This window comes from Phyllobacterium sp. YR620 (assembly GCF_900104165.1).
GTDB lineage: Bacteria > Pseudomonadota > Alphaproteobacteria > Rhizobiales > Rhizobiaceae > Phyllobacterium > Phyllobacterium pellucidum.
In genome coordinates, this window is record NZ_FNJP01000002.1 from 115,343 (window position 1) to 173,013 (window position 57,671).

Genomic DNA, 57,671 nt, shown 5'->3' on the forward strand with positions numbered 1-57,671 from the left:
TTTTCCGGCACCAAGCTCGCATGGCTGCTCGACAAGGTACCCGGTGCCCGCAAGCGCGCGGCCAATGGCGAGCTGTTGTTCGGCACCATCGACAGTTTCCTCATCTGGCGCTTGACCGGTGGCAAGGTGCACGCGACCGACGCCACCAATGCGTCGCGCACGCTGCTCTTCAATATCGCGACCAATGCGTGGGATGACGAGCTTCTTGAGATCCTGCGCATTCCGCGGGCGATGCTTCCTGAGGTGAAGGACTGCGCCGCCAACTACGGCGCTGCCGAAGCCTCGCTGCTCGGTGCGGCAATACCGATCCTCGGCGTTGCCGGCGATCAGCACGCGGCGACCATTGGCCAGGCCTGTTTCGAACCCGGCATGTTCAAATCGACATACGGAACCGGCTGCTTTGCCCTGCTCAACACCGGCAGCGATATGGTCCTTTCGAAGAACCGCCTGCTGACTACGATCGCCTACCGCCTGAACGGCAAGACCACTTATGCGCTCGAAGGCTCGATCTTCATCGCCGGCGCCGCCGTCCAATGGTTGCGTGACGGCCTCAAGATCATCGGCTCGGCGCCGGAGACCGGCAAACTCGCCGATCAGGCCGATCCGAGCCAGGACGTCTATCTTGTGCCGGCCTTCGTCGGGCTCGGCGCACCGCATTGGGATGCGGAAGCGCGCGGCGCGATCTATGGCCTCACGCGCAACAGCGGCCCGGCCGAGTTTGCCCGCGCGGCGCTTGAATCCGTCGCGTACCAGACCCGCGATCTTCTCGACGCCATGCGCAAGGACTGGAAGGCATCGGACAAAAAGACCGTGCTGCGCGTCGATGGCGGCATGGTCGCTTCAGACTGGACCATGCAGCGACTTGCTGACATCCTGGATGCACCCGTGGACCGGCCGGTAATCTTGGAAACGACAGCGCTTGGAGCCGCATGGCTCGCGGGGTCGAAAGCAGGCATCTGGCCGAACCGGCGCGATTTCGCCAAGACCTGGGAACGCGAGACGCAGTTCACGCCGAAGATGGACGAGAAGACCCGCAAGGCAAAGATCGCGGGCTGGAAAACGGCTGTCAAGCGTACCTTGAGCCAGTAATCAGTCATTGATGCTTGCGCGATGCAAAACCGCGCAAAACATCGATCAATTGCCCATGATCAGATCGAACAGGGTTGTCTTGCGCCCCTTGCCGCCACTGACACTGCCGGGCGGCACGGGATGGGTCGATCCAGTTTGATCGCCAAGGTCGGCTGGCGGCATCTGGCCTGCCGGATCGAGCTGGGCCGACGGCACGCCCTCGGCAGCGGGAACGCTGTCGCCTGATCCGGGAAGAACATCATTGCCCTCGATGACCTGCTGATGCAGCTGATAATCGCCGGGAAGCTGCGCCACCGGCACGCCCTTATGCGCGGCGACCATGAAATCTTTCCAGGCGATGGCGGGCAGCGAACCGCCGGTGATCTTCTTGGTCGGCTTGCCGTCATCATTGCCGAACCATACGCCGGTGGTCAGGTTTGACGTATAGCCGATGAACCAGGCATCGCGGAAATTCTGGCTTGTGCCGGTCTTGCCTGCAGCCGGCCAGCCGAACTTCGCCTTGGTGGCGGTTCCGCTGTCAACGGTCTGGCGCAACATGGCATTCATCATGCCGACATTGCGCTCATCGATAACGCGAGACGGCTGCGGGCGCTTGAACTCGTAGAGCACCTTGCCCTCGTTGGTCGTCACGCGGCGGATGATGTGGATCGGCGCCTTGTAGCCGCCATTGGCAAAGGGCACGAAGGAATCGGTAAGTTCGAGGAGGGTCACTTCGGACGTGCCGAGCGCGAGCGATGCATTGGCGGTAAGGTTCGATTCGATGCCGAGCCGATGCGCCGTCGACACCACCGTGCTTGGTCCAACTTCCATGACGAGCTGCGCCGACACCGAGTTCAGCGAGCGCGCCAGGGCTTCCGCAAGCGTCACCTTGCCGAAATACTTGCCGTTAAAGTTGCCTGGGGTCCAGTTGCCGATGCGGATAGGCGCGTCGTTGCGCACCGATTCCGGTGTAAATCCCTGTTCGAGCGCGGAGAGGTAAACGAAGGGTTTGAAGGCCGAGCCCGGCTGCCGCTTGGCCTCGCTGGCGCGGTCGAACTGGCTGTTGGCGTAGTCATAGCCGCCAATCAGCGCCCGCACGGCGCCGGTGCCGTCGATCGACACCATCGCGCCCTGCGAAACATTGAGCTTTTCGCCGTTCTTGCTGATGAGGTCGCGAATCGACGCTTCGCCGAGCTTTTGCAAGCCGAGATCGACCGTCGTATCGACAATGACATCGCTGCGCACATCGCCGATCAGGCCCGGCAATTCCTCCATGACGCGATCAGCGACATATTGCTCCGAGCCGCTCCAATAGGAGGCGGCCCGGGTGGCCGGCTGCTTCATGGCAAAATTGAGCTCCTTGTCGCCGATCATGCCCTGTTCGCGCATGGCCGCGAGCACGAGTTGCGACCGCTCGCGGGCGGCTTTCGGGTCACGCGCCGGCGAAAGGCGTGACGGCGCCTTGAGGAGCCCGGCGATGAGCGCCGCCTCGGGCAGCGTCACCTCCTTGGCGGATTTGTTGAAATAGCGCCGGGACGCGGCCGCGACGCCATAGGAACCCGAGCCCAGATAGACCCGGTTCAAATACATTTCGAGGATTTGATCCTTGGTGTATTTGCGCTCCAGCCACAGCGCGAGCAGCACTTCCTGCACCTTGCGCTCGATGGTCCGGTCGGGCGTCAGGAACAGATTTTTGGCAAGCTGCTGGGTAATGGTGGAGCCGCCCTGCACGAGCCGTCCGGAAATGAGATTGGTTGCCATCGCGCGGGCAAACCCGATCGGATCGACGCCGAAATGCGAATAGAACCGCCGGTCCTCGATGGCGACGACGGCCTCGGGAATATAGGGCGACATGTCGTGCAGGCTGATGGCCTCGCCGCCGGAAGCGCCGCGATTGGCAATGAGATCGCCCTCGACCGAAACGATTTTCACGTTTGGCGGACGATCCGGGATGGCCCAGGTCGTCGTCTGCGGCATCTTCGCGGCAAAATAGATGACAGTGCCGGCAAGGCCGATACCGCCCCACAGGCAAAGAACCATCGACCAGTAAACCATGCGGCGCAGGAGGCCGATGAAGCCGCCGCCACCTCCGCTACGACGCGTCTTGCGCCGCCTGGATGCGGCGGGCTTGCGCGTCGTCTTGCGTTTTGCCACTGGCCTGTCCTCCGGATCTGCGCGCAAATCGTCGCCCGAACGGCGATCCGAACCAAAGCGCGGTTCGATACGTTGCTTGCCCGTGCCGCGTGCCATGAATGAGTAGTCTCGCCCCGTATGCGTTCGAAGAATGATCCCGCGACCCGTTGCAGGGTAAATGCGGCGATTTAAGGTGCGGTTAAATTGTGCGTGATGTGGGAAAATCGCAGCCACGGGGTGGTTGAGATTGCTGCGGGCGATCGTTACGGTCGGGAAAGCATCACTCGGAGCATACCCATGCGTCTTTTCATTCTGGCCGCACTTGGCATCCTGTTGAGCGGCTGTGGCGGCGGGGCTATCGAACGGCTGAACCCCAAGCCCGACGCGGAAGCGCAATACCGTCTTGGCGGTTGCCAGCTGCGCGGGCATGGCGTGTGCAAGGATCTTCCGCAATAGCTCCGAGGGCGCTCTAGAGGGAGCTTATGACTTGGTATCGAGCCCAGGTAGACCCTCTTCGCGATTTCCAAATAATGCCACGCGTAAAATATTATCTTGCGGCCCTTGAAAAGATTTGGGCCCGGTTCTATTTTAATTCTTGCGTAACGAGTGGTTCTCCTCCCATTTTTCGCTCGTTGCGTGTTCCCCTCTGGACGCATTAGCGTTCACAATTCGCCGGGCTCTTAGCCCGGCTCTTTTGTTTTTGGGGCTTGTTTGCAATCAGCTTCTGCTCATCACCTGAATTTTATTTCGATTTTTGTTTTTTCCTATATGTAGGTGCCGGTTGGCTTGGGGAATAACATTCATGAATACTGTTGAAAAGACGCGCGTCGATTGGGTCGATATTGCCAAGGGAATCTGCATCATATTCGTTGTGATGATGCATTCGGTGCTCGGCGTCGAGAACGAGGCGGGCGCGCGCGGCTGGATGCATGCGGTTGTCGCCTTTGCCCAGCCCTTCCGCATGCCGGACTTTTTCATGATCTCCGGCCTTTTCCTCGGCCTCGTCATCGATCGCCCGTGGTTGCGCTATGCCGACCGCAAAATCGTGCATTTTGCCTATTTCTACGTGCTCTGGCTGACGATCCAGTTCCTGTTCAAGGCGCCGGGTATCGTTGCGGAAAGCGGCGGCGACGGCGCCCTCTCCGCGTATCTTCTGTCCTTCATCCAGCCGTTTGGAACCTTGTGGTTCATCTATCTGCTGCCGTTATTCTTCGTCGTCACGCGACTTATCAGACACGTGAATGTCTGGGTCGTGCTTATCATTGCTGCCGCTCTCGAGACGCTGCCAATTCACACCGGCTGGCTGGTCATCGATGAATTCTGCAGCCGCTACGTCTATTTCTTTGCAGGCTACGCCTTCGCGCCTGTCATCTTCCGTCTTGCCGCCTGGCTGCGGGAGCGTCCGGCAACGGCGCTCGGCGTGCTCGGCGTCTGGGCGCTCGTCAACGGCTGGCTCGTCTTTCACCCGGCAACGCAACCGTTCGCAGCGTGGATCCCGGAAGAGTCCTATACATCCGGCGGTCTTGGTGGCTGGAGCAGCGTCCCGATAATCTCGCTTGCCGCCGGCTTTGCCGGGGCCATCGCCATCGTATCGGTTTCGGCACTGCTCGCCAGATTGGGCGCTTCGCAAGCCTGGCTCGTCAAACCGCTGCGCTGGCTCGGCGCACACTCGATCGTCGTTTACCTCGCCTTCTTCCTGCCGATGGCGCTTGCCCGCACGATCCTGTTGAAGCTTGGCATCATCACCGATATCGGCACGATTTCGCTCCTCACCGTGATTTGCGGCGTGATCGGCCCGGTCATCCTCTATGGATTGATCCAGTGGACCGGCTACGGGCAATTCCTGTTCAAGCGGCCGCCATGGGCCCATATCGACCGCGCCCCCGCCCCGAGAGAGGCGATGGCTTCGGCCGAATAGAACTTCAGCTTTATTCAGCTGTGGGCGAAAATATCCTGCTCGTCCCAACCCATGAGGTCGAGCTTGGCGCGCGTCGGCAGGAATTCGAAGCAGGCTGCCGCCTCTTCCGCCCGCCCGTCGCGCACGAGACGGTGCTGCAGGATCGTGCGCAACCGATGCAGGTAGAGCACATCGGACGCAGCATATTCCAATTGGGCCTGTGACAAATCCGGCGCCGCCCAATCGGACGATTGCTGCTGTTTTGACAGGTTGACCTCGAGCAGTTCGCTGCACAGGTCCTTGAGGCCGTGCCGATCCGTATAGGTGCGCGACAGCCGCGATGCGATCTTGGTGCAGTATACGGGTTTTGGCATCACGCCGAAGGTATGGAACAGCACCGCAAGATCAAACCGGCCGTAGTGGAAGATCTTGGTAATGGCATCGTCGCCCAGAATCTTGACAAGATTCGGCGCCGTCTTCTGGTCCCGGTCGATCTGGATGACGTCGGCGGAGCCATCGCCGGGTGATATCTGCACCACACACAGGCGGTCGCGATGCGGATTGAGGCCCAGCGTCTCCGTATCTATGGCAACCGCATCGACCTGGTAGCGGCTGAGATCGGGAAGATCGTTGCGGTGGAAGCGAATTGTCATCGGCCTGTCTCTTTCAATTAGCGGGCCAGCGCATCGAGGATGCGCGCCCAGGACCTCTGTCCCTTGTGGAACGAGGTGAGTTCGTATTTTTCGTTGGGGGAGTGAATTCGGTCATCCTCCAGGCCGTAGCCAACGAGCAGGGAATCCATGCCCAGCATGTGCTGGAAATCGCCAACGATCGGGATGGAACCCCCCATGGCGATGAGTACTGCCGGCTTCGGCCATTCGTCGCTCAGCGCATTCTTCGCCTTGGTCAAAAGCGGTGATTCATAGGCAAGCTGGATTGCCGGCGAGCCGCCATGCTCGTGGAACTCCACCGTGCAGTCGGCAGGAATCCGCTCGCGGACAAAAGCGCGGAAGGCCTCGCGCACCTTCGCCGGCTCCTGCTTATGGACGAGTCGGAACGACACCTTCGCCGACGCTTCCGCCGCAATCACGGTCTTGAAGCCTGCACCGGTATAGCCACCGGTAATGCCGTTGATTTCGGCCGTTGGGCGCGCCCATACGAGTTCGAGGACCGAGCGGCCCTTTTCGCCGGAAGGGATCGAAAGACCGACCGGTCCGAGGAAGTTTTCCGGCGTGGTGCCAAGACCTTTCCACATCTGCAGGATCTGCGTCGGTGTTTCTTCGACGCCGTCATAAAAACCGGGGACAGTTACCGCACCGTTCTCATCGTGCAGATCGGCGAGCGCCTTCGCAAGAATGTGAATCGGATTGGCGGCGACGCCGCCGAACATGCCGGAGTGGAGATCACGATCAGCCGCCTTGACGGTGATGTTTTCGCCGACGAGGCCGCGCAGCCCAACTGAGATGGCCGGCGTTTCCACGTTCCACATGCCCGTGTCGCAGACCAGCGCGAAATCCGCCTTGAGCTCATCCTTGTGGGCCGTCAGGAACGGCTTCAGCGAAGGCGAGCCGGATTCTTCCTCGCCTTCGAAGAGGATCGACACCCTTACCGGCAGTTGGCCGTGCATTTGCTTGTAAGCGCGGCATGCCTCGACGAAGGTCATAAGCTGGCCCTTGTCGTCGGATGTGCCGCGGCCCGTCAGTATCTTGCGGCCATTGCCGGCATCCTTGATCGCCGGGTCGAAGGGATCGTTCTCCCAAAGCTCCAACGGATCGACGGGCTGCACATCGTAGTGGCCGTAAAACAGCACGTGGGGCGCATCCGCGCCTGGACCATCGTGATGCGCGACGACCATCGGGTGCCCCGGCGTATCGCGGACGCTCGCGTCAAAGCCTATGGATTTGAGGTCGGCGACGAGCCACTCCGCCGCCTTGCGGCATTCATCCTTGTAGGCCGGATCCGTAGAGATCGACTTGATCCGCAACAGGTCGAAAAGCCGCTCCAGGCTGTTGTCGAGATTGTTATCAAGTGCGTTCAAGACGGGTTCGAGAGCTGGCATGGCATTTCCTGATTATCTGTGGACCGGGACTCGTAGAGGGAGTTCTTATTAGCGCATTTTATCAGGAGGGGCAGAAAAAACTGGCCATCCAGAAGGCCAAAAAGAAATGGTCGCCGTGGCGGGGGGACCACAGGCGACCAGATCACTACACTCATTTGCGGTCAACCCTGGAGAGGGGGATGAGGTTGGCCCGCAGTCCGGGGTCAGGCGGGGGACGAGCCTTAAATCCGGACATCGATCTAACGTCGACACCCTGAATTTGGGAGGCAAACCGTGGCAATTCAAGGGCACGGAAGATTACATCTTTGTAACAAACGTGTGATGGTCTGGTGAGCCGGCTCAGGCCCCGATGGATACCCTCGCTGGCTGTGGAAAGAACCGCACTCCTGTCAGGATGCGTCAGGTGCCTCCGGATCTTTCGTTGAAAGAAATCGCCATGTCATTCCATTTTCGAGGATCATCATTTAATCCTATCGCCCATGAAAAAAGGTGATCATCTCTTCCTCGTCGACGGCTCCGGCTACATCTTCCGGGCCTATCATGCTCTCCCTCCCCTAACGCGCAAATCCGACGGCCTTCCCGTTGGCGCGGTAGCGGGCTTCTGCAACATGTTGTGGAAGCTGTTGCGAGAGGCGCGCGACACATCGGTGCGCGATACCCCGACACATTTTGCCGTCATCTTCGACTATTCCTCGCACACCTTCCGCAAGGAGATTTATCCGGAATACAAGGCCAATCGTTCGGCGCCGCCGGAGGACCTCATTCCGCAGTTCGGTCTCATCCGCCAGGCGACCAAGGCCTTCAACCTGCCGTGCATCGAAATGAACGGCTACGAGGCCGATGACCTCATTGCCACCTATGCGCGCATGGCCGAGGAAGCCGGCGCCGAAGTCACCATCATTTCGTCGGACAAGGATCTGATGCAGCTCGTGACGCCGAACGTGTCGATGTATGACAGCATGAAGGACAAGCAGATCGGCATCGCGGACGTTGTCGAAAAGTGGGGCGTGCCACCGGAGAAAATGATCGACCTGCAGGCGCTGACCGGCGATTCGACCGACAATGTGCCGGGCATACCAGGCATTGGGCCAAAGACGGCGGCGCAACTGCTGGAGGAGTTCGGCGATCTCGATACGCTTCTGGCGCGCGCGGGGGATATCAAGCAGCAGAAGCGCCGCGAAAACATCATCGAGCACGCCGAGCAGGCGCGCATTTCGCGCCAACTGGTTACGCTGAAAAAGGACACGCCCGTCGAGGTCGGGCTTGAGGAATTCGGTCTCGAGCCGCAGGACGGAAAGAAACTCATCGCTTTCCTCAAGGCGATGGAATTCAACGCGCTGACGCGCCGCGCCGCGGAAGCGACTGGCGTGGACGCCAGCTCGATTGCCCCCGCTCAATTGAAAATCGAAGCGGTTGCCGAAGCCCATGGCCCGGATCTCGACGTCGAGGTTGGAGATTTCGAGCCTGTGGAGATCAAGTCGCCGTCGGCGGTATCGCCCACGGCGCGGTCGGGTACGGAGAATTTCACGGCAACGCCGGCTGACCTGGTCAAATCGCGCACCGACGAGGCGCTTGCGGCGCGCTTCGACAGGAGCGCCTATGTTACGATTCGCGATGTCGCGACATTGCAGGTCTGGATCGACGAGGCCATGACCTCCGGCATCATCGCCTTCGATACGGAAACGAATTCGCCGGATCCCATGCAGGCCGATGTCGTGGGCATTTCGTTGGCAACGCGTCCGGGCCGTGCTGCCTATATACCGATCAACCATAAATCCGGCGACGGCGATCTTCTTGGCGGCGGACTGGTCGAGCGGCAGATACCCGAGCAGGAGGTGTTTGCCAGGCTGAAACCACTCCTCGAAGACCGTTCTGTTCTGAAGATCGCGCATGGGATGAAGTATGAATGGCTGATCATGCATCGCCATGGCATCGACCTTCACCCGCTCGACGACACGATGCTTATTTCCTACGTGCTCGACGCCGGCGAGGGCAGCCATTCTATGGATGCGCTGTGCGATCGCTGGCTCGGTCACAAGCCCATGGCCTACAAGGAGTTGATCGGCTCTGGTAAGTCATCGGTTACATTCGACAAGGTGCCGATCGAGCGCGCCGCCGAATATGCAGGCGAGGATGCCGATGTCACCTTAAGGCTGTGGCGTCTTTTGAAGCCGCGCCTTGCCGCCGATAGTATCGCTTCCGTCTACGAACGTCTGGAGCGGCCGCTCATTCCCGTGCTTGCACGCATGGAAGAGCGCGGCATTTCGGTCGACCGGCAAATCCTTTCCCGCCTCTCCGGCGATTTTGCCCAGACGGCCGCGGCGATCGAAGACGACATCTACAAGCTCGCAGGCGAGCGGATCAATATCGGCTCGCCCAAGCAGATGGGCGATATCCTTTTCGGCAAGATGGGCCTTCCAGGCGGGACCAAGACCAAGACCGGCCAATGGTCGACAACGGCGCAATTGCTCGAGGAACTGGCGGCGGAAGGCCACGAACTCCCCCGCAAGATCGTCGATTGGCGTCAGCTGACGAAACTCAAATCGACCTATACGGACGCCCTCCCCGGTTATATCCATCCGCGCACCAGGCGCGTCCACACATCCTATGCGCTTGCTGCGACATCGACAGGCCGTCTCTCCTCATCCGAGCCGAACCTGCAGAACATTCCGGTGCGGACGGCTGAAGGCCGCAAGATACGCACCGCCTTCATTGCAGAGCCAGGCAACAAGTTGATTTCGGCCGACTACAGCCAGATCGAATTGCGCGTGCTCGCACATGTGGCGGAAATTCCGCAGCTTACACAGGCTTTTGCGGATGGTATCGACATCCACGCAATGACCGCCTCGGAAATGTTCGGCGTTCCGGTCAAGGACATGCCGGCGGAAGTGCGCCGCCGCGCCAAGGCGATCAATTTCGGCATCATCTACGGTATTTCCGCGTTTGGTCTTGCCAACCAGTTGTCGATCCCGCGCGAGGAAGCCGGCCAATATATCCGCACCTATTTCGAGCGATTTCCCGGAATCAGGGACTATATGGAATCGACCAAGGCCTTTGCACGCCAATACGGCTATGTGGAGACGATCTTCGGACGCCGCGCGCATTATCCCGAAATCCGCTCGTCGAATCCGCAGCACCGCGCCTTCAACGAGCGCGCCGCCATTAATGCGCCGATACAGGGATCGGCTGCCGATATCATCCGCCGCGCCATGGTACGGATGGAATCCGCGCTTGACGAAGCCAAGCTTTCAGCGCGGATGCTGCTGCAGGTGCACGACGAACTGATCTTCGAAACCGCGGAAGCGGAGGTCGAGGCGACGATACCGGTGATCCGCGATGTGATGGAGAATGCGGCAATGCCTGCCGTCTCGCTATCCGTGCCGCTCAAGGTCGATGCGCGCGCGGCGCACAATTGGGATGAAGCACACTAGGCAGTGTTTGCCTGGAAAGAATTGCGCTAGAGCGAATCAAGTACGCGCCGTTGCGCGTGCATTTCGAGGAAAATGCGGTAGTCGCGGTCGAAACGCGGGCGCGCATCTGGATTTGGTTGCCGTTCGCGGCCGCCTTGCTTCATGGCGAGGCACGCCGAGGGCAGATCCGGGTAAAGGCCAGCCGCCGTGGCGGCGACCATCGCTGTGCCAAGCAGCACCGCATCCTCGGCAGCGGATGTCACGACCGTGCAACCGGTGGCATCTGCGTATAGCTCCATGAGCAGCGGGTTCTTGATGTGGCCGCCGGTGACATGCATCGTGTCGATCGCATAGCCCTTGTCGTTCAGCGCATCGAGGATATGGCGCACTCCAAGGGCGATTGCGACGCAGGTGCGCCAGTACAGCCGGCAAAGACTGTCGAAGGAGGTGTCGAGCGTCAGGCCGCTGATGACGCCCACCGCATGCGGATCGGCAAGCGGCGAACGATTTCCATGGAAGTCCGGGAGCACGTGCAAGCGTCCCGCAAGATCGAGGCCTTCGCCCGCACGCAGTTCCATGACACGGTCCGTTATCTTCTTGTGAAGCGCGGCATTCGGTTCGCCGACGGCGCCATGCCAACGGATCATGTGGTCGAGCAGCGCGCCCGCTACGGATTGTCCGCCCTCGCTCAGCCAGCAATCCGGCAAGGCGACGCCGTAATAGGGGCCCCATCCGCCGCTGAAAGAGATCGGCTCCGGCGACAGCGCCATGAGGCAACTCGAGGTCCCGGCAATCAGCGCAAGGTGGCGGTCGATCTGCGACAGGTCGCCGGCGAACCCGGCAAGAACACCAAGCGCGCCCGCGTAAGCATCGATCAACCCCGCCCCGACGTGACATTGCGTCGTTAGTCCGAGCGCATCGGCGGCATGTTGCGTCAAGGCGCCGACATCGGACCCGACGGGGCTCGCGCGCTTCGGCAGGCTGCCGCGCTCGAGCATGTCGGCAATACCCATGGCCTCGAAAAAGTCCGGCTGCCAGCCCGGCTCCTCATGTGCCAGATAGGCCCACTTGCAGGTCAGCGTACATTGGGAACGGGCGAGCGAGCCTGTTGCCTTCCACGTCAGATAGTCGGCAAGGTCGAAAAAGTAGCCAGCTTGCTTCCATGTTTCCGGAAGGTGCCGCTTAAGCCACATCAGCTTCGGCGTCTCCATCTCTGGCGACATGACGCCGCCCAGGTGTTCCAGCACCTTGTGGCGGCTTGCGGTGCATTCATCAGCCTCCGCGAGTGCCCTATGGTCAAGCCAGACGATCGTATCCCAGCGGTTTTCGCCCGATGTCGATACCGCGAGCGGAGCGCCGTCCGCGTCACGGACCACGAGCGAGCAGGTTGCGTCGAAGCTTATGCCGGCGATATCCGAGCGACTGACACCCGATTGCACGATGGCGCCCTGGACGGCGATGCACACGGACTTCCAGATGTCTTCCGAATCGTGCTCGGCATGGTCGCCGAAAGGCCGGTTCATCAGGATTGGATGTTCGACACGCCCTAGCAGATTGCCGTTTACGTCAAGAATACCCGCGCGGGCGCTTCCGGTACCAACATCGACCGCACAGACGAATTTCGGCATCAACGAACTTTCGGTGTGGCTTCCTGCGAGGCGAGCAAGCCGGGCAATTGCAACATGTCGTTGAATATACGGTCTGGGCCGAGAGACGCAAGTGCCGCCTCCAGCCGGCCCCCGCGCGAGTGTGTGCCGCCGGTGAAGGCAAAGACCCGCATTCCGGCGCTTTTTGCCGCCTCGATCCCGGCGGGACTGTCTTCCACCACCACGCAATCTTCTGGATCAGCCTTCATTGTGCGTGCGGCGAGGAGAAAGAGGTCGGGCGCAGGCTTGCCATGCTTCACCATGGTTGCGCTGAAAATATGGGGGTCAAGCAAATCGATCAGCCCGGTCAGTTGCAGCGACAGGCGGATCCGATCGGGTTGGCTCGACGACGCGACGCAACGCGGTATGTCGAGTACCCGCAACGTATCGGCTATCCCGGGGATGGGCTTGAGGTCACGTTTGAATCGCGCGAAGAGATTCGCCCGCATTTCATCGAGATCGGCATCGCTTGCGGCAAAGCCGTAATCCTCGTGCAGGATCTTGCTGATCGTCGTCATGCTGCGCCCGAGGAAGCGGTCATAAGCATCGTCCTCGGACAAGGTCGTGCCGCTCTTGGCGATCATATCGAGCAGGACGGCGATGGAAATGGGCTCGCTGTCGACGAGCACGCCATCGCAATCGAAGATGACGAGTGCGGGCTTGGCCATCTCAAAGCTTGCCCTGGAGATAGAGCGTCAGCGTTTCGCGCGTGCCCTTGTCCCAGAGTGTGCGCAGGTGGCGGGTAAATGTTTCAACGAAAGTGGGAGCGGTCCCGACCTCGCCGAAAATGTCGCTCATTGCGAGGAACGCCTTGGGGTCGTCCTTTGCCTTGAGCGCCTCAACTTTCAGCCGCTCGGCGCTGGCATCAAGATAATTCGTCGGCTTGCCCGTGTCGGTGGTACCCGCGCAAAAACGGCACCAGAGCGCTGAAACCAGCGCAAGCCCGGTGATGCTTTTGCCGGCTTTCAACCGGTCGGCGGTGGTCGGCAGGATGAATTTCGGCTGCCGGTTGGAACCATCCTGGCAAAGGCGTTGGATCGTATCGCCGATCTTGGGATTGGAAAAGCGCCTGACGATCAGGTCGAAATACTCATCGAACGGCATGCCGGGTACTGGCGGCAGGACGGGAATGATCTCATCGCGCTCGAGCTTGGTGAGGAAATCACGGATCAGTGGCTCCTCCATGGCTTCGTGGACAAAATGAATGTCCATCAATGCGGCTGGATAGGCGATTGCCGCGTGACCGCCATTGAGGATGCGTATTTTCATGAGCTCATACGGCGCCACATCCTTGACGAATGTAACCCCGACCTTTTCGAGTGCCGGGCGGCCGGTGGGGAAGTGATCTTCGAGTACCCATTGCTTGAACGGCTCGCAGAACACAGGCCAATTATCCTCCACGCCGAAATCCGTCGTCAGCATCTGGCGCTCGCGGTCGGTGGTTGCCGGAGTGATGCGGTCGACCATGCTGTTCGGGAAAGCCACATTGTCCTTGACCCACTTCGCAAGGCCCGGATCGATCAGAGCTGCAAGTCCGCTCACCGCATCGCTGGTCACATGACCGTTGCCCGGAATATTGTCACAGGACATGACGGTGAAGGGCTCGGTGCCCTCGTCGCGGCGGCGCATCAACCCGGCAAGAATAAGGCCGAAAACAGTCTTTGGGCTCTTGATATTCGCCGCATCCGCTACGATCGCGGGATGTTTGGGATTGAACACGCCCGAGGCCGGATCGATGAAATAGCCGCCTTCGGTGATCGTCATCGACACGATGCGGATCGTCGGGTCCGCGAGGCGCGAAATCGTGGCTTCGGTATCAGCCGGTTCAAGATAGTCGATCATCGATGCCGTGATATGGGCGATGCGGTGGCCACTATCCTGCTCGACAACGGTCGTCAGCCAATCCTGGTCGGAAAGCTTCTGGCGCATGGTTTCGTCTGAAGGAAGAACGCCCGCGCCGACGATGGCCCATTCGTGGTCCGAACCGCCATTGAACAACTCGTCAAGGTAGACCGCCTGGTGTGCGCGATGGAAATTGCCGATGCCGAAATGAACGATACCTGCCTTCAGATTGGCCTGGTCATAGCGCGGAACGCCGACGTTCTGCGGCATCTGCTTGAGCGCTGCTTGCGAGAGTTTAACAGTCATCGGGCTTAACCCCTCTTCTTGTGTCATTTGAACCGGCAAATCAGCGCCGGGAAGATCAGCTCATCCAGTTGCCGCCATCGACATTATAGGTCTGGGCAACGATGTAATCGCTCTCGCTGCTGGCAAGAAATATCGCCATTCCTGTCAGATCGTCGGCAGTGCCCATGCGCCCATAGGGCACCGCCTCACCAACGAGCTTCTTTTTTTCGCCGCGCGGGCGGTTTTCATATTTTGCGAACAGAGCATCGACACCGTCCCAATGCTCGCCGTCGACAACGCCGGGCGCAATGGCGTTCACATTGATGCCATGCTCGATAAGGTTGAGCCCGGCAGATTGCGTCAGGCTGATCACCGCAGCCTTCGTCGCACAGTAGATCGCAACGAGCGGCTCGCCGCGTCGGCCGGCTTGGCTCGCCATGTTGATGATTTTGCCGCCCTTGCCGCGTGCGATCATCGCCCTGGCGACAGCCTGCAAGGTGAACAGCGTGCCGGCAAAATTGACGGCAAACAGCTTGTCATAGCTTTGGCGCGTTATGTCGACGATCGGGGCCAGGTCGAAAAGCGCAGCATTGTTGATAAGCACGTCGACCCCGCCGAACTTGTCGACGGCCTCCTTGACGGCGGCGTCAATCGAAGCCTGGTCGGTTACGTCGAGGCGAACGGCATGGGCACGTTCACCAAGCTCGCTTGCCGTCTGCCTGGCCCGGTCGAGATCGATATCGGCGATAACCACATGAGCCGCGCCCTCGCGCAGATAGGCTTCGGCGAATGATCGGCCGATGCCGCGGGCTGACCCGGTGATGAATGCTGTCTTTCCTTGCAGTCTGTTCATTGGAATTGCTCTTGGTTACTGGATGGCCTGTCCGTTCGCATCGAAACGATGGACGCGACGCTCCTCAGGCGTGATGAAGACCTTCTGCCCGTGCTCGACCGGAAAATCGCCGTCGGTCCGTACAGTGATCTTGCCGATCCCGTCGGACTGGACATGAATCAAGGTGTCGGAGCCGAGATGCTCGGTGACGCCAACAGTACCCGGCCATGTGCCTTCGGTTGTCGAGATACGCATGTGTTCGGGACGTATGCCCACCGTCGCGGCATTCAGCGTGGCGGCATGTGCGCCTTCAATGAAGTTCATGCGCGGCGAGCCGATGAAGCCGGCGACGAACAGGTTGCGCGGATTCCGGTAGAGTTCGAGCGGCGACCCCACCTGCTCGATCCGGCCGGCATTGAGCACCACGATCTTGTCGGCCATGGTCATCGCCTCGATCTGGTCATGCGTCACATAGATCATCGTCGTCTTCAGCTGATGATGCAGGTCGCTGATTTCGAGGCGCATGTTGCCGCGAAGTGCCGCGTCGAGGTTCGACAGAGGTTCGTCAAAAAGGAACGCCTTGGGCTGGCGCACGATCGCGCGGCCGATGGCGACGCGCTGGCGCTGGCCACCCGAGAGCTGGCCCGGCCGGCGATCGAGATAGTTGGTGAGGTTAAGAATGTTCGCCGCGTCGCGAACCTTCTTGTCGATCGCGGCCTTGTCCTGTCCGTCCATCTTGAGCGGAAAAGCGATGTTGCCGTAAACGCTCATATGCGGGTAAAGCGCATAGGACTGGAACACCATGGATAGCCCGCGCTTGGCCGGCGCTTCGTTGGACATGTCCTTGCCGTCGATGACGATGCGCCCGCCGCTCAAGTCTTCGAGGCCGGCGATCATGCGCAGCAGCGTGGACTTTCCGCAGCCTGACGGCCCTACGAAGACGACGAACTCGCCGTCATTGATATCCAGGTCGATTTCCGGAATGACCGATGTCGTTCCAAACGACTTCGATACTTTCTGCAGTGTGATGCTTCCCATCATGTCCTCCCTGAAATCTTATTTCACCGCGCCGAATGTCAGGCCGCGTACCAATTGCTTTTGCGAGAACCAGCCCATGATCAGAATGGGGGCGATCGCCATTGTGGATGCAGCCGACAGCTTCGCCCAGAACAAGCCTTCGGGACTGGAGTAGGACGCAATGAATGCTGTAAGCGGCGCAGCATTCGCGGCGGAGAGATTGAGCGTCCAGAACGCCTCGTTCCATGCGAGAATGATATTGAGCAGCATGGTCGAGGCAATGCCGGGCACCGCCATGGGTGTCAGCACATAGACGATTTCCTTCATAAGCGATGCGCCGTCCATCCGCGCCGCTTCAAGGATCTCCCCGGGGATTTCCTTGAAATAAGTGTAGAGCATCCACACGATGATCGGCAGGTTGATCATGGTCAGGACCGCAACAAGACCAAGCCGCGTATCGAGCAGGCCCCAATCGCGGAAGATCAGATAGAGCGGCACCAGAACGCCGACCGGCGGCATCATCTTTGTGGACAGCATCCACATCAGGACGTCCTTGGTACGCTTTGTCGGCGAAAACGCCATGGCCCAGGCGGCCGGTATGGCGAGCGCGAGGCCGATCAGGGTCGAGCCAACCGATATCACGATGGAATTGGTCACATGCTTCATATAATCGGAGCGCGCCTGCACCTCGTGATAGTTCTCAAGCGTCCAGTCGAAGAACAGGAACTGCGGGGGCGTTGCAATGGCGGTGCCCTCGGTTTTGAAGCTTGTCAGGAACGTCCACAGGATCGGGAAGAAGATTAGAAGTCCGATCGCCCAGCCAAGAATGGAGAAGGTCAGTTTTCGGCGTGTCGAGATTGCTCTGGCCATGATCTTACCTCTCGAGGTTCTTGCCGATGAGGCGAATGAGGAAGAAGGCGACGATATTGGCGAGGATCACCGCGACGATACCGCCTGCCGAAGCGCCGCCGACGTCGAACTGCAGCAGTGCCTGCGCGTAGATCAGGTAGGTGATGTTCGTCGTCTGGATGCCCGGTCCGCCATTGGTCGTGACGAGGATTTCGGCAAAGACGCTCAAAAGGAAGATCGTCTGGATGAGGATCACCACGGTGATCGCACGCGACATGTGGGGGAGCACCAGATAGAAGAAGCGCGACAAGGCGCCGGCGCCATCCATTTCAGCCGCTTCGATCTGCTCGCCATCGAGTGATTGCAGTGCGGTCAGAAGGATAAGCGTCGCAAACGGCAGCCACTGCCAGGCGACGATGAGAATGATCGAAAATAGCGGGACTTCAGCGAACCAGTCGATGGGCTGAAAGCCGAACGATCGGGCGATCCAGGCAAAGAGCCCATTGACCGGATGCATCAGCATGTTCTTCCACACGAGCGCCGAGACGGTGGGCATGACGAAGAACGGTGCGATGACGAGAAGCCGTACGATGCCCTGGCCGAAAAACGGTTGGTCGAGCACCAATGCGAGAAGGATCCCGCCGATAACGGTGATGAGCAGTGTGCCGCCGACAAGGGTAAGCGTATTGCCGAGCGCCGTGAAGAATGAGGGGTCGGTCAGAAAGTATTTGTAATTGAGGAACCCGACGAATTCCTCGGTTCCCGGCATGAGCAGATTGTAGCGCAGGAACGAGAAATACAGCGTCATGACGAGCGGCACGATCATCCAGAGAAACAGCAGGATGACAGCCGGTGACATCATGATACGGGCAGTTGCGCGCGTCTGGTGCGTGGCCATGGTCAGGTTCCGATGCGTTTGCCGTTACGAGAAGCAAAGGAGGCTCGGGCGGCTCGCAGACATTTGCGTCAGCGAACCGTCCGAGGCCAGGAGGATCCCTATTTGATATAGCCGCCCTTGGTCATTTCGCGGGTGGTGAGCTGCTGGGCGCTCGTCAGTGCCTGATCGACCTTGACGGAGCCGGCAAGCGCTGCCGAGAACTGCTGGCCCACGGCCGTACCGATACCCTGGAATTCAGGGATCGCGACGAACTGCCCGCCCGTATAGGGCACAGGCTTGACGGACGGCTTGCTGGTATTTGCCGCATTCATCGCGTCGAGTGTGATCTTGGCAAACGGCGCCGCCTTTTCATATTCCGGGTTGGCATAGAGCGACTTGCGCGTGCCCGGGGGAACGTTGGCCCAGCCTTCCTTGCTGGCGACGAGTTCCGTATAGGCCTTGTCGGTCGCCCAGGAGACGAATTTCTGCGCGGCTTCCGCTTTCTGGGTGCCGGCAGGAATGCCGAGATTCCAGGCCCAGAGCCAGTTGCCGTGATTGTCAGGCCCCGCGTCACCGGTGGGGAACAGCGCATAACCTACCTTGTCGGCAACTTTCGAGTCCTTCGGATTGGTCACGAAAGATGCAGCAACCGTGGCGTCGATCCAGATACCGCACTTGCCGGTCTGGAACAGTGCAAGGTTTTCATTGAAGCCGTTGGAGGATGCTCCGGGAGGTCCGGCTTCCTTCATCAGGTCGACGTAGAAGGTAAGCGCCTTCTTCCATTCCGGCTGATCGAACTGGGGCTGCCACTTTTCGTCAAACCAGCGCGCGCCGAAGGAATTGGCCATGGCGGTCAAAAGCGCCATGTTCTCGCCCCAGCCGGCCTTGCCGCGCAAGCAGATGCCGTAGGTCTCGGTGGACTTGTCCGTCATCTTCTTGGCGGCTTCGGCGATCTGGTCCCAGGTCGGCTTTTCAGGAATAGTGACGCCCGCCTTTTCGGCGAGATCCTTGCGGTACATGACCATGGCGCTCTCACCATAGAACGGCGAGGCATAGAGTTTGCCGTCGACCGAGACCGCATCCTTGATCGCAGGCAGCAAGTCGTCCGCATCATACGCTTGGCCGAGTCCATCAAGCGGCAGCAGCCACTTTTGCTTCGCCCAGATGGGCACCTCGTAAGTACCGATGGTCAGGATGTCGTATTGGCCGCCCTTGGTGGCGATATCGGTCGTCACGCGCTGGCGCAGCACGTTTTCCTCGAGCGTTACCCACTCGAGCTTGATATCTGGATTTTTCTTGGAAAAGTCGTCGGTCAATTTCTGCATGCGGACCATGTCGCCATTGTTGACGGTGGCGATGGTCAGCGTGGTTTCCGCGTGCGCGAAACTCGCCATGGCGAGCACCGATGCAGCGCCGAGCAGAAGCGTTCTCGTTAACATTTCATTCCTCCCGAATGTTATGAGCATTTGCTAGCTTGTTGGGCAAATACTCACACAATGGCAAAACAAGTCAAGCGCAATTCGTCGCTGCGTTGCAACATAAGACCAAACAGGATGATATTTACTTTTCGCCGAGAAGCATTTCCGCAGTTTGCTCGTCGGTAATCAAACCATTGATAAGCTTGCCTTTTATGGCCGCCGAAATTCCTTGCATCTTGCGCGCACCCATGGCGGTGGCGATGACCATGGCGGTCTCGCAAGAAGGGATCGGCGCGCTGGCCACGCGCTCGTTCGTCAGCCCGGCAATGGGCGATCCATTCCGGTCAAAGGCGCGGCCGATGATCTCGCAGACGGCCCCCGCACTGCGCAAGGCGCCGAGTTCCTGGCGCGAAATGAAGCCGTCGACAAAAAGCGGCGCCTCATCGCCAAGATCACCGATGCCGAGAAACGCCACATTGGCCATGGCGGCAAGTTCCAGCACCGGACGGATCATCGCCTGCGCGTGCAGAAGTTCGCGCTCCTCCGGAGAAGAGGCGATGACCGGGAGCGGCATCGGGAAGGACCGCGCCTTGATCTTGTCGGCAATATTGAAAATGACGTTGTAATAGGCCGCCGAGCCATCCGGCGAAATATTGCCGGTCAGCGATACCACCTTGTGTTGCGGGCATTCGATCGGCGACAGCTGCTCGATCGCCGCCTTGAGTGTGCGCCCGGTGCCGATGCCGAGCACGATCGGCGTTTCCGATTTCAGCCAGCGCGTCATTTCAGCTGCGGCCGCATCGGCGACACCGAGTGTCGTCGAGGTCGAGCCTGGATCGGTCGGCACAACCTCCGTCATTTTCAGGGCGAAACGCTCGCGCAGTTGCGCGCCGAGGTCGAGGCAGCGTGCGATCGGATGGTCAAGCCTTACCTTTACGAGACCTTCCGAGACGGCGAGCGAGACCATGCGCTGCGCCGACTGGCGCGAAATGCCGAGCTTGGCTGCGATCTCATCCTGCGTATTGCCGGCCACATAATAGAGCCAGCCGGCACGGGCCGCATCGTCGAGCCGCGTGGTGGTAACCTCCGGCTTACTCATTGAATGGCCCGCCCTTAAGCTCCTCGCTGGCGGGGGTGGTCTCTGCCCCGCCCTTAAGCTCCTCGCTGTGCTCGTCGCTGGCGGGGGCCCGGTGATGCTTATCTGAATGACCGAGATCACGCTCGGGCCAGACGATGTCGCGCACGCGCTGCTTCAGGACTTTCGCCTCAGGGAAGCCGCCATCGCGCTTGCGCTCCCAGATGCTTTCGCCATCGACCTGGATCTTGAAAATGCCACCGGTTCCTGGAACAAGCGCCACCTCACCAAGATCGGCACCGAAGGTCGACAGGAGTTCCTGTGCCATCCAGGCGGAACGCAGGAGCCAATTGCACTGCGTACAATATCGAATGGTAATGCGCGGTTTTGACGTCATGCTTCTTTAGATATCACTTTCCTTTCCTATTGGAAGCAGGAGCATGAAAAGGGCATCCGAATGGGTCGGGGTCGCTTATCGGTGCCTCCCCTCGCCATCGTGCCGCCCATACACGTAATCGCCTCCAGCAATTCCCGATCCTGTTCCCCGCCACCTCCTGACAGGAGGTTGTCAGGAGGCCTGCGCTATATTTCTGTTTGAGGACACAATAAGCGGGAGGGAACGATGATGGACGCGCGGCCCGAAACAATCGGCAGTGCAACTGATTTCGATTTCCTCATCGGCGACTGGAGCATCCGCAACCAGCGGCTCAAGCATCGTTTTGTCGGCTCGGATGAATGGGACGAGTTCCCGGCGACGTCGCGCGTCCGCAAGCTCCTGCAGGACACCGCCAATATTGACGAGATGGATATTTCGGAGAAGGGCTTTGCCGGCCTGACGCTGCGTCTCTTCAACCCGCGCGACGGTTCGTGGTCGCTGCATTGGGCCGACAGCCGCAGCAATTGCCTGTTTCCGCCGGTCATCGGCCATTTCGATGGCGGCAAGGGTATCTTTTACGGTGACGACACGGATGACGGCGTGCCGGTTCGCGTCCGCTTCCTTTGGACCCCGTCGCCCGAAAAGCCGCTCTGGGCCCAGGCCTTTTCCAAGGATGGCGGCGAGACCTGGGAAACCAACTGGCTGATGGAGTTCACAAAGCGCGGCTGAAACCGTGCCGCGTTTTACGCCGAGCCTGACCGAAGTCGCGGACATCCTCCCAAGCCCGCACTTCGAAGAGCTTGGGGTGAACCTCAACTGCCGCTCACCTGCTCTTCCTGTTCCACCGTCAGAGGCTTGATGCCGGGTGTCGGAGGTTCGGGGCGGTCGCCTTCGACGATCGGCGCGGGTGGGGGAGCAACGTGATTTACCGTCGTACAGGCGGAAAGCGCGGCGAAGATGAGCCCAACCGCTGCGACATGGCGGGCTTGCCGTAGCGCCGTTCCGAAATTGCAGCTGGCGCTGTAGCTCACGTTGCTCAGTTGTCGCTCATCTTCAGCGCCTGGATGAAGGCTTCCTGCGGAATCTCCACCTTGCCGAACTGGCGCATGCGCTTCTTGCCTTCCTTCTGCTTTTCCAGAAGCTTGCGCTTGCGCGTCACGTCGCCGCCATAGCACTTGGCGGTAACGTCCTTGCGCAGCGCCGAGATGGTCTCGCGCGCGATAACGGTGCCACCGATCGCCGCCTGAATCGGGATCTTGAACATGTGCTTGGGGATGAGATCCTTCAGCTTCTCGCAAAGGTCGCGGCCGCGCTTTTCCGCCGCCGAACGGTGCACCATCATCGACAGCGCATCGACCGGCTCGGCATTCACGAGCACCGACATCTTGACGAGATTGCCCTCGCGATAGTCAGACAGGTGATAGTCGAACGAGGCATAGCCCTTGGAGATCGATTTCAGGCGGTCGTAGAAGTCGAACACCACTTCGTTGAGCGGCAGGTCGTAGGTTACCATGGCGCGCTTGCCGACATAGTTCAGATCGATCTGGATGCCGCGCCGGTCCTGGCACAGCTTGAGGATGGCGCCGAGATAATCATCCGGCGTCAGGATCGTCGCGCGGATCCACGGCTCTTCAATCGAGGCGATCTTCATCACTTCCGGCATATCGGCGGGATTGTGCAGTTCACGCTGCGTGCCGTCGGTCATGTTGAGCTTGTAGACGACGCTCGGCGCCGTGGCGATGAGATCGAGATTGAACTCCCGCTCCAGCCGCTCCTGGATGATTTCGAGGTGGAGCAGCCCGAGGAAACCGCAGCGGAAGCCGAAGCCGAGCGCTGCCGAGCTTTCCATTTCGAAGGAGAACGAAGCGTCGTTGAGGCGCAGCTTGCCCATGGCGGCGCGCAAATCCTCGAAATCCGCCGCATCGACGGGGAAGAGACCGCAGAATACGACCGGCTGCGCCGGTTTGAAGCCGGGCAGGATCTCGGCGGTCGGGCGCTTGTCCTCGGTGATCGTATCGCCGACGCGCGTATCGGCGACTTCCTTGATCGAAGCGGTGATGAAGCCGAATTCGCCGGGGCCGAGTTCATCGACAGCCAGCATCTTCGGCGTGAACACGCCGGTGCGCTCCACGGGATATCTGGCGTCCGTTCCCATCATGCGGATGGTCTGGCCCTTCTTGAGCACGCCGTCGATGATGCGCACGAGAACGATGACGCCGAGATAGGCGTCATACCAACTATCGACCAGCATCGCCTTCAGCGGCTTGTTGCGATCGCCCTCGCGTGGCGGCGGCAGCTGGTTGACGATGGCTTCAAGCACATCCGGAATGCCGAGACCGGTCTTGGCCGAGATCAGCACCGCCTGGCTTGCATCGATGCCGATGACTTCCTCTACCTGCTCGCGAATGCGCTCGGGCTCGGCGGCCGGAAGATCGACCTTGTTCAATACCACGACGATTTCGTGATTGTTGTCGATGGCCTGGTAGACATTGGCGAGCGTCTGCGCCTCGACGCCCTGGCTGGCATCGACGACGAGCAGCGAGCCCTCGCAGGCCGAAAGCGACCGCGACACCTCATAGGCAAAATCGACGTGGCCGGGCGTATCGATGAGGTTGAGGACATAGTCCTCGCCGTTCTTTGCCTTGTAATTGAGCCGTACGGTCTGAGCCTTGATGGTAATGCCGCGCTCGCGCTCGATATCCATCGAGTCGAGCACCTGCTCCTTCATGTCGCGCAGATCGAGCCCGCCAGTCGATTGGATCAGGCGGTCGGCAAGGGTGGATTTGCCATGGTCGATATGGGCGACGATGGAGAAATTGCGAATGTGATCAAGTGGTGTGGTCATGAGCGCCACATAGAGCATTTCCCGCCGATTTGGAAGGGCGCGGCGGCACGGCGGCATGGTTCAGCGTAGATAATTTTACCCGGGTATATTGACGACGCTATTTTACCCGGGTAAAAGCAGCCATCGAACAAGGAAACAATCATGGAAAACCCGCAAGAAACATACACAGCCTTCAAGGGCGTGGAGAAAATCGCCAGCGGCACAGCGACCGAAGTTGCGCTGAAGGCAAGGGACGCAGGCAGCGACGGCGCCGCCATCCTGATCTTCGAGGACTCCACGGGCCGGCAGGTAGACTTCGACGTCTCGGGGACCGAGGCGGAGATCGTCGCGCGGCTCGATCTCACCGCGCAGCGCGGACCCGGCCGGCCGAAGCTCGGCGTCACGGCAAGGGAAGTGACACTCCTGCCCCGGCAATGGGAATGGCTCGCACGCCAGCCTGGTGGCGCATCGGTTACGCTGCGTAAGCTCGTCGACGCCGCGCGCAACTCAACCTCAGCGCGCGAGCGCAAGCGGCAGGCGCAGGAAGCCGCCGACCGTTTCATGATGGCGATGGCCGGGGATCTTCCACACTGTGAGGAAGCAGCACGCGCGCTGTATGCCGGTGACTACCCGCGTTTCGCCGAGCACACGGAGTCCTGGCCGCAAGACGTGCGCAACCATGCGCGGCGGCTGGGCGATGCTGCTTTTGACCGGACTGATTTCCCGGCCTGATCGGTGGCGCGCAAGCTAACGCATCGGGAACCAGGTGATTTGTCCGCTCAACTGGCACGAAAATTGCTTTGACCTTGGAGCATACCCGTAGCCGGCTCAATGTTTCAAAGCCCTGCCGCGGCAGACGTCAATGTTTTAGTCATTTTCAAGCGCGGTCGGCGCCCAGTGGGGCCCGTTCGCAGAGCAGGAGTTAAACATGACACGATGGTTCATAGCCGAGGCGCGGCGCGCATGCCTATTTGGGGTGCTGCTTGCCGCTTTAGCAGGCTGCGACGGCGGGGGGGACGATGCCGCGCCGCCCACAACTACATTCGAGTCGCCGGCGACCGAAATCTCCAGTCTACCGCAGGCGGAAGCCGCAAGTCTCCCCCAGGAACCGGCGATCGGGACGGTCACAGCGGTGCCCGGCAGCGAGGCCGAACCGCCGCAGACATCGGGCGGCGAAGCGATACCCATCGTTCCCGAGGCTCCGCAGATCGTCCTGCCGAAGCCGATCGTCAGGTCAGTCACCCGGTTCACGGAGATTGCGCCGGATGCGACTGGCGGCGCTACGTTTTGGTCGTCACCGGCCTACGAATACAACCTTGGCAACCTCGTTGCTATCGCAAGCGCTGATTCTGCCACCTTTGACGATGGCAGCACCTTGATACAGCCGATGCATGGCTGGATGCGCTACCCGACCGACGCAGTCGGCCCGACGGCGCCCAAGACATATCCGATCATCGTTCTGTTGCACGGTAACCACGATGCAGCAGCTCCAAGCTACAAGGGCTACGACTATCTTGCCGAACACCTTGCAACGCACGGTTATGTGGTGCTCTCGATCGACGCCAACGCTATCAATGGCTTCGCGCCGGGCACAACGTTACGGGCCGACCCCTCAAGCCAGACCCGTGCGCAATTGGTCCTGGGCACGCTCGATCGCCTGCGCCAGATCAATGAACAGGGCCAACTTGGTCCGGATGGCCGGCCCGGAAGCCTCCACATTCTAAAGGGGAAGCTGGATTTCTCCCGCATCGGCATTATGGGCCATTCACGCGGCGGCCAGGGCATTGCAAATACCATTCTCTTCAATGCAAACAGACGCGGCACTACACAGCAGGATTTGATTGCCGCTGTTGCCAGCAGCGGGAGCAAGTTCTCAGCCGATTATCCGGACCTTACCGCCGCCATTAAAAAAACGGCAGTCGACGAAGCGAAGCTTGCGGCGGCAATCAAGAAGTACAACATCTTCTATGCTGTCGGCAGCGGCAATGCCAACGTGCCTCCACCCTATGATTTCAAGGCGGCTTTCATGCTGGCTCCGACGGATTTCGGTGGTAATCCCGGCATCAACCGTGTGCCGCTGGCCGTGCTGCTTCCGTCTTGCGACGGCGACATGTCCAATCTGCAGGGTGCGATCTCTTACGATCACAACCGGTTTGGTCCGGATGACGATCTGGCGTCGCGCTACCAGATCATGGTCCATGGTGCCAATCACAACGATTACAACTCGATTTGGACTGAAGACGATTTTGGACCAGGCGGCGGGCCCAAATTTTGCTTCAGGACAAAAGGTCAAACGGACAGTATCCGCCTGAGTGACGAAGATCAGCGCCGCACCGGCCTTTTCCTCATCAATTCTTTTATGCGCTATCATGTGGGCGGCGAAAGCAAATTTGGTGCCTATTGGAACAGCACCGCGAGAATACCCGACGCGGCTTGTCCAGGGGGCCTGGGACCGTGCGAAGAACGAATTATAATGACCGTGCAGAAAGATGCAGGCCGAAGAAAGCTGATCCAACGCTTTGGGGCTGCCAACAGCCTGGAGCAGACCCTTCTCGGGGGAGCAATAAGCTTTACTGATTTCGATGATAAGGCACGATGCAACATGCCCTTGGGAGCTTCCACTCCTGGCGAATGCATGCCCAAGCGACTGGGAGGCTTCGAGTTCACGGAAGGTGGATCCTCCGGACTGCGATCAATTGCCGAGCATGTCGAACTCGCGTGGTCGAAGCCAGGTGCCGCGATCACAACCGATCTCACCGGGCTATCCGGGAAGGATTACGATGCGCTCACATTCCGAATTGCTGTCGTGCGCCCAATGGGCCAGGAGGTGCTCGTCACGCTCACTGACAGCACCGGCAAGGCGGCGACCCTAACCGCGAGCGATTTTACCAATGCTCTCTATAACGCGCCACGAAAGAAGCCTGACAGCCTACCTCCAACGGACACTGGAACATCTTCAACCAGTCCCATGGCGGTACCGCAAACAATTCCGCTTCTGGATGATCCCGCCGACAAACCCTATTCGGAAGGCAAAGTTAAGATACTTATGAACATGGTGGCGTTCCCACTCGCAGCCTTCGAGGGCGTGGATCCAACCAAACTCAAGGAGCTGAAGCTTGTCTTTCCGAAGGAAAGCGGCAAGGTCGCCATAACGGATATCGAGTTGCAGAACTTCGGCCGCGACAAGCCCGCCTCGGATCTGGCGATGCAGTAACGTAAACTGCCAGCGCAGGAAACATCCCCGGGGATTGCCTCCGGGGATGTCGGATCTGACTGAACAATGATGCAACACCGCCGCACATCCTATTGAAAAGCGGCAACGGATGGGCGAACCTCCACATCGCCGATCTCATGTGGGAGCAGCGACAAAGACCACGCCAATATCCCGTTATCCCTGGGTGCCGCACTGCCACACCATTGGCAGGGCCGCAGCGGCGGGCCTCGAATTTTGCGCGCCACAAGCCCGCGTAGCAGCAGCTTCGACAGGCGCTCGGACCGGTCCGGCAGGCGCAACGACATGATGTGGATGGATGGCGCGCCGCTCATGGCGCAGCTTCAGCCTTGCGCTTCATTCAATGTGAACCCGCGCCGATCCATCGCTCCGCCCAAGATGTCCTGTTGATCTCCTTTAAATTGCCGGGATCGTGTTTGTCCACGCTGTGTCAACGGCCATAATTCAAGCCTGGGGTTTACGCTGCGCAAGCGCGCCAACGCTGCGCAACATCACCTCGGCACGGGCGCAACCGGCAGGCCCGGCAAGCCGACGACCGTTTCATGAGGGCTATAGCCGGCGACCATCCGCGCTACGGAGGCTGCCTGTGCTCTTTATCCGGCTAATTTTCATTGAAGCGACCAAGCATGGCCGAAGATGTGCACCGACGTGTGCGCAAGCTGGCTGCAGGCGCATTCGAAGGGGCAAATTAACCCATCCTATCAGTAGAGCACCTATGTAACAGTTTGATGAATTTAGATTTGGCGGGTATTTGTAGTATTGACCCTGCTTTTTCATCTGAGGTAAAAGCGCCCCGTATAAGCAATCAAGTGAACGATCAATATTTTCACTTGAACGTCCTAAAATTTATTAGCCGAATAATCTATTCGGCTCTTATCGATTTTATTGTTTTCCCGGGTAGTCGCTCTTACGGACCCGATTGCCCAATCAGGAGTTTTCCAGATGATCCATTGGATAAGATTGGAAGTGACACGGGCATGCCTCATCGGCGTGCTGCTCGCCACGACCGCCCTAGCTGGCTGCAACAAGGAAAGCAGCAACGACGTACAATTGCCGCCTGAATCGACCTTTGCGGCAAAGATCGACCCCACCAAGCCCAGTTCGACCCCCGAAGTTGTCGTGCCAAGCGGGCCGACGGCCGAGGTGCCGACCGTCACACCAAGCGAGCCGACAACGACCCTCACGCCGGCGACCGAGGAGAAGATAACGCGCTTCACATCGGTTGCCCCGGATATTACGGCCGGGAAATACACCGCATCGCTGATGTTCTACTATAACCTCGGCAACCTCGTCACCACGCCCGAGGATTTGGTGGGCTCCAAGCTGAAGGGCATCAACTCGATGCTCACGCCTATTCGCGGGTCCGTGAAGTATCCCAATGAAGTCACGAAGAATGACGGCGCCAAATATCCGGTCATCGTCGTCGTTCACGACAACGACACAACTGATGCCAAGAAGGTGATCAAAAACCATCATCAAGGGTTCGATTACCTTGTCTCAGACTTCGTTTCCCAAGGCTATGTCGTCTTTTCGATCGATGCCGAGGAAATCAACTCCTGGACGACGTTCGAAACCAGCTCGATAAAATACGAATATGACAGGTCCGGCATTGCTCGGGGTCAGCTGGTGATGGCGACACTCGACAAGCTGCGCGTCGTCAATGAGAACGGCGACCGCGATGCCGCCAATAGCCCTGGCGTTCTGAACGTGCTTAAGGGCAAGCTCGACCTCGACCGCATCGGCCTCGTGGGCCATGGGCGCGGCGGTGCCGCGGTGGCCAACGCGATCAATTTCAACAAGAATCGCGTGGGGGCGACGGAGGAGCGTCTGAAGGCCGCGCTTCTGGCCGACGCAAGTTCTATTATGGAGTATACCGCCGAGCCTTTCAAAGAACTCGCCAACACTGTTTCCGGAACGCCGCCGGTCATCGACGATGCCAAGTTCAAGGATATCGTCAAGCGGCTCAACATTTCCTACGCTGCGGTCCCAGGGCAAGCGGCGCCCCACAGCATCAAGGCTGCCCTGATGCTGGCCCCGTCCGACAGGAAAGCGGTCACCGGTCTTACGGGCATGCCTTGGGCGGTCGTGGTCGCTGGCTGCGACAACGCGGCAATTGGAACCGACAACAATTCCGGGCACTTGGCCGGCGGACCCATCTATGACCGCAGCCGTTTCGGTCCCGCGGATGACACGTCACAGCACTATCAGGTTTTTGTCAGGGGTGCGAACAGCGGCGGCTATAATACGGTGGCGAAGCCCGAATCGGCCGCCGGCACGGCCTGCAATCACCCGATCCTCGGGCCGAGACTTGCCCTCAATGCGGACGATCAGCGCAATAATGCTCGCTTCATCATCGGTTCCTTCATACGCCTGTATGTCGGCGGCGAAAAGGCCTTCGCTCCCTATTGGAACGGCCAGGCACAGCTTCCGCCTTCGTCCTGTCCAGGCGGCAAGGGCACATGCGACGAGCGCGTGCTCTTGACCATCCAGAAGGATTCGGCCAACACCACGCTGATTCAACGCTATGAGACGCCCGCCGCAGCAACGGTAAACAAGCTTGGCGGCGCCTTCTCGCTCAAGGGCTTCACGCAGGCTGTCCAATGCCCGATGGCCCCGGCGGGTTGCTATGACTGGACGACGCTCTTCGATAAGCTCCAGTCGGGTTCCGATCGGTATCAGCTGTTCTGGTGGGAAAAGAATGCGACGATCACAACCGACCTCAAGGGCCTTTCGGCTGCCGGCAGGGACTATCTGACCTTCCGCGCCGCCCTCGTGCACGAACTTGCCATCGGCCAGGAGATTCTTGTCACCTTGACCGACAGCAAGGGCAAATCCGCCACCGTCGAGGCAAGCGACTTTACCGACGCGCTCTACCAGACGCCGCGCCCGAAGGGCGATGGCCGGCCCATGATCGTCGACCCGCTCGACATGCCCTCCACCATGTACCCCTATTGGGACAATCTACACATGGTGGCCATTCCGCTGCGTGCATTCAAAGGGGTCGATACCACCAGCCTGAGCAAGCTCGAAATGATGTTGCCCAAGGAAGTCGGTCGGATCGGGCTCGGCGAGATCGAGTTGCAGAACTTCGGCCGCTATACCGAATCGGTTGCACAGAACTAGTAATTGCGAAGGGCTCCCGGCTCGAAGCCGGGCCCTTCTGGCCGCCGGCGGGCGGGACTCACTTGATCTAGCCATTTTGAAAGGCGAGCGATCTGCCGTCGCGGGTCGTCTCGCTGACCGAGGAGTATTTGAGATGATACAATGGACAAAACCCTACGCGAGCCGCGCATGCCTGTTGGGCGCGCTGCTTGTCGCCGTCACCGGTTGCGATAACGGCGGGTCTGCTGAGACGTCACCGACATTCGGCACGGTCGTCAGCCAGCCGGCGCAGCCGGAGACAGTTGTTGTAAAACCCACCGAACAGCCCCCCGTGACAGGCCCGGTCATCGGCGACGTCACGGCCGTTCCTGCCGAGCAGTTGCCCGAACTGATCGACAAACCGCTTCCGGTCTCGCCCCCGATCCTGCCCTTGTCCGATCCGGCAACCGCGCGTTTCCTTTCGGTCGCGCCCGATACGTTCGACGTCGGAAAATACAAGTCGTCCCTGCTCTTCACCTATGACCTCGGCAGGCTTTTCCTTCAACCGACATCGGGTGAGCCTGAAGATGTCGAGCTCAAGAAACACAAGGGCAAAAAATATGGATTGATTGCGCCCATACGCGGCAGCATCCGCTATCCCGAAGAGGTGCTGAAGGCTGATGGCAGCAAATACCCGCTTATCGTCTTCCTGCACGGCCAGCATAACGGCGACGTAAGCCATCTCGGTTATGACTATCTCGGCAAGGACCTTGCTACTCAAGGTTATGTCGTCGTTTCGATCGATGCCGATACAATCAATATGTCCAAGCAAAGTGGCATGGATAACGGCAACCGAGGACGGGCCCAGCTTATGCTTGCCACGCTCGACAAGCTCAAGCAGGTCAACGAGGCAGGACAGATCGACCGTTTTGGCAATCCGGGCATCCTCAACGTGCTGAAGGGCAAGCTCGACTTTGACCGTCTCGGCATTATGGGCCATTCGCGCGGCGGCATGGGCATCAGTACCACGCTTCTGCAAAATGTGGCGCGGCAAGGCACCACCTTTGCTGACCTTAAAGACTATGTCGCTGAGGCCGCCGCCGGGATTATTGATTTCGGCTTTATGGGCTATTTCCACGAGATGCCCAACTATCCTGAAATTGTGGCAGCGGCGACGACCACGAAGGGTGCAGATGGCCTTATGACCGCGACGGTCGACGAAGCGAAATTGCAAGCGGCCGTGAAGAAGTACGACATAGGATTTGCGGTCGCCGAAGCACCGCCCTATAAGTTCAAGGGCGCCTTGCTTCTCGCGCCGACCCAGTCGATACCGATTATGGGCGTAACGAATGTTCCGTTCGCAACGCTCGTCGGCAGCTGTGACGGCGATGTGCAATCGCTGACCGGCCTCGCATTCTTCGACCGAAATCGCTATAGTACCGTCGATACCGACCCCTCCCCGCACTATCAGGTATGGATGCGCGGCGCCAACCACAATTTTTTCAGCACGGAGTGGCGTGACCGCGACACCTTAAGGCCGGCTTGCTCCCTGAATCACTTCTATTTGAATGAAAAGGAACAGCGCCGCAGCGGCCATTTCATCATTAACTCCTTTATGCGCTATCACGTTGGGGGCGAGATGAAATTTGCAAACTACTGGAACGGCCAGGCACGGTTCCCGGCAGCCAATTGTCCCGCAGGCGAGGGGACATGCGATGAGCGTATCATACTCAGCATCCAGAAGAGTGCAAAGGACCGAATCCTTATCCAGCGTTTCGACCAGAAAAAGCTGGACGAGACCAAGACCAATCGTCTCGGCGGCGCTTTCGTCATGACCGGCTTCGACCAGTCGGCAGTGTGCCCACTGTCGATGGAGCAATGGTACTACAAGAAAAAGGGCTGCATGCCCAATGCACTAAAGAACTTCGAGTACATCGGCTCGGCAACCGAACTGCTTCAGGTTTCCTGGAAAGCGCCCGGGGCAAAGCTGACCACTGACCTGAAGAACCTTTCCACCGCCGGCATGGATTATCTCACGTTCCGCGCGGCGGCAACCGAGACCGTAGGCCAGGAAATCCTCGTGTCGCTCACCGACAGCAACGGCAAGACTGCCACCGTGACGGCGAGCGACTATACGGACGCGCTTTACGACATACCGCGGCCAAAAGCAGGCGGCATTCCCATGATCGACAATCCGGCTGATGTGATACCGGAAACCGATGGGATATTCCGTGCCATGAACATGGTTGCGATCCCGCTCAGCGCGTTCAAGGATATCGATACCTCCAAGCTCAGCACGCTTCAGCTGGAAATGCCCCGCGAGAAGGGTGGATTGGCGATCAACGATATCGAACTGCAGAACTTCGGCCGCGCGCCGAAACCAGCGACAACAGCGCAAAACTAGCATCAGGCCTCCCGCGCCATGGCGCGGGAGGCCTCCATCGACTGGCCGGACAAGCTGGCGTGAACCGGCGCTGCTGCTCGAAGACATCCTGAATCTTGGCTATCTGGCACGGAAATTGCTGGACAATCGATGTAGGCTCGTGAGCCGGCTGCAGAATTTTGCGCAGCCACGCACGGGAAACATTGATGTTTTAGCTTTTTCAATCGGCGATTGCAGAGATTGCCATCAGGAGTTCTCAATGATCCAGCGAATAAAACTTCATGCACCTCGCGCGTGCCTGTTCGGCGTGCTGCTTGCCGCTTTAGCAGGCTGCGACGGGGGCGATGACAAACCGCAACAACCCCAAGCAACGACATTCGAGACGCCGGCTCTCCAAGCCTCGAACCTGCCACAGGAACCGGTCACCGGCACAGTTGCGGCGGTGCCCGGCACCGACAATACGCCCCCGCAGGCATCGGGCGGGGAGGCGACAGCGATCGCCCCGCAGACATCAGGCGGCGAGACGGCCCCAATCGCCAAGGCAGTCACCCGCTTCACCGAGATTGCACCCGACGAGAACGGCGGTGCAGGGTTCAAGTCATCGACCGCGTATGCCTACGATCTCGGCAATCTGGTAGCACAGATGAGCGACGATTCAGTCGCGTTTACCTCACCCATCACTATCATTACGCCGATCAAGGGCTGGGTGCGCTACCCGGAAAAGACAATCGATCCTGCCGTCGCCGCGCCAGACAAATATCCGGTCGTCATCTTCGAGCACGGCAACCATAATAATGCAGATCCGAGCTACCAGGGCTATGACTATTTGGCAAAGGATCTGGCCGAGCACGGCTATGTGGTGCTTTCGATTGATGCCAACGCCATCAATCCTAACGACAGGTCGAGCCAATCACGGGCGCAGCTCATACTCGGCACGCTTGATCGCATGCGCCAGATCGACGGATTTGGGCAAATCGATCTCGGTGGCAACATCGGCAAGCTCGATCCGCTCAAGGGCAAGCTCGATTTTACCCGCGTCGGCATCATGGGGCATTCGCGTGGCGGTCAGGCCGTTGCCAACACCATCGTCTTTAACAAGACTCGCCGCGGCGTGAAGGACGCCGACTTAAAAAGCGCGTTGCTGGCGAAGCCCAACAGCTACGCCGCTGCCTACCCAGATCTCGCCGCCGCCATCATACCAGCCGCCACGGGCAAACCTGCCACAATAGATGATGCGAAGTTCGCTGCGGCTGTCACGAAATACAACATCTTCAATGCCCAGGGCAGCGAAGCGTCGTCCTACGACTTCAAGGGAGCATTCATGCTGGCCCCTACCGACTTTGCCGGCGTGACCGGCCTCGACCACGTTCCACTCGCCAGTCTTCTGCCGTCTTGAGATGGCGACGTGTCCAACCTTCAGGGGGCAAGGGCATTCGACCACAATCGCTTTGGACCGTTAGATGATACGACGCCGCGCTACCAGATCCTACACCGGGGTGCCAATCACAACTTCTACAACACGGTATGGTCTGCACGGGATAATATCCAGAATACCTGCAAGTTCACGCGATCTTACCTCAATGCCGAAGAACAGCGTCGCGGCGGTCTTTTCATCATCAATTCGTTCATGCGCTACCACGTCGGCGGCGAGCAGAAATTCGCCTCCTATTGGAACGGTCTTGCTCAGCTACCCAAACCGGCGTGCCCATTTGGCAAGGCAAGCTGTGACGAGCGGGTCGTGTTGACCGTGCAGACGGATGCAGCCCGCAGCAAGCTGATCCAACGTTTCGATGACACAGCCAGCATGACACAGAACAAGCTTGGCGGGGCCGTCACCTTTGGCAGCTTCGATACGATGCAGCGTTACGGTATGCCGAGAGGTGGCGACACTGCAAAGTGGGAGATGCCACTCCTCGACGGTTTCGGCGATATCAAGTCGCTGGCCGATCATGTCGAACTGGCCTGGACCAAAGAGGGACCGACGATAACAAACGACCTCGCCGGCATTTCGGCGGAGGGCTTCGATTCGCTAACGTTCCGAATAGCGGTTGCTCAGCCAGTACGTCAGGAGGTACTGGTCACACTTACCGACGGTAGGGGCAAATCCGCGACTGTTACCGCAAGCGAGTTCACCGATGCGCTCTACAACTTTCCGCGTCCGAAAGGCGATGGGCGCCCCATGGTCGACCATCCGGCTGACACGCCACTGATTGGGGATACTTTCGTCAATGTGCTCAGTATGGTCGCCATTCCACTGAAAGCCTTCGACAGCATCGACACGACCAACCTGAAGGAATTGAAGCTCGCCTTCCCCAAAGAATGGGGGAAGGTGGCTATTACCGATATCGAACTGCAAAATCTCGGGCGGGACAAGCCGGCGCCAGGCCCAGCGACAGCCGCAACCGACGGTTCGCCGATCGAAGGGACATTTGCCCCAACCCTTGCTGGTAAATGACAAATACAGTCCCGCCGCATAGGTGCGGCGGGACTGACCATCAACTGTCTTGATCGCAGGCGTTTCGCCAGTGCCGTGTGCACACCATACGCCCGCTGTCAGTCGCGGACCAGCCAGTCTCAAACGCCGATCTTGCCCCCGCCCTTTTTGGTGATGGCAACGACGGAGGGGCGGACCGGCATGTCATCCCTGAAATCCGGCCAGCGCGTCGACAGGTCCTCATAGTAGGAGGGACGGCCGAAGCCTTCCCAGTCCTCGCCGCCATCGCCAGGATGCTGCACCGCTACCATCATCGTCGCCATGTCCGGCAGCATCAGCGGGCCGCACATTTCCGCGCCGACGGGCACGCGGAAGAAGAGTTTCGATGTGGTGCGGGCCGGGCCAGCGATATCAACCGCCCAGATACCGTCGGTGCGGCCGGTTTCCTTCGGCGAGTTGCCATCCGTCGCGACCCAGAGCCGGCCGTCAGCATCGACGGCGCAATTATCAGGCATGCCGAACCAGCCATTCTTGGTCGTATCGGTCGAGAACGACGCGCCGACATCGGCCACGGATGGATCGCCGCATTTCAACAGGATTTCCCACTTGCCCTTGGTGGCGGCAAAATCGCCGCCGTCCTCGGTGATTTCAATGATGTGGCCAAAGGCGTTCTTGGCGCGTGGATTGGCGGCGTCGATCTGGTCGTCCTTGCGCTTGGTGTTGTTGGTCAGCATCACATACACCTTGCCGTTGACACCATTCGGCTGGATATCTTCGGGTCGATCCATCTTGGTCGCCCCGAGCAGATCGCCGGCGCGGCGGGTCTCGATGAGCACGTCGGCCTGCGAGGCAAAACCGTTCTCCGCGTTGAGCGGACCCGAGCCATGGACGATGGGCAGCCATTCGACGCCGCCCTCCGCATCGAACTTTGCGACATAGAGCGTGCCGTCGTTGAGAAGGTCCATATTGGCGGCACGATCGTCCGGATTGAATTTGCCGGACGTGACGAATTTGTAGACATAGTCGAAGCGGGAATCATCGCCGAGATAAAAGACGACCTGACCGCCCTCAGCGACGATCGATTCAGCGCCCTCATGTTTGAAACGGCCCATCGTCGTGCGCTTCTTCGGTACCGAAGCCGGGTCATTGACATCCACCTCGACGACCCAGCCGAAGCGGTTGGCCTCGTTCGGCTCCTTGGCAATATCGAAGCGATCGTGGAACTTGCCCCACTCATAGGCGGTTTCGGGAATGCCGAGCCGCTTGTAGTTGGCAGCTTCCTTGCTGTCCTTCGGCAGTTCACCGCTGAAGTAGCCGTTGAAATTCTCCTCCGACATCACATAGGTGCCCCAAGGGGTGACGCCGCCGGCGCAGTTGTTCATCGTGCCAAAGACCTTGGTACCGGAGGGATCGGCGTTGGTCTTGACGCGGTCATGGCCGGCGACGGGTCCGGTAAGCTGCATTTCGGTATTGGCCGTGATGCGGCGGTTCAGCTTGCCATCCTTCACCACCTGCCACTTGCCGTCGACTTTCTTGATTTCGACAATGGTGCCGCCATGGGCCGCCATTTCGATATCGACGCGTTTCTGGTCGGCCGGCGCGACTTCGATCTTGCCCTCGACAACCTTGACGATGCCGGGGAACATCAAATGCTCGTTCGTATATTCGTGGTTGACCACAAGCAGGCCGTGCTCGGAAGAACCGTCGATCGGGATAAACCCGACATAGTCGTTATTGTAGCCGAACTGCTTCGCTTGGGCTTCGGGACTCTGGTTCTTCGGGTCGAACTCCGGCGAATCGGGGAAGAGGGCGTCGCCCCAGCGCAGCAGCACATCCGCATCGTAACCGGAAGCCACGTGGTGTTCCTGGTCGATGCCAGCCTCAACTTCCTCAAAGACGAAAGCCGATTTTTCCTCGGCGCGGGCATCGTCAGCAAGCATGAGGGCCATCGGGCTGACGGTCGCCGCGATGGCCGAAACCGCGAGCGAGCCTTTCAGGAAACCGCGGCGCGAAAAACGTGATGCTATGATCTCGCCCATCGTCGGGTTGTCGGTCGGGTTATGGCCCGGTCCGTCGTTTTCTTCGAGCAGGCTGGTGCGAAACGGTTGGGATTGGTCGATCATGGCTCACCTCTGGCTATCTGGCTGGGGGGACGAAACCCAAGCCTACCGCCCTCTTGTGACGACCAAGTAACAACCGCAGCGGTCTTTTGCCTCAAGCCGCTGCGATCATCCCGCCATAGATGTCGAGATCGACATTTCCGCCCGAAAGGACGACGACGACGGTTTTGCCTTCGATATCCACCTCGCCGCTGGCGAGCGCCGCGAAGGCCGCACAGCCGCCCGGTTCGACGATCAGTTTCAGGTGATTGGCCGCGTCGCGCATGGCTCCGCGCACCGTGCTGTCTGACACTGCGATGGCACCGGCTAGATTGTGCTTGTTGATCGGGAAGGTGAGTTCGCCCGGCTGCGGCGTCAGGATGGCGTCGCAGATCGAACAGTGACCAGCCGCGTTGGTGACGCGCTCTCCAGCAATAAGCGAGCGGCGCAAATCATCGAAATGCTCCGGTTCCGCGCCCCAGATCCGCGTCCTCGGCGAACCGGCCTTGACCGCGACCGAGATGCCGCTGATCAGACCACCGCCTCCGGTCGGCACGAAGAGGTCATCGATTTCAAAGCCGCGCTCCTTTGCCTCGGCCACGAGTTCGAGCCCTATGGTGCCCTGCCCCGCCATGATCGAGGGGTCGTCGTAGGGCGGCACGAGTATCATCCCACGGTCCTCGATGAAGGGCGTCGCTACATCGTCGCGGTTCTGGTTGTAACGGTCGTAGAGGATGACTTCAGCGCCATAGGAGCGCGTATTGGCGATCTTGGTCTGTGGCGCATCGCTCGGCATGATGATTACTGCGTTGATGCCAAATAGTTTTGCGGAGCTCGCAACGCCCTGCGCGTGATTGCCCGACGAATAGGCGATGATGCCCCGTTCGCGCTCGGCTTCGTTAAACTGGCTTATGCGGTTATAGGCGCCGCGAAACTTGAACGAACCGGTCCGCTGCAGACATTCCGGCTTAAACAGGATGCGCGCCTTGTATTTGGCATTGAGCGCTTCCGATTCGACAAGTCGCGTCGATGCCAACTGTCCCTCAAGCCGCCCGGCCGCGGCCTTTACATCTTCTATACCAACGGCAAAATCCTGACTGTCCATGCGGCCCTCGCTGGCGAATAATGGCAATGGCGAATTCATAGCACTGCGATCGGCTCACAGCACCCAAATCATTGTCATCATTGTAGCAGGATCGGCGCTGACGCGCTGGGCCTTCTCAGGCCCGATCGGCTTCAGCCCGATGCGCAAGAAACGCCGGCAGTTCGGCGATGGAACCGAGAATGGCGTCGCTCAACGGACCGAGATCGTCAAGCGTGCTGTTGCCCGAGAGAACGCCAATGGCGAGGCCCGCGCCTGCGGCATGCGCCATCTCGAGATCATGCGCATTGTCGCCAACCATGGCGATGGCGGCGGGTGCGATACCGGTACGCTCGGCGAAGAGATGCAGCTGGTCGGCATGGGGTTTGGCGCGAGCGACAGAATCGTAACCGATTATAAGGTTAAACAGGGCAGTCAGCCCGAGTGCCTCGGCCGTTGCGCGTGCGCCGGCCTCGGAATCATTGGTGGCGATGCCGAGCACGTAGCCTTGCGCCACCAGCGCTTCCAGAGTTTCGCGCAAGCCGTCAATGCCGACAGCGCGGCGGGAGCCTTCGCTCACCGCATAATCGTCGTAGGCGCGAATGCGTTCGCGCTTTTCCTCAAGTGTCAGTTCGGGATGCCAAAGGTCGACGATATCGTGAATCGTTCCGGCAGCGACAACAGAGCCGCCGCGGAACTTTTCCATCTCCCAATCGTACCCGCCCGCCTCGACGAGCGCCCGCGCCTTTGCTTCATCGCCTGCAGCCGCCTCGCGGGCAATCTCCATGGTGATGCCGAACCAGGTGCGGTTAAAATCGACAAGCGTTCCGTCCTTGTCGAACAGAATTCCACGAATCTGCGCCGAGCGGGTGGTTGCCATCATGCCTCCAGCGAGCCTGGACGCGCCGTCTCCGAGCGCTTCGAGCCGAGGAGTTTCAGCAGGTCGTCGCCACGGCGGGTATAGCGGTGGCTGCGCCGCGTCAGAATCCGCCCGGCCTGCGGCGCGGTCAGGACGATGTCCCCGCCTGCATCGCCCGGAACGGTGACAACCGTCACGAGCTTGTCGCCCTCTTTAACCTCTGCGCCGATCTCGACGTGGAAGAGGATCATGCCGCCCTGCGGGGCGCGGATCATTTCGACATTTTCGAGCGGGGTCACTGGCCCTTTGAAATCGATATCGAGTTTCACTGCCGCATCGGTAATGACGCCGCGGTGCACGAGGAAACGGTAGAGACCAAGGGCATCCGACCTGCCCGTCTCAACGCCAACATCGGCAACGCCGCGAAACTCGACGGTCGTCACCGCCCGGCGATTCACATTGCGTTCCTCCTTTGACAGCTGGATCACAGGATGGGCGCAGGCCTCCTCGAATGCGGCATCTGCGGTGCTGCTCCAGGAAAGGATGGCGGTCGATCCGAGCGCCGACGCCAGATCGTACATTTCAGGCAGGAATGCCTGATGGATATAGACATAGCTTTCGCTTTCGTCATCGCAATGGAGATCGAGGACGATTTCATGCGGCAGGGCTAGGCGCAGAAGCTGGGCTTTCAGCCTTTCAGCCAGAGATTTTGGCGCGTCCACGCCTGGAAGACCCGACGTGTCGAAGCCTTCAAGCAAGGGAAAGGACCGGTTGAAATTCACGCTCGAGAAATAGTCGAAGCGGCCAAGATGCTCGTGCGCCAGCCATTGTGCCGAGGCAATCGGATTGGCTTGGGGGACGACCGTGATATTGCCGGCAAGGCGGCCCTCGCGCTCAGCCTTCTCCAGCATCGGAATGAGAAAATGCAAGGCAGCCTGACCGGGAAGCTCGGAGCCGTGCAATGATGATTGCAGATAGGCAGTGACGGCCTTGTCGTCCTTGCCCTCAAAGCGCAGGACGCGCAGTTCAATGCTGTTGCCCGGCACATCGCCGGCCAGCGTGATCGTTTCGGTCTTCATCGCTCTCTCCCGAGTATGCTTGGTATAATTGTTGGAACCTTAGGCCTATTTGCCACGCCGCTTGCGCAGGTGGGCGACAAGACCTTGCGTCGAAGCGTCCTTGTCCTTTGCCGTTTCCGCTCCGGAGACCACGGGCAGCAGCTCCGTCGCCAGTTCCTTGCCAAGCTCAACGCCCCATTGATCGAAGGCGTTGATCCCGAAAATCTGCGCCTCTACAAAAACCCGGTGCTCGTAGAGCGCGATCAGCCGGCCAAGCGTATAGGGATCGAGCTTGTCGTGAATGATGGTGATCGAAGGCCGGTTGCCGGTAAAAACTCGGTGCGGCGCAAGCCGCTTAACCTCGGATTTCGATAGGTTCTTGGCGGCAAGCTGCGTTGCCGCCTCCTCCAACGTGCGTCCCTTCATCAGCGCTTCCGACTGGGCAAGGCAGTTCGCCATCAACATCTCATGCTGGTTGTCGAGATTGGGCTCGTGCCCCGTGGCCGCAACGATAAATTCCACCGGAATCGTATCGGTTCCCTGGTGCAGAAGCTGGAAGAAGGCATGCTGTCCATTCGTGCCGGGCTCGCCCCACACCACAGGGCCGGTCGGACCGGCAACCGGCTTGCCGTCGATCGTCACACCCTTGCCGTTCGATTCCATGTCGAGCTGCTGCAAATAGGCCGGGAGCCGGGCGAGGCGTTGATCGTAGGGAATGACCGCGCGGCTCGTATAGCCCGATATCGCGCGATGCCAGTAGCCGACAATGCCGAGCATAATCGGCAGGTTTTTCTTCAACGGCGTCTTGCGGAAATGCTCGTCCATGGCGTGGGCGCCATCAAGGAAACGGCCGAAATTCTCCGGTCCTATCGCGATCATCAGCGGCAGGCCGATTGCCGACCATATCGAATAGCGGCCGCCGACCCAATCCCAGAAACCGAAGATGCGGTCGGCCGGAATGCCGAAAGCGTCGACCTTGTCGAGCGCTGTCGATACGGCCGCAAAATGCTGTCCGACAGCCTCTTCGCCAAGCGCATCGGCGATCCATTTGCGTGCCGCCTTGGCGTTGGTCATGGTTTCGATGGTCGTGAAGGTTTTCGACGCAACAATGATCAGGGTCGTTGCGGGGTCGAGTTTGGCGAGCGTATCGGCAATATGGGCGCCATCGACGTTGGAGACGAAATGGGCGCGGGGGCCGTCATGATAGGGCGATAGCGCAAGCGTCGCCATGGCGGGGCCGAGATCGGACCCGCCTATGCCGATATTGACGATATCGGTGATCGGCTTGCCCTTCGAACCCTTGATCGCACCCGAACGCAAGCCATCGGCAAACGCGCCCATGCGCTCAAGCACGTCCTTGACGCCGGGCATGACGTCTTCACCGTCGACCTTGATCGGCTTGCCGGACCGGTTGCGCAGGGCGACATGCAGTACCGCGCGGCCCTCGGTATTGTTTATTGGTTTGCCGGCAAACATCGCGTCGCGACGCTCCTCGACCTTCGCCGCCTTGGCGACGTCAGCAAGCAGAGCCATGGTATTGTCATTGACGAGGCACTTCGACCAATCGAGCAGGAGATCATCGAGTTCGAGGGAATAGCGGGAAAAGCGCTTCGGATCCTCGGCGAAGGCGCTGCGCATGTTGCGCGGGGCGCCGTTTTTCCAGTGATCCTTGAGAGCCTTGACCGAACGTTTTACTTCGTTCGCTTGTTCTGACGCCATTTTCGTCTCCTGCAACAATGCTTCGGGCGTGGGCAAACTGCCACTCAAACGGTTTGAATTCAATTCACCGAAGGGAGAATCTCATGCTTTCTTCGCTGCGGCGAACATGCCTTGCCAATTGCGGGAAAACTGCGGCACGCGCCGCTTCATTTTCACCGCAAAACCATCTAGCCTCCGCTTCGGGAGGAGCCAATCATGGATTTGACTGGAGAGGAAAGGATCGTTGCACCGCGCGATACCGTATGGAAAGCGCTGAACGATCCGGAGATTTTGAAAGCGTGCATCCCGGGCTGTGAAAGTCTGGAGAGAATCTCAGATACCGAGCTTGCAGCAGTTGTCGGCGTCAAGATAGGACCGGTCAAGGCACGCTTCAAAGGCAAGGTCGAGCTTTCCAATCTCAATCCGCCCCAGTCCTATACGATCTCCGGCGAAGGCACCGGCGGGATTGCGGGTTTTGCCAAGGGCGGAGCCGACGTAACGCTTATCGACGAGGGCGCGGAGACCGTGCTCGCCTACGTCGTCAATGCCGATGTCGGCGGCAAGATTGCCCAGCTCGGCAGCCGCCTGATCGCATCGACTTCGAAAAAGCTCGCGACGCAGTTCTTCGAGAACTTCAATGCGGCGGTGAGCGGCGGGTAGAGAAGGCAAGAAATGCGCGGATCCTTCTTCCTGTCGCATTTTCCATAGGCCGTGACGGAAAGCCGTTTGGGTTTAGGGGATCGAAGGCGGGTATCTTTCCCGGACATATTCGCATTCGGGCAAGGCATCTATGCGCTCCTTTGACTTCATCATCGTCGGTTCCGGTTCTGCCGGCTCAGTCGTTGCCAATCGCCTCTCGGAGAATGGGCGCTACTCCGTGCTCGTGCTTGAGGCGGGCGGCTCCGATCGGCGATTCTTCATCGCCATGCCGCTCGGCTACGGCAAGACCTTCTATGACCAATCCGTCAACTGGATGTACCGCGCCGAACCGGACCCCGGCCTTGCCGGCAATGCCGACTACTGGCCGCGCGGCAAGGTGCTGGGCGGATCGAGTTCGATCAATGCCATGGTTTATGTCCGGGGCGCCCGCGAGGATTTCGACGATTGGCGCGACCGCGGCAATCCGGGTTGGGGCGCTGCCGATGTCTGGCCGATCTTCAAGGCATTGGAGGACCATGACGGCCCGTCGGACACTCTTGGCCGTGGCGGGCCGCTGCATGTCAGCGATTGCTCCAAATTGTTTCACCCGCTTGCCAACAAGCTGATTATCGCGGCGCAGGAGGCAGGCCTCGCCCACAATCCCGATTTCAACGGCGCGAGCCAGGAGGGCGTCGGCGCCTTTCAGCTGACGACGAAGGGTGGCCGGCGCATGTCGGCGGCGCGGGCTTTTTTGCGTCCGGCGATGAAACGGCCCAATGTGACGGTACTGACCGGCGCCATGGTGACCCGCATCCTCTTCGAGGGCAAGCGGGCCGTGGGCGTGGCATTTACGCGGAATGGGCGCAGCGAAACGGTGAAGGCGGGCCGCGAAGTCATTCTTTCCGGCGGCTCGGTGAATACGCCGCAGCTGCTCGAAATTTCCGGCATCGGCGATCCGGCGCGGCTTTCGCAACTTGGCATCGACGTCGTTTACGCAAACCCGAATGTCGGCGAAAACCTGCAGGACCATCTCGGCATAAATTATACCTATCGCGCCAATGTTCCGTCGCTCAATCAGGTGCTGAGGCCATGGTGGGGCAAGGCGATTGCCGGTATCGAGTATCTCTTGCTGCGCACGGGACCGCTTTCGATCAGCATGAACCAGGGGGGCGGTTTCTTCCGCACCGATCCGTCACGGACGCGTGCGAATATGCAGCTCTATTTTCAGGCGTTTTCGACGATTGTGCCGAAGAACGGCGAGCGTCCTATACTGACGCCCGACCCCTGGCCGGGATTTTCCATTGGCCTGTCGAACTGCCGCCCGACCAGCACCGGCTCGATTCACATCCGTTCCGTCGATCCGATGCAAGCGCCGCAGATCGTGGCGAATGCCTTCTCGACCGAGCATGACGTTGCCGAAATGCTCGACGCGGTCAAATTCCTGCGCAAGGTGGCGGCGACGCCCACCATGTCGAAGCTGATCGTCGAGGAATTATTGCCGGGACCCCTCTGCCGAAGCGACGAGGAATTGATCGCCGATTTTCGCAAGCGCAGCGGCACGGTCTACCATCCGGTGTCGACCTGCCGCATGGGGCCGGATCCGGCCCAGTCGGTCGTCGATCCGCGGCTGAAAGTGCATGGCGTGGATGGCCTCAGGATCATCGACTGCTCAATCTTTCCGAACATCATTAGCGGCAACACCAACGCCGCCGCGATGATGGTTGGCGCCAAGGGCGCGGCGCTGGTGATCGAGGATTTGCAGTGAATCGTCTACCCGTACCGCGCCTCGAGCAGATCGATATCGCGCACCATCTTCGTTGCGACGGCAGTCTCTAGCCGCCGGGCGCGCACCAGCCGATAGATCTCCTGGCGCTCCGCTTTCAGCGCCGTCGTGAACAGCACTTTCTCGACTTCGTCGGTCTGCGCGGTCTGCTCACGCTCTTCACCGAGACGCATGCGGCCGTCAATGCGCTTGCGGTAGAGTTCCATGATCTGCGCCGCCACATCCGCGTAGAGATCGGCATCCGGGCGGCCAGCGGCGAGATCGTGCTGCGCGCGCTCGACCGCCATGATGGCCGCTTCTGCGGCGGCGATACGGGCGTAATCTTCCTCCTTGCGATGCGAGGCCTCGACAGGAACCTCGATATTGTTCAGCAGGCGTGGAAGGGCGATGCTGGCAACAACTAGCGAGAGGATGATGACGCCGGCCGCAAGAAAAATAACGAGATCACGCGCCGGAAACAGGCTGCCATCATAGAGGAAAAGCGGCAAAGTCAGTATGCCGGCAAGCGTTATGGCGCCGCGAACGCCGGCAACCGACATCGTGGCGACAAGTCTCCAGCTCGGCCGCACGAGAATCTGCTCGCGCGTTCCTGCCGTTCGCGACAGGGTAATACTCCATGACGCCCAGACCCAGGCAAAACGCAGCGCACCGAGCGCGAGCGTGATGACGACGATATACACGACCAGCCACCAGGGCGACGAGCGACCCGCCGCGATATTTTCGACCGCTCCAGAGAAGATGCCGGGAAGCTGTTCGCCGAGCAGGACGAAGATTGCGCCATTGGCGGCGAACTGCACCGTATCCCAGACTGCCGTGCGGCGCACGCGCGTGACAGCCAGCGCCTGACCGGTGATCTCGGCATAGCTCATCGTGATGCCGGCGGCGACGGCGGCGAGGATGCCCGAGGCATGGACATGCTCGGCGAGAAGATAGGCACCGAATGGAATGAGCAGGCTGATCAGGATCTGCGAGCCGCTTTCTTCACCAAGATGGCGGGCGAGAAATGCCTTGCCCCTCGTTACGCCCAACGTGACGCCGACGCCAATGGCTATGCCGCCGATCGCCAGCCAAAGGAAGGTGAAGAATGCGTCCGAAATCGAGAAAGCACCCGTCAGCATAGCCGCGACGGCAAAGCGCATGCAGACGAGCCCGGACGCATCGTTCAACAGCGATTCGCCCTCGAGAATATGCATCATGCGCGAGGGTATCGGCACCCGCGCGGCAATGCCCGATACGGCGATCGGGTCCGTGGGCGATACGATCGCCGCGAGCGCAAAGGCGACGGGAAGCGGGATCGAGGGAATCATCCAGTTAATGAGATAGCCGAGGCCCACCACCGTGAAGACAACAAGGCCGAGCGCCATTTCGAGGATAATGCCCTTGTCGCGAAAGAGCCCCTCCTTCGGGATGCGCCAGCCATCGAGGAAGAGCAGCGGCGGCAGAAACAGGAGAAAGAAGATATCCGGATCGAGTTCCACGCGGATGGTCGTCACCGAGGCGATGAGCGCACCGAGCCCAATCTGGACCAGCGGCAGCGGCACTGGCAGGGGCAGCGCGCGCACGATGGAGTCGCTGACCACAACGGCAAGGAGCATCAACAGGATGACGGTAATGGTTTCCACAGTTGATCCGATTCGATCCGGTGATTTCAGGTTGCCACTGCTTTGTCGAGACGAACCTTGGCAACTTTGTGCCCGGATGTCACCAAATCGATGAATCGCCAGACTTGGGTAAGAATGCCGGACATCCAGTTTTTACGTTTACGTTAATGTAAATACTTGCCAGCGCGGCGCCTCTCGCAATAGATAGCAGAGTTGGGTAGCATCGAACGCGGTGGGGAGATTGCGTTCGGGTTTGGGAAGCAAGCAGGGAGGTTTAGTGTGGCCAAAGAGACAACACGCAGGAGCAAATCCGCGCCGTCCACGGACCGTGAAGCAGCGAAGACTGCTCCGGCGTCCGTAAAAAGGACGTCCGGAACCGCCGCGAAGGCGAGTGCCGATGGTGTGGCCAAGGCCGCGGGCAAACCGGCGGCGAGGACGAAAGCTGCCGCCAATACGACAAAGCCGAAGGCTGCTGCCAAGCCTGGCACGGCCACAAAGAAGGCGGCCACGATAGCCGCGCCAAAACCTGTTAACGCCAAGCCGGCAATGCAGCCGAAAAGGGCAAAGGAGGCTGCGCAGCCAGTCGCCCACGCCTCGGCCCAGCCGACACCCAAGTTCTGGGTGAGCAATTATCCGGACGGCGTTCCGGCCGAAGTGACCTCGCCGTACGAATCCATCGCCGATCTTTTCACCCGCGTATTCAGCGACTATGCCGACAGGCCTGCTTTCAACTGCATGGGCGTGAGCATCACCTACGCGCAGCTAAAGAATTATTCCCGTGCGCTTGGGGCATGGTTTCAGTCACGCGGGCTCGAAAAGGGCGACCGCATCGCGGTGATGATGCCCAACATACTGCAATACCCTATCACCATCGCCGCCATACTTCGGGCCGGCTATACGGTCGTCAATATCAATCCGCTCTACACGCCGCGCGAGCTCGAACACCAGCTCAAGGACAGCGGCGCCAAGGCGATCGTCATTCTTGAAAATTTCGCGGCAACGCTGCAGAAAGTCATCACCAGGACGCCGGTCCAGCACGTGGTCGTCGCCGCCATGGGCGACATGATGGGTCTCAAGGGTCACGTCGTTAATCTCGTCGTGCGCCGGATAAAGAAGATGGTGCCGGCCTGGTCGCTGCCAGGGCATGTGCCGTTCAAGACAGCGCTCGCCAAGGGCGGCGCCCAAAGCATGCGGCATGTGGAACTCAAGGCGACGGATATTGCCTTCCTGCAATATACCGGCGGCACGACCGGCATCTCAAAAGGCGCGATCCTCACCCATGGCAATATCGTCGCCAATGTGGCGCAGATGAACGTCTGGTGCGACGTTGCCTATCGCCTCAAGGGCCGTCCGAAGGATCTCACCTTCATCTGTGCGCTGCCCCTTTACCACATATTCGCCCTGACGGTGAACGCGATGATGGGCATGCAGCATGGCGCGGTGAATATTCTCATTCCCAATCCGCGTGACATACCGGGCTTCGTCAAGGAGCTGCGCAAGCACAAGATGCACATCTTTCCCGGCCTTAACACGCTCTTCAACGGCCTCATGAACAATGAGGATTTCCGCAAGCTCGACTTCAGGGAGCTTATCCTTTCGCTCGGCGGCGGCATGGCTGTGCAAAAGCCGGTTGCCGATCGCTGGAAGGAGATTACCGGATGCGTGATCACCGAGGGCTATGGCCTTTCGGAAACCTCGCCCGTCGCCTCGGCCAACCGGCTCGATGCCACCGAATTTTCCGGGACGATCGGCCTCCCCGTTCCTTCCACCGACATTTCGATCCGCAATGACGACGGTAAGGAACTCGCCCTGCACGAGGTCGGCGAGATCTGTATTCGCGGCCCGCAGGTGATGGCCGGCTATTGGAACCGGCCTGACGAAACCGCAAAGGTGATGACGGCCGACGGTTTCTTCCGCTCAGGTGACATGGGGTTCATGGATGAGCGCGGCTTCACCAAGATCGTCGACCGCAAGAAGGATATGATCCTGGTTTCCGGGTTCAATGTCTACCCGAACGAGATCGAGGAAGTTGCGATGGAGCATCCCGGTATCCGCGAAGCGGCGGCGATCGGCGTTCCCAACGATCATTCGGGCGAAAGCGTAAAACTCTTCATCGTGCGCAAAGACCCGGCCCTCACCGAGGAAGCCGTGCGCGCCTTCTGCGCCGAGCGGCTGACCAACTACAAGCGCCCGCGCTCCGTCGAATTTCGCGACGATTTGCCGAAGAGCAATGTCGGCAAGATTTTGCGGCGGGAACTGCGCGGCTAGAGCCTTGGCGACCGGTCAGGCCGCCTTCTCGCGCACCTGATAATCCTTGATCGCCGTGAAGCGGATCGCCTTCCAGCGTTCCGCCTCATAGGACAGCGAAAAGCTGTTTTGGGCGAGGAACACGGGATCATTATCCAGATCATGGGCGATATCGGCGCGGTGCGCATTGATGAAGCGCTGCAACTCGGCCGGATCGTCGGCCGATATCCAACGCGCAACGGTAAAGCGTGCCGGCTCGAATCCGACAGGCAAGGTGTATTCCACCTTCAGTCGCTCAGTAAGGACATCGATCTGCAACGCCCCGACCACACCGACGATGGCCGGCGAGCCGTCATCGGGCAGGAACAGCTGCACGACGCCTTCTTCCGCCATCTGCTGCAAAGCTTCGCGCAATTTCTTGGCCTTCATCGCATCGTCGAGCCGCACCCGGCGCAGGATCTCCGGCGCAAAGTTCGGCACGCCACGGAAGAGAAGATCCTCGCCTTCCGTGAGGGTATCACCGATACGCAGCGTGCCGTGATTGGGAATGCCAACGACGTCGCCGGCCCAGGCCTCGTCGGCGATCTGGCGGCTGCGCGCAAAGAAGAATTGCGGCGCAGACAAGCTCATCGGCTTGCCGGTGCGCACGAGCTTCGCCTTCATGCCCCGGGAAAGCTTGCCCGAACACACGCGCAGGAACGCGATGCGGTCGCGATGGTTCGGGTCCATATTTGCCTGAATCTTGAAGACGAAGCCGGTCATCTTCTCTTCTTCGGCCGCGACCTTGCGCGTGTCGGCGTCCTGGTCGCGCGGGCTTGGACCGAAATCGCAGAAGGCTTCGATCAAATCGCGTACGCCGTAATTGCGCAGCGCCGAACCGAAATAGACCGGGGTCAGATGGCCTTCGCGAAAAGCCTGGAGATCGAAGGGATTGCAGGCGTCGCGAGCCAGCGTCACCTCGTCGATCCAGTCCCGGCGCTCGTTTTCGGGCAAGAGCCCCGAGGCCGCATCCGCTTCGGGGCCGTTGACCGGCGTCGGCACTTCTTCCTCGTCGCGGCGGCGCACCGTATTGTCCTTGAGATTATAGGTGCCGGCAAAGCTCTTGCCGCGCCCGATCGGCCAAGTGATCGGCGCCGTGTCGAGCGCAAGCTTCTGCTCGATCTCATCGAGAATTTCGTACGGATCGCGGCTCTCGCGGTCCATCTTGTTGATGAAAGTCACGATCGGGATGTCGCGCATGCGGCAGACCTCGAAGAGCTTCAAGGTCCGCGACTCGATACCCTTGGCGGCATCGATGACCATGACGGCGCTGTCGACGGCGGTCAGCGTGCGGTAGGTGTCGTCGGCGAAATCCTCGTGGCCTGGCGTATCCAGGAGGTTGAAGATGCAATCCTTGTACTCGAAGGTCATCACCGAGGTAACGACGGAAATGCCGCGGTCGCGTTCGATATTCATCCAGTCGGAGCGCGTCTGCATGCGATCCTTTTTGGCCTTGACCTCGCCGGCAAGCTGGATCGCCCCGCCGAAAAGCAACAGCTTTTCGGTTAGGGTGGTTTTACCGGCGTCAGGGTGCGCAATAATCGCGAAGGTACGGCGCTTGGTGACAGGATGGTCGGCAGAAGACATGAGGAAGGCTCGAACTTTGTATTGAAAGGATTGCGCGCCTTCTATCAGCCAACGCCTTCCACGTCGACACTTGGATTTGGTGAAGGGTCATAGCAATATTGTATCACGGCGTGATACTTGGACCTTGACCGCTGCTTGTATCACGATATGATACATCTATTTGAAGCGGTGATGATATGTTCATTCAAGGGCAAGCAAACCGAGGCTATTGCATCAGGGAAAAATCCAAAAGGCTTTCCACCGGACATTGTGCAGCGCGCTCATCGGAAACTGACCATGATTGAGTTTGCACGTCATTGGACGACCTCCGGTCGCCGCCGGCGAACCGGCTGGAAGCCTTGGAAAGTGCGAGGTCCGGCCAGCATTCGATCCGCATCAATGACCAATGGCGTATATGCTTCCGATGGACTCGCGCTGGCGCCATTGACGTGGAGATCATCGACTATCACTAGTTAACGCGGAGACCAGGACCATGACAATCAAGCACTCCTCGCCGCGTCCGGGTGACATGTTGCCCCCTATTCATCCGGGCGAAATCCTGCGCGAGGAGTATCTCGTCCCGCTTGATATGAGCGCCGGTGCATTGGCCAAGGCACTCCATGTGCCCCGGACACGCATAGAGCGTCTCGTGGCGGAACAGACGTCGATAACGCCGGACACCGCGTTGCGTTTGGGAAAGTTTTTCAGCACCGCGCCGGAATTCTGGATGAATTTGCAGACGGGCTATGACCTGAAGATTGAGGCTCGTGCAAAGAGGGACGAAATCGAGCAGATATTATCGTTGCAGGCCGCGTAGACAGCGCGCTCCTGAATCTACCCCGATCGTAATGCTTGCCTACTCTGCCTTCAGCCTTCGCAGCGCTACACGACCTCGACACGCCTGGCTGCCGCTTCTTCGGCCATGAAGGGCTCGATGGCGATGCGTTTCGTGTTTCGCACAGTCACGAAACTGTTGGGTGGCACCGGCATCCAGTTGCCGGCCTCACCGTCGAGCGGCTCGGAGACAACGCAGAGCCCGGCGCTCGGCGCAAGGCTTGCAGTATAGAGCGAAGGAGCGAAGCGGTCCGTGGCATAGCGCACGGCGTAAAGCTGCCGGCCGTCGGAAAAGGCTGCCGTCAGTCGAATAAAGGCAGGCACGCCCACCCGCTCGGCTTCGGCAGTGATGGCATTGACCGTGCCCGTCAGGGCCGTCGGGGCGTCATTGTCGAGACCGTGTTGCAGCATGAGCAGGAAGATCAGTTCCGAATCCGTGGAACCCAGCTTTTGCGCATAGAGGCCATCGTCGAGACGCGCCTCCAACCCGCGCCGAAGCTTATCGAAATGGCCGATCTGGCCATTGTGCATGAAGCTCCATCGACCCGACACGAAGGGATGGCAATTGGCGCGGCTCGTCGCCCCGCCGGTCGAGGCACGCACGTGGGCGAGGAAAAGGTGCGAGCGGATCTGCCGCGACAGGCTTTTCAGGTTCTGGTCCGACCAGGCTGGAAGGATGTCGCGGTAGAGGCCTGGCTCGTCGCGTTCGCCATACCAGGCAACACCGAAACCGTCGCCATTGGTGCGGGTCTTGGCTTCGTGCGCATCATGGCTCTGTGCGATCAGGGAATGGCAGGGAGAAGCAATGACATCTTCAAGATAGAGCTGCGGTCCAAGATAGGCTGCCCAACGACACATGAATCACCTGGTTAAGAGCAAGTCGGCTCACAATAGCCTGCAATTGCGCCATTGTGAATCGCCTCGATTGGAGTAGCTCGGTAGAAGGGGATTGTGTGCAAAGGATGGATGCTGCAAATCTTGTGAGTTGACGCGTGCCGCCCACTGGTGAAAAAGGTCTCTCATGTCCCAAGAAAACGATTCCGTTCGCCCAAGAAATCCTGCTCTCGGCCTGGTCAGGCTGCCGCACGGTCAGGATATAGACCTGCCCGCCTATGAAACCTCGGGATCTGCCGGAATGGATCTGCGCGCAGCGGTTCCGGCCGATCGTCCGCTCCTGCTCTTGCCGGGGCGGAGGGCCCTGGTGCCGACCGGGCTGATCTTCGAGGTGCCGCAGGGCTTCGAGGCGCAGGTGCGCCCGCGATCGGGCCTTGCCCTCAAGCATGGAATTACCTGCCTCAACACCCCGGGGACGATTGATTCCGACTATCGTGGTGAGGTAAAAGTAATCCTGATCAACCTCGGCGAAGACGACTTCTATGTGGAGCGCGGCATGCGCATTGCGCAGGTCGTCGTGGCGCCGGTGGTGCAGCTTGCGATCGAAGAGCGGCAACATGCCAGCGAGACGGCACGGGGTGCCGGCGGCTTCGGATCAACGGGAACGTTATAACAGGACGAGACTCTCAGCGTCCAATTGGAGGCCGGTATGGACAAGGGTTTGGTTTTCCGTCAGCTGCATGAAAGTCCCGAGACCTTCATCATGCCCAATCCATGGGATCCGGGAACCGCTAAATTCCTTGCCTCCATGGGATTCAAGGCGCTGGCGACCAGCAGCGCCGGGTTCGCCTTCTCGCGCGGCCTCCCCGATGGGGGGATCACCTTCGATGTGATGATGCAGCATTGCCGCGATCTCGTGGCGGCAACTGACCTGCCCATTTCCGGCGACCTTGAAAAGGGCAAGGGCGACAGTGCCGACAGCGCTGGAGAAACCATATTTGCGGCGGAAGCCGCAGGGCTCGCCGGTTGCTCGCTCGAAGATTTTTCCGGCGATCCGGCACAGCCGATCTACGAGTTTTCCCATGCGGTCGAACGTGTGGCCGCCGCCGCGGAAGCCGCGCGCGCCCTGAAGGGTGATTTCGTCTTCACCGCGCGGGCCGAAAACTTCCTGCACGGGCGCAACGATCTCGACGATACGATCAGGCGGCTGCAGGCATTCGAAGCGGCCGGAGCCGACGTGCTCTTCGCGCCCGGTATTTCCGACCGTGAAAGCATAGAAACAATTTGCAAATCCGTCTCGAAGCCGGTGAGCGTGCTTGCCCCGGCACCCTTGTCGGTCAGCGAACTCGCATTCATCGGCGTGCGGCGCATATCGCTCGGACCGCGCCTGACGACTGCCGCCTTCACCGCGATCCGGGATGCCGTGCGCGAAGTTCTCGACAAGGGCACATTCGGTTTCTCGCAAGCGGGGGTGCCATTTGGCGACCTGCAGGGGCTCTTCTCTCAAGGCATGGACAAGGACAACTGAATGACGCGCCCCGATCTGGTGATTTTCGACTGTGACGGGGTTCTGGTCGATACAGAAACGCTTGCAAACCGACACCTCGTTAAAATGCTTAACGCTTGCGGCTATGGCATTACTTTCGAGGAAGCGCGCAAGAACCTGTGCGGCATGCCAATGCGCGCAGTCAAGGACAGGGTTGAAGCCGAAGGCCATCTTCTCGGCGATGATTTTGTCGATCGCTGGTATAGAGCCATGCCGATCATCTTCGAAGCGGGCGTCGAAGCGATCCCGCATATTGAAACCGTGATAACCGCCGTCAAGAAGGCCGACCTTTCCTACTGTGTCGCCTCATCCGCCAATGTCGAAAAGATGCACCTCACGCTCGGTAAGAGCGGGCTGATCGCGCATTTCGCAGACGTCCTCTACAGCGCCTCCATGGTGGCGCGCGGCAAACCTTTCCCCGATCTCTTCCTGCATGCCGCGAGCGAAATGGGTGTCGAACCCGGCCGCGCGGTCGTGATCGAAGACAGTGTCGCGGGGACCACCGCCGGCACGGCGGCGGGCATGCGGGTATTCTCCTATTGCGGCGACGAGCATGCCGACCATGAGGGGCTGGCAGCGGCCGGCGGCATTCTGTTTGACGATATGCGAAAATTGCCAGCGCTGCTGGGGATTGCCTGATGGCGGACCTCCTCAAAGTCATCGACATGCACACCGGCGGCGAACCCTTGCGGATCGTGACGTCGGGCTATCCCGCCTTGCCGAAGAGCACAATTCTAGAAAAGCGCGCCCAGGTCCGCGACAGCTACGACAATTTGCGCAAGATCCTTATTTTCGAACCGCGCGGTCACTTCGACATGTATGGCGCTGTTCTCGTGGAACCAAACCTGCCGGGGGCGGACCTTGCGGTCCTGTTCATGCACAATGAGGGCTATTCAACCATGTGCGGCCACGCGATCATCGCGCTCGGCCGCTATGCTGTCGATTACGGCCTGGTGCCCAAGGTCGAACCGGTGACGACCGTCCATATCGAATGCCCCTGCGGCATGGTGGTTGCTTCCGTAGAAGTAAACGACGGCAAGTCCGGCGGGGTTTCCTTCGAAAGCGTTCCCGCCTTCCTTTTTGCCGCCGACCAGGAGGTGGACCTGCCAGCCTTCGGACCCGTAAAATTCGACGTCGCCTATGGCGGCGCGTTTTACGCGCTTGCCGATGCGACCCAGTTCGGCCTCGAATTCGGACGCGACCCGGCACGCAGGTTCATCGATGCGGCGACCGCCTTGACCGAAGCTGTCAAAGAAGCCGTCCCGCTCGATCATCCCGATCACAAGGACCTTGCTTTTCTTTATGGCTCGATCCTCACCGACGGCAACGACACGTGGAATGAGGCGCCGACGAAGAATGTCTGCATCTTTGCCGATGCGCAGCTCGATCGTTCGCCCACGGGTTCTGGCGTGACGGCCCGGCTTGCCGCCATGCACGCCAAGGGTCAAATCCGCGAGGGCAATGCACGCATCTTCGAAAGCATCGTCGGATCGCGCTTTGCCGGGTTTGTCGCCTCGCAGACAAAGGCGGGCAATTTTGATGCCATCACCGCTCGCGTCTCCGGCCACGCCTATTACAGCGGCAAGGCCGAATTCCTTGTCGAGGCGGACGATCCGCTTGGACAAGGATTCCTCGTTCTTTAACGAAGCACCAATATTATTAAACTAACTGGTTGACTATTATTTTCTCCACTGATATTAAACCGTATGGTTGAATTTCAGACACCCCATCTCGACGCAGTATTCCACGCTCTTTCCGATCCAACACGGCGGGCAATGCTGCACCGGCTTTCAAATGGCGAACACACGGTCAGTGAACTCGCCACGCCATTCAACATGTCGCTGGCCGGAGCGTCGAAACATATCCGCGTGTTGGAATCGGCCGGGCTCGTGCGCCGCAATGTCCGGGGCCGCACCCATATATGCGAGCTTCAGGCGGCGCGGCTCGCCGAAGCGCAGGAATGGCTGCGGCATTACGAGCGGTTCTGGACGACGCGCCTCGACGATCTCGAAAAGCTGCTTCGCGACGAAGATCGCACATCGGCGGGAGCAACTGGACCAACGCCGACCAAACCGGCAAAACCTTGAAATCAAAGGAGAACGAAATGGACCAGCATATTGGAAATGATCGTCTCGGCGTTGTCACCGCACCGCGAACGCTTCGCCTCGAACGCCTTCTACCCGGCCCGGTGGAGCGAGTTTGGGCCTATCTCACCGAATCCGACAAGCGCGCCAAATGGCTGGCGAGCGGGCCCATGGCCGACTTTGTCGGTGGGCCAGTCAAGCTGACCTTCCAACATTCGCATTTGTCGGACGAAAAGACCCCTGCAGAATTTCAGAAATATGAAGGCTCGGGCTTTGAGAGCAAGGTGCTGCGCTATGAGCCGCCGCATCTGCTCGTCATCACCTGGCCCGACGGTGGCCAGGATTCTGAAGTGACGTTCGAACTTTCGGCAAGTGGCAGCAATACGCTTCTGAAACTTACGCATACGCGCCTCGCCAGCACCGATTCGATGGTCAGCGTCGCAAGCGGATGGCACGCACATCTCGGTGTCCTGATCGACCACCTTGAGGGCAAAGCGCCCGCCGGCTTCTGGAGCAACTTCCAGCGCGTTCGCGACCAATACAGCCAGGTCATCAAGGATAAATTGCGTTAGCTTCGACTTACCTGGCCGCAGGAGCCGGCAACCCGCCGGCTTCTGCTCCATTCACAAACTGGAACTTGCGCTCCAGAAGGATGACCGGCTCTTCGGTATAGGTCGTCTCCAGAACCTTCACAAATCCATTCTTCGCCGCGAGCCGCTGAGAGGCAGTATTTTTCGGTGAAATGATGCACACCGCGCGCTCCTGCTTGAAGAACGTGTCGCCCCACGCCACGACGCGTGACAGCGCTTCGCTCGCATAGCCCTTGCCGTGTGTGTGGGGCGCGAGAACCCAGCCCATTTCCGGTGCGTCGCCGAAACCGGGGGTAATCTCGCGCCTGAAATCGGCATAACCCATCTCACCGACGAATTCCCCGCTCGCCTTGTCTTCCATGGCCCAGAAGCCAAAGCCGATCATGTTCCACAGCCCGCCATAGCGCAGAAGCCGCGCCCAGGATTGCTCGCGGGTCGATGGCTTGCCCGTGATCTGTTCGTAGATCGCCGGATGCTGCCACATGGCATGCACTGCGTCGAAATCCTCGCTGCGGTGCGCGCGCAGGATGATACGATCGGTTTCGAGGATGGGAACTTCGATGGCCATGGGAATTTACTTTCGTCTGTCTAGACTTCCACCGTTTGCAACGCTGCTGCGATCCTTGCGGCCAGCCGTTCGGCGACTTCATCCTTGCTCATGTCGGGCCATTCTTCGACGCCCGTGCGGGTGACAATGCGCACTGCATTGCGGTCGCCGCCCATGACGCCGGTTTCGTGGCTGACATCATTGGCGACGATCCAGTCCGCGCCCTTCTTGTCAAGCTTCACGCGCGCATTGGTCAGCAAATCCTGCGTTTCAGCGGCAAATCCGACGACGAGGCGCGGTCGCAACTTGCTATGACCAATGCCGGCAAGAATGTCGGGGTTCTCGACCATCTGCAGCGCCGGCGCGGTTTCACCCGGCTTCTTCTTGATCTTTTCGCCAGCCTCGTTGGCCGTCCGCCAATCGGCAACTGCCGCAACCATGACCGCTGCGTCGGCAGGCAAAAACTGCTCAACCGCATCCCGCATTTCCCGCGCCGATTCGACATGAACGACGCTGACGCCTTCCGGATCCGGAATGGCGACGGGACCGGAGACCAGACGCACGGTGGCTCCAAGCCGCGCAAGCGCCGCTGCTATTGCGTGGCCCTGCTTGCCCGAAGACCGGTTGGCGATATAGCGAACGGGATCGATGGGTTCATGGGTAGGGCCCGAGGTCATGATAATCGTCTTGCCGGCGAGAGGCCTCGGCCTCCTGTCCAGCGATTTCTCGATTGCCGCAACGATTTCCAGCGGTTCGGCCATGCGTCCAGCGCCGCTCTCGCCGCTTTCCGCCATTTCTCCTGTTCCGGGACCGACAAATTGGATGCCGTCTTTTGCGAGCGTTGCACGGTTGCGCCTGGTTGCCGGATGGTCCCACATCTTCGGGTTCATCGCCGGCGCAATCAGCACGCGTTTGTCGGTCGCCATCAGCACAGCCGAGGCCAGATCATTTGCCAGACCATTGGCCATCTTCGCCATGAGATCCGCGGTTGCAGGCGCGACCACAATAAGATCCGCCTCACGCGACAGGCGGATATGGCCGACGTCGTGTTCGTCCTCGCGCGAAAAAAGCTCGGTGAAAACCTTGTCGGCGGCAAGCGCACCGACAGCAAGCGGGGTGACGAATTCCTCCGCCGCCTTGGTCAGTACCGGCCGGACACCTGCACCGCGTTCGCGAAGCCGACGGATCAGATCAAGGCATTTATAAGCGGCAATGCCGCCGCCGATGATGAGCAGGATTCGCCTTTCCGAAAGCGAACCACGCTGGATCGGCGTCTTCGCAGCCACTGGCGTGGGAGCGTACTCCACCAGATCGCCGAGGATAATCCGCGCCTCCTCTTCCATGGAACGGCCATGGGCTGCGGCGCGCACCCGCAATCTTTCCTTGATGGAATCATCCAGATTGCGAATGGTGATACTGGCCATTTGATTGCACTCAATGGATCGCAGGGATATAATATGCAATCATTGCTAGCACAAAACGCCGTAAAAGCTCAAGCAAAGAGCTTGTAGGTGATCAAAACAAAACACAGTGCAATCACCCAAAGCGCGATTCTCCCAGACCGCGTGTGACGCGCCTCGGCCTTGCCGATTGCCTTGGCGGTCTGCTCGTCAAAGCGAAGGCCATTTGCCGCCATCGTATCGAGTTCGCGCGAAAGGCGATCGGCACGCGCCACCAGATCCGGCGCCTGCCGGGCAAGGTGCAGGATCGCGTGGGCGCCATCCCGCGCATCGATAAGGATGCCTTGCGGCCCGAGATTCTGTCTGATCCAGCCTCCGACAACCGGCTCCGACGCCTTCCACATGTTGAAATGCGGGTCGAGCGTGCG

The 57,671-nt window shown here is 59.7% G+C and carries 46 protein-coding genes and 2 pseudogenes (2 of these 48 running past the window's edge); 22 read left to right on the plus strand and 26 right to left on the minus strand.

Features of this window, described 5'->3' with window-relative positions; translation table 11 throughout:
- Positions 1 to 1,089: the 3' portion of a glycerol kinase GlpK gene (gene glpK, locus BLR72_RS07395; protein WP_091920331.1), read on the plus strand. 402 nt of this gene lie to the left of the window's left edge; the window shows 1,089 of its 1,491 coding nt (coding positions 403–1,491); its start codon lies off the left edge, out of view; the stop codon is at positions 1,087 to 1,089.
- Positions 1,090 to 1,134: 45 nt separating this feature from the next.
- Here the strand turns inward: glpK and BLR72_RS07400 are convergent, their stop codons facing one another.
- A complete protein-coding gene (locus BLR72_RS07400) occupies positions 1,135 to 3,318 on the minus strand; it encodes a transglycosylase domain-containing protein (protein ID WP_091946906.1) in 2,184 nt (727 codons plus the stop codon).
- A gap of 180 nt (positions 3,319 to 3,498) precedes the next feature.
- Between BLR72_RS07400 and BLR72_RS22415 the strand changes: the two genes are divergently transcribed.
- Together BLR72_RS22415 and BLR72_RS07405 are read left to right on the plus strand one after the other, a co-directional pair.
- Positions 3,499 to 3,657: a hypothetical protein gene (locus BLR72_RS22415; protein WP_155810823.1), complete on the plus strand. Its 159-nt coding sequence runs from the start codon at positions 3,499 to 3,501 to the stop codon at positions 3,655 to 3,657.
- A gap of 346 nt (positions 3,658 to 4,003) precedes the next feature.
- Positions 4,004 to 5,119: an acyltransferase family protein gene (locus BLR72_RS07405; RefSeq protein ID WP_091946911.1), complete on the plus strand. Its 1,116-nt coding sequence runs from the start codon at positions 4,004 to 4,006 to the stop codon at positions 5,117 to 5,119.
- A 14-nt stretch (positions 5,120 to 5,133) separates the two neighbouring features.
- Here BLR72_RS07405 and BLR72_RS07410 read toward each other — a convergent pair whose 3' ends face one another.
- Positions 5,134 to 5,751 carry a ribonuclease D gene (locus tag BLR72_RS07410; protein ID WP_091946915.1) on the minus strand — a complete coding sequence of 206 codons (618 nt, stop codon included), beginning with the start codon at positions 5,749 to 5,751 and terminating at the stop codon, positions 5,134 to 5,136.
- 17 nt (positions 5,752 to 5,768) lie between these two features.
- The gene (locus BLR72_RS07415; protein ID WP_091946918.1) at positions 5,769 to 7,157 is read right to left on the minus strand and encodes a M20/M25/M40 family metallo-hydrolase; all 1,389 of its coding nucleotides are present in this window, start codon (positions 7,155 to 7,157) and stop codon (positions 5,769 to 5,771) included.
- 479 nt (positions 7,158 to 7,636) lie between these two features.
- Between BLR72_RS07415 and polA the strand changes: the two genes are divergently transcribed.
- A complete protein-coding gene (polA, locus tag BLR72_RS07420) occupies positions 7,637 to 10,588 on the plus strand; it encodes a DNA polymerase I (RefSeq protein WP_091946921.1) in 2,952 nt (983 codons plus the stop codon).
- A 26-nt stretch (positions 10,589 to 10,614) separates the two neighbouring features.
- Here the strand turns inward: polA and BLR72_RS07425 are convergent, their stop codons facing one another.
- The 10 genes and pseudogenes from BLR72_RS07425 to BLR72_RS07470 form a co-directional block, all read right to left on the minus strand.
- Positions 10,615 to 12,198: an FGGY-family carbohydrate kinase gene (locus tag BLR72_RS07425; protein WP_175492308.1), complete on the minus strand. Its 1,584-nt coding sequence runs from the start codon at positions 12,196 to 12,198 to the stop codon at positions 10,615 to 10,617.
- Entirely contained in the window at positions 12,195 to 12,881 is a 687-nt protein-coding gene (locus BLR72_RS07430) for an HAD family hydrolase (RefSeq protein WP_091946927.1), read from the minus strand. The genes BLR72_RS07425 and BLR72_RS07430 overlap by 4 nt, the downstream gene beginning before the upstream one ends.
- 1 nt (position 12,882) lies before the next feature.
- Positions 12,883 to 14,361 carry a mannitol dehydrogenase family protein gene (locus BLR72_RS07435; RefSeq protein ID WP_091946929.1) on the minus strand — a complete coding sequence of 493 codons (1,479 nt, stop codon included), beginning with the start codon at positions 14,359 to 14,361 and terminating at the stop codon, positions 12,883 to 12,885.
- Between the two features lie 55 nt (positions 14,362 to 14,416).
- The gene (locus BLR72_RS07440) at positions 14,417 to 15,193 is read right to left on the minus strand and encodes an L-iditol 2-dehydrogenase (protein WP_091946932.1); all 777 of its coding nucleotides are present in this window, start codon (positions 15,191 to 15,193) and stop codon (positions 14,417 to 14,419) included.
- A 15-nt stretch (positions 15,194 to 15,208) separates the two neighbouring features.
- Entirely contained in the window at positions 15,209 to 16,210 is a 1,002-nt protein-coding gene (locus BLR72_RS07445; protein WP_027230655.1) for an ABC transporter ATP-binding protein, read from the minus strand.
- An 18-nt stretch (positions 16,211 to 16,228) separates the two neighbouring features.
- Positions 16,229 to 17,059, minus strand: coding sequence for a carbohydrate ABC transporter permease (locus BLR72_RS07450; protein WP_091920348.1), 831 nt, complete (start codon positions 17,057 to 17,059; stop codon positions 16,229 to 16,231).
- A 4-nt stretch (positions 17,060 to 17,063) separates the two neighbouring features.
- Positions 17,064 to 17,936, minus strand: coding sequence for a carbohydrate ABC transporter permease (locus tag BLR72_RS07455; RefSeq protein WP_027230657.1), 873 nt, complete (start codon positions 17,934 to 17,936; stop codon positions 17,064 to 17,066).
- A gap of 98 nt (positions 17,937 to 18,034) precedes the next feature.
- Positions 18,035 to 19,354 carry an ABC transporter substrate-binding protein gene (locus BLR72_RS07460; RefSeq protein ID WP_027230658.1) on the minus strand — a complete coding sequence of 440 codons (1,320 nt, stop codon included), beginning with the start codon at positions 19,352 to 19,354 and terminating at the stop codon, positions 18,035 to 18,037.
- Between the two features lie 121 nt (positions 19,355 to 19,475).
- Positions 19,476 to 20,432: a sugar-binding transcriptional regulator gene (locus BLR72_RS07465; protein ID WP_091946935.1), complete on the minus strand. Its 957-nt coding sequence runs from the start codon at positions 20,430 to 20,432 to the stop codon at positions 19,476 to 19,478.
- 97 nt (positions 20,433 to 20,529) lie between these two features.
- Positions 20,530 to 20,805 (minus strand): annotated as a pseudogene (locus BLR72_RS07470) (SelT/SelW/SelH family protein); the annotation flags it as partial.
- Positions 20,806 to 21,030: 225 nt separating this feature from the next.
- On the opposite strand from BLR72_RS07470, the gene BLR72_RS07475 reads away from it, so the two are divergent.
- Positions 21,031 to 21,513 carry a hypothetical protein gene (locus tag BLR72_RS07475; protein ID WP_244506654.1) on the plus strand — a complete coding sequence of 161 codons (483 nt, stop codon included), beginning with the start codon at positions 21,031 to 21,033 and terminating at the stop codon, positions 21,511 to 21,513.
- Positions 21,514 to 21,596: 83 nt separating this feature from the next.
- Here the strand turns inward: BLR72_RS07475 and BLR72_RS07480 are convergent, their stop codons facing one another.
- Positions 21,597 to 21,815, minus strand: coding sequence for a hypothetical protein (locus BLR72_RS07480; RefSeq protein ID WP_091946942.1), 219 nt, complete (start codon positions 21,813 to 21,815; stop codon positions 21,597 to 21,599).
- Positions 21,816 to 21,820: 5 nt separating this feature from the next.
- A complete protein-coding gene (gene lepA / locus BLR72_RS07485; protein WP_027230661.1) occupies positions 21,821 to 23,629 on the minus strand; it encodes a translation elongation factor 4 in 1,809 nt (602 codons plus the stop codon).
- A gap of 141 nt (positions 23,630 to 23,770) precedes the next feature.
- On the opposite strand from lepA, the gene BLR72_RS07490 reads away from it, so the two are divergent.
- The 6 genes from BLR72_RS07490 to BLR72_RS07515 all read left to right on the plus strand — a co-directional run bounded on the left by BLR72_RS07490 (position 23,771) and on the right by BLR72_RS07515 (position 34,759).
- Positions 23,771 to 24,340 (plus strand): DUF2239 family protein, encoded by a 570-nt coding sequence (locus BLR72_RS07490; RefSeq protein ID WP_091946945.1) that lies wholly within the window; start codon positions 23,771 to 23,773, stop codon positions 24,338 to 24,340.
- A 196-nt stretch (positions 24,341 to 24,536) separates the two neighbouring features.
- Complete coding sequence (locus BLR72_RS07495) at positions 24,537 to 26,822, plus strand: alpha/beta hydrolase family protein (protein WP_091946948.1); 2,286 nt, start codon at positions 24,537 to 24,539, stop codon at positions 26,820 to 26,822.
- A gap of 960 nt (positions 26,823 to 27,782) precedes the next feature.
- Positions 27,783 to 29,963 (plus strand): alpha/beta hydrolase, encoded by a 2,181-nt coding sequence (locus BLR72_RS07500; RefSeq protein ID WP_091946950.1) that lies wholly within the window; start codon positions 27,783 to 27,785, stop codon positions 29,961 to 29,963.
- Positions 29,964 to 30,096: 133 nt separating this feature from the next.
- Positions 30,097 to 32,325 carry an alpha/beta hydrolase family protein gene (locus BLR72_RS07505; RefSeq protein WP_091946953.1) on the plus strand — a complete coding sequence of 743 codons (2,229 nt, stop codon included), beginning with the start codon at positions 30,097 to 30,099 and terminating at the stop codon, positions 32,323 to 32,325.
- Between the two features lie 238 nt (positions 32,326 to 32,563).
- Positions 32,564 to 33,700, plus strand: coding sequence for an alpha/beta hydrolase (locus BLR72_RS07510; protein ID WP_091946956.1), 1,137 nt, complete (start codon positions 32,564 to 32,566; stop codon positions 33,698 to 33,700).
- Between the two features lie 9 nt (positions 33,701 to 33,709).
- Positions 33,710 to 34,759, plus strand: a complete 1,050-nt coding sequence (locus tag BLR72_RS07515) for a hypothetical protein (protein ID WP_091946958.1) — start codon at positions 33,710 to 33,712, stop codon at positions 34,757 to 34,759.
- 119 nt (positions 34,760 to 34,878) lie between these two features.
- On the opposite strand, the gene BLR72_RS07520 is transcribed toward BLR72_RS07515, so the two are convergent.
- The 5 genes from BLR72_RS07520 to pgi all read right to left on the minus strand — a co-directional run bounded on the left by BLR72_RS07520 (position 34,879) and on the right by pgi (position 41,554).
- Positions 34,879 to 36,861: a PhoX family protein gene (locus BLR72_RS07520; RefSeq protein WP_091946961.1), complete on the minus strand. Its 1,983-nt coding sequence runs from the start codon at positions 36,859 to 36,861 to the stop codon at positions 34,879 to 34,881.
- A gap of 91 nt (positions 36,862 to 36,952) precedes the next feature.
- Positions 36,953 to 37,942 carry a threonine ammonia-lyase gene (locus BLR72_RS07525; protein WP_091946963.1) on the minus strand — a complete coding sequence of 330 codons (990 nt, stop codon included), beginning with the start codon at positions 37,940 to 37,942 and terminating at the stop codon, positions 36,953 to 36,955.
- A gap of 115 nt (positions 37,943 to 38,057) precedes the next feature.
- On the minus strand, positions 38,058 to 38,798 hold the full coding sequence (locus BLR72_RS07530) for an HAD family hydrolase (RefSeq protein WP_091946966.1): 741 nt from the start codon (positions 38,796 to 38,798) through the stop codon (positions 38,058 to 38,060).
- A complete protein-coding gene (locus BLR72_RS07535; protein ID WP_091946969.1) occupies positions 38,798 to 39,856 on the minus strand; it encodes a M14 family metallopeptidase in 1,059 nt (352 codons plus the stop codon). The genes BLR72_RS07530 and BLR72_RS07535 overlap by 1 nt, the downstream gene beginning before the upstream one ends.
- Before the next feature lie 45 nt (positions 39,857 to 39,901).
- Positions 39,902 to 41,554 carry a glucose-6-phosphate isomerase gene (gene pgi, locus BLR72_RS07540; protein ID WP_091946972.1) on the minus strand — a complete coding sequence of 551 codons (1,653 nt, stop codon included), beginning with the start codon at positions 41,552 to 41,554 and terminating at the stop codon, positions 39,902 to 39,904.
- Positions 41,555 to 41,749: 195 nt separating this feature from the next.
- Here pgi and BLR72_RS07545 point away from each other — a divergent pair, with 195 nt between their 5' ends.
- Together BLR72_RS07545 and BLR72_RS07550 are read left to right on the plus strand one after the other, a co-directional pair.
- Entirely contained in the window at positions 41,750 to 42,193 is a 444-nt protein-coding gene (locus BLR72_RS07545; protein WP_091946975.1) for a CoxG family protein, read from the plus strand.
- 130 nt (positions 42,194 to 42,323) lie between these two features.
- On the plus strand, positions 42,324 to 43,937 hold the full coding sequence (locus BLR72_RS07550) for a GMC family oxidoreductase (protein WP_091946978.1): 1,614 nt from the start codon (positions 42,324 to 42,326) through the stop codon (positions 43,935 to 43,937).
- A 5-nt stretch (positions 43,938 to 43,942) separates the two neighbouring features.
- On the opposite strand, the gene BLR72_RS07555 is transcribed toward BLR72_RS07550, so the two are convergent.
- Entirely contained in the window at positions 43,943 to 45,577 is a 1,635-nt protein-coding gene (locus BLR72_RS07555) for a Na+/H+ antiporter (RefSeq protein WP_091946981.1), read from the minus strand.
- 525 nt (positions 45,578 to 46,102) lie between these two features.
- On the opposite strand from BLR72_RS07555, the gene BLR72_RS07560 reads away from it, so the two are divergent.
- Positions 46,103 to 47,824 (plus strand): long-chain-fatty-acid--CoA ligase, encoded by a 1,722-nt coding sequence (locus tag BLR72_RS07560; RefSeq protein WP_091948547.1) that lies wholly within the window; start codon positions 46,103 to 46,105, stop codon positions 47,822 to 47,824.
- A gap of 15 nt (positions 47,825 to 47,839) precedes the next feature.
- Here the strand turns inward: BLR72_RS07560 and BLR72_RS07565 are convergent, their stop codons facing one another.
- Positions 47,840 to 49,429, minus strand: a complete 1,590-nt coding sequence (locus BLR72_RS07565) for a peptide chain release factor 3 (protein ID WP_027230676.1) — start codon at positions 49,427 to 49,429, stop codon at positions 47,840 to 47,842.
- A 171-nt stretch (positions 49,430 to 49,600) separates the two neighbouring features.
- On the opposite strand from BLR72_RS07565, the pseudogene BLR72_RS22690 reads away from it, so the two are divergent.
- Together BLR72_RS22690 and BLR72_RS07575 are read left to right on the plus strand one after the other, a co-directional pair.
- Positions 49,601 to 49,881, plus strand: a pseudogene (locus BLR72_RS22690) (type II toxin-antitoxin system RelE/ParE family toxin).
- A 20-nt stretch (positions 49,882 to 49,901) separates the two neighbouring features.
- Positions 49,902 to 50,225 (plus strand): HigA family addiction module antitoxin, encoded by a 324-nt coding sequence (locus tag BLR72_RS07575; RefSeq protein ID WP_244506656.1) that lies wholly within the window; start codon positions 49,902 to 49,904, stop codon positions 50,223 to 50,225.
- A gap of 65 nt (positions 50,226 to 50,290) precedes the next feature.
- Here BLR72_RS07575 and BLR72_RS07580 read toward each other — a convergent pair whose 3' ends face one another.
- Positions 50,291 to 51,100: a class II glutamine amidotransferase gene (locus BLR72_RS07580; RefSeq protein ID WP_091946984.1), complete on the minus strand. Its 810-nt coding sequence runs from the start codon at positions 51,098 to 51,100 to the stop codon at positions 50,291 to 50,293.
- 163 nt (positions 51,101 to 51,263) lie between these two features.
- On the opposite strand from BLR72_RS07580, the gene dut reads away from it, so the two are divergent.
- The 6 genes from dut to BLR72_RS07610 all read left to right on the plus strand — a co-directional run bounded on the left by dut (position 51,264) and on the right by BLR72_RS07610 (position 55,278).
- Positions 51,264 to 51,749 (plus strand): dUTP diphosphatase, encoded by a 486-nt coding sequence (gene dut, locus BLR72_RS07585; protein WP_091946987.1) that lies wholly within the window; start codon positions 51,264 to 51,266, stop codon positions 51,747 to 51,749.
- A 36-nt stretch (positions 51,750 to 51,785) separates the two neighbouring features.
- On the plus strand, positions 51,786 to 52,604 hold the full coding sequence (locus BLR72_RS07590) for an isocitrate lyase/PEP mutase family protein (protein ID WP_091946990.1): 819 nt from the start codon (positions 51,786 to 51,788) through the stop codon (positions 52,602 to 52,604).
- Positions 52,605 to 53,261 (plus strand): HAD family hydrolase, encoded by a 657-nt coding sequence (locus BLR72_RS07595; RefSeq protein ID WP_091920381.1) that lies wholly within the window; start codon positions 52,605 to 52,607, stop codon positions 53,259 to 53,261.
- Positions 53,261 to 54,265, plus strand: a complete 1,005-nt coding sequence (locus tag BLR72_RS07600) for a proline racemase family protein (RefSeq protein ID WP_091946994.1) — start codon at positions 53,261 to 53,263, stop codon at positions 54,263 to 54,265. Before BLR72_RS07595 ends, BLR72_RS07600 begins: the two co-directional genes overlap by 1 nt.
- Positions 54,266 to 54,328: 63 nt before the next feature.
- The gene (locus BLR72_RS07605) at positions 54,329 to 54,709 is read left to right on the plus strand and encodes an ArsR/SmtB family transcription factor (RefSeq protein WP_091946997.1); all 381 of its coding nucleotides are present in this window, start codon (positions 54,329 to 54,331) and stop codon (positions 54,707 to 54,709) included.
- A 17-nt stretch (positions 54,710 to 54,726) separates the two neighbouring features.
- Positions 54,727 to 55,278, plus strand: coding sequence for an SRPBCC family protein (locus BLR72_RS07610; RefSeq protein ID WP_091947000.1), 552 nt, complete (start codon positions 54,727 to 54,729; stop codon positions 55,276 to 55,278).
- A 7-nt stretch (positions 55,279 to 55,285) separates the two neighbouring features.
- On the opposite strand, the gene BLR72_RS07615 is transcribed toward BLR72_RS07610, so the two are convergent.
- The 3 genes from BLR72_RS07615 to ubiB form a co-directional block, all read right to left on the minus strand.
- Entirely contained in the window at positions 55,286 to 55,864 is a 579-nt protein-coding gene (locus BLR72_RS07615; RefSeq protein WP_091947003.1) for a GNAT family N-acetyltransferase, read from the minus strand.
- Between the two features lie 20 nt (positions 55,865 to 55,884).
- Entirely contained in the window at positions 55,885 to 57,267 is a 1,383-nt protein-coding gene (gene coaBC, locus BLR72_RS07620) for a bifunctional phosphopantothenoylcysteine decarboxylase/phosphopantothenate--cysteine ligase CoaBC (protein WP_091947006.1), read from the minus strand.
- A gap of 68 nt (positions 57,268 to 57,335) precedes the next feature.
- Positions 57,336 to 57,671: the 3' portion of a 2-polyprenylphenol 6-hydroxylase gene (gene ubiB / locus BLR72_RS07625; protein ID WP_091947009.1), read on the minus strand. 1,242 nt of this gene lie beyond the right edge of the window; the window shows 336 of its 1,578 coding nt (coding positions 1,243–1,578); its start codon lies off the right edge, out of view — the gene reads right to left on this strand; the stop codon is at positions 57,336 to 57,338.

Bases quoted from the DNA above. Each gene is read 5' to 3' on its own strand.
- BLR72_RS07495 (WP_091946948.1), top strand. From the start codon at position 24,537: ATGACACGATGGTTCATAGCCGAGGCGCGGCGCGCATGCCTATTTGGG.
- lepA (WP_027230661.1), bottom strand. From the start codon at position 23,629: ATGACCACACCACTTGATCACATTCGCAATTTCTCCATCGTCGCCCAT.
- BLR72_RS07440 (WP_091946932.1), bottom strand. From the start codon at position 15,193: ATGAACAGACTGCAAGGAAAGACAGCATTCATCACCGGGTCAGCCCGC.
- BLR72_RS07490 (WP_091946945.1), top strand. From the start codon at position 23,771: ATGGAAAACCCGCAAGAAACATACACAGCCTTCAAGGGCGTGGAGAAA.
- BLR72_RS07560 (WP_091948547.1), top strand. From the start codon at position 46,103: ATGCAGCCGAAAAGGGCAAAGGAGGCTGCGCAGCCAGTCGCCCACGCC.
- BLR72_RS07505 (WP_091946953.1), top strand. From the start codon at position 30,097: ATGATACAATGGACAAAACCCTACGCGAGCCGCGCATGCCTGTTGGGC.
- BLR72_RS07460 (WP_027230658.1), bottom strand. From the start codon at position 19,354: ATGTTAACGAGAACGCTTCTGCTCGGCGCTGCATCGGTGCTCGCCATG.
- BLR72_RS07535 (WP_091946969.1), bottom strand. From the start codon at position 39,856: ATGAAGACCGAAACGATCACGCTGGCCGGCGATGTGCCGGGCAACAGC.
- BLR72_RS07400 (WP_091946906.1), bottom strand. From the start codon at position 3,318: ATGGCACGCGGCACGGGCAAGCAACGTATCGAACCGCGCTTTGGTTCG.
- BLR72_RS07445 (WP_027230655.1), bottom strand. From the start codon at position 16,210: ATGGGAAGCATCACACTGCAGAAAGTATCGAAGTCGTTTGGAACGACA.
- BLR72_RS07605 (WP_091946997.1), top strand. From the start codon at position 54,329: ATGGTTGAATTTCAGACACCCCATCTCGACGCAGTATTCCACGCTCTT.
- BLR72_RS07500 (WP_091946950.1), top strand. From the start codon at position 27,783: ATGATCCATTGGATAAGATTGGAAGTGACACGGGCATGCCTCATCGGC.
- BLR72_RS07615 (WP_091947003.1), bottom strand. From the start codon at position 55,864: ATGGCCATCGAAGTTCCCATCCTCGAAACCGATCGTATCATCCTGCGC.
- BLR72_RS07525 (WP_091946963.1), bottom strand. From the start codon at position 37,942: ATGGACAGTCAGGATTTTGCCGTTGGTATAGAAGATGTAAAGGCCGCG.
- BLR72_RS07575 (WP_244506656.1), top strand. From the start codon at position 49,902: ATGACAATCAAGCACTCCTCGCCGCGTCCGGGTGACATGTTGCCCCCT.
- BLR72_RS07510 (WP_091946956.1), top strand. From the start codon at position 32,564: ATGATCCAGCGAATAAAACTTCATGCACCTCGCGCGTGCCTGTTCGGC.
- BLR72_RS07550 (WP_091946978.1), top strand. From the start codon at position 42,324: ATGCGCTCCTTTGACTTCATCATCGTCGGTTCCGGTTCTGCCGGCTCA.
- BLR72_RS07600 (WP_091946994.1), top strand. From the start codon at position 53,261: ATGGCGGACCTCCTCAAAGTCATCGACATGCACACCGGCGGCGAACCC.
- BLR72_RS07415 (WP_091946918.1), bottom strand. From the start codon at position 7,157: ATGCCAGCTCTCGAACCCGTCTTGAACGCACTTGATAACAATCTCGAC.
- BLR72_RS07530 (WP_091946966.1), bottom strand. From the start codon at position 38,798: ATGGCAACCACCCGCTCGGCGCAGATTCGTGGAATTCTGTTCGACAAG.
- BLR72_RS07590 (WP_091946990.1), top strand. From the start codon at position 51,786: ATGGACAAGGGTTTGGTTTTCCGTCAGCTGCATGAAAGTCCCGAGACC.
- dut (WP_091946987.1), top strand. From the start codon at position 51,264: ATGTCCCAAGAAAACGATTCCGTTCGCCCAAGAAATCCTGCTCTCGGC.
- BLR72_RS07565 (WP_027230676.1), bottom strand. From the start codon at position 49,429: ATGTCTTCTGCCGACCATCCTGTCACCAAGCGCCGTACCTTCGCGATT.
- coaBC (WP_091947006.1), bottom strand. From the start codon at position 57,267: ATGGCCAGTATCACCATTCGCAATCTGGATGATTCCATCAAGGAAAGA.
- BLR72_RS07405 (WP_091946911.1), top strand. From the start codon at position 4,004: ATGAATACTGTTGAAAAGACGCGCGTCGATTGGGTCGATATTGCCAAG.
- BLR72_RS07430 (WP_091946927.1), bottom strand. From the start codon at position 12,881: ATGGCCAAGCCCGCACTCGTCATCTTCGATTGCGATGGCGTGCTCGTC.
- BLR72_RS07610 (WP_091947000.1), top strand. From the start codon at position 54,727: ATGGACCAGCATATTGGAAATGATCGTCTCGGCGTTGTCACCGCACCG.
- pgi (WP_091946972.1), bottom strand. From the start codon at position 41,554: ATGGCGTCAGAACAAGCGAACGAAGTAAAACGTTCGGTCAAGGCTCTC.
- BLR72_RS07580 (WP_091946984.1), bottom strand. From the start codon at position 51,100: ATGTGTCGTTGGGCAGCCTATCTTGGACCGCAGCTCTATCTTGAAGAT.
- BLR72_RS07465 (WP_091946935.1), bottom strand. From the start codon at position 20,432: ATGAGTAAGCCGGAGGTTACCACCACGCGGCTCGACGATGCGGCCCGT.
- BLR72_RS07410 (WP_091946915.1), bottom strand. From the start codon at position 5,751: ATGACAATTCGCTTCCACCGCAACGATCTTCCCGATCTCAGCCGCTAC.
- BLR72_RS07455 (WP_027230657.1), bottom strand. From the start codon at position 17,936: ATGGCCACGCACCAGACGCGCGCAACTGCCCGTATCATGATGTCACCG.
- BLR72_RS07450 (WP_091920348.1), bottom strand. From the start codon at position 17,059: ATGGCCAGAGCAATCTCGACACGCCGAAAACTGACCTTCTCCATTCTT.
- BLR72_RS07520 (WP_091946961.1), bottom strand. From the start codon at position 36,861: ATGATCGACCAATCCCAACCGTTTCGCACCAGCCTGCTCGAAGAAAAC.
- polA (WP_091946921.1), top strand. From the start codon at position 7,637: ATGAAAAAAGGTGATCATCTCTTCCTCGTCGACGGCTCCGGCTACATC.
- BLR72_RS07595 (WP_091920381.1), top strand. From the start codon at position 52,605: ATGACGCGCCCCGATCTGGTGATTTTCGACTGTGACGGGGTTCTGGTC.
- BLR72_RS22415 (WP_155810823.1), top strand. From the start codon at position 3,499: ATGCGTCTTTTCATTCTGGCCGCACTTGGCATCCTGTTGAGCGGCTGT.
- BLR72_RS07435 (WP_091946929.1), bottom strand. From the start codon at position 14,361: ATGACTGTTAAACTCTCGCAAGCAGCGCTCAAGCAGATGCCGCAGAAC.
- BLR72_RS07475 (WP_244506654.1), top strand. From the start codon at position 21,031: ATGATGGACGCGCGGCCCGAAACAATCGGCAGTGCAACTGATTTCGAT.
- BLR72_RS07545 (WP_091946975.1), top strand. From the start codon at position 41,750: ATGGATTTGACTGGAGAGGAAAGGATCGTTGCACCGCGCGATACCGTA.